This is a genomic window from Vibrio sp. 1731, from assembly GCF_033339955.1.
In the GTDB taxonomy this organism is placed as follows: Bacteria; Pseudomonadota; Gammaproteobacteria; order Enterobacterales; family Vibrionaceae; genus Vibrio; species Vibrio alginolyticus.
Window position 1 is genome coordinate 1 of the sequence record NZ_JAWOVO010000020.1, and the last position, 57671, is coordinate 57671.

Consider the following 57671-nt stretch of genomic DNA (forward strand, 5'->3'; position numbering starts at 1 on the left):
CTGAAACTCAGTATGTTGTTTAAGAACTGAACAACATGGGGCTACCATGTCTTCTCATCGAATTAAGCAACAAAGCCGGTATGGTAAGTGATAGAACTTCTATGCTCTTTTCTTTGCTTCTTTAATTCATACAGCAGTACTTAGAAATAACAACAATCAAAGTAGTGCTTTGAAAGTTTCTCAACATTTGCACTGAGAAACTCAAAATAATGAAGGGTAGAAAATGGATGTGTCAGGCCAACTAAACTCAGAAAGGGTCGACTCGAGTTCACGAAAAATTCGTAGTTTTTCCTGCTATGAAAAATCTGACGAAGTATTTCACTCAGACCAGTCTCACATTGTTGTCGTTCACAATGGTCAGCTTCGAGTTCAAACAGGTGATTGCACAATCGATGTTGCTGCAGAAAATGGGGTATTTCTATCCCAAGGAGATTACTTGTTAGAGTACTCTCCGCTAGATGGGGCATACAAAGCGTCGATTATTGCCTACGACAATGAACTCGTTAGTCAGTTGCTGCAAAAACACAGTGATCTCTTGATGATGCTGCCTAAGGTAGACAAAGTTTGTTCTGGTTTGTTTACTTTTGGTTTGAACATACTCGTTGAACAAGTGCTTTCCAGCATGCAGACGCTTGAGCAACAAGCGTACCCTGATGCCATTATGTGCCTAAAATACGAAGAACTACTCATTCTCTTGCTACACAGCAAAGGAGGAGAATCACTGTATGCGTTGCTGTCACAACAAACAAACCGTACGTCGGAACGGTTACGTCGATTTATGGAACAGCATTACTTAAAAGAATGGAAGTTGACAGACTACGCGCAGGAGTTTGGTGCCAGCTTAACCACTTTTAAAGAGCTTTTTAATGAGCACTATGGCATTTCTCCAAGAGCTTGGATCAGTGAGCGTCGACTACTGCATGCTCATAAACTGCTGTTGACGAGCAAGATGAGCATTGTAGATGTGGCGATGGAGGCAGGGTTTTCCAGCCAGTCTTACTTTACGCAGAGTTACCGTCGTCGTTTTGGAACGACCCCAAGCCGCGTACGTTCGGGAGACGATCAAGTGGCTATCGCGAAATGAAATGACTTGGGACTAAAATTTTCTGACTAATTTTGAAAGTCACTCACCAGTGTAAATTCTATTATGTATCGTGTAACAACGAACGATTAAAAATTATTACATCTCTTTCTTTCTGGATTGTTCGAAAGGGGTGCGGAGACGAACATAAATGAAAAAGCAGCATTGGCGACGCCGTTCGCTTTTTCCAGACAGCATAGTGACACAGCGGAAAGTGACTGTTTTACAAAGAGGAGCTCGTTATGAAAGCGCCTCGAAACCTACGCAGGATCTCAATGTTGTGCACGTCAATCACCGACAATTGTTGAGTGAAGGCGTCATAAATTATGAGCAGTTATCTTTACTTCAACGCTTGTTGGATAGAAATGTCGTCGATAGCCTGTGCGCTAGCCAGTTAGTAAAAACGTATCAAAAACTTGGTGCTTCGATAGACCGGTTTGCCATGCGTTTATTTTTGGAAATTGGATCGCAGCTCAGTGATAGCAGCACAATCACAACGTTCGAACAAAGGCTGGACTACATCAACTCTCGTCTGGGCTTTCGCTTTAATTTGGCTGTCCCAAAAACGTTGATGCTTTGTTTCCATTTATCACTCAACGAGTGGATTAACCGACAAGTCGATCAAAGTGCTCTTCATGCTTCGATTAAAGTTGAACAACTTATCAATCAACTCGATATTCAGAAGGAATATTGGTCGAAGCTATCAGGGGAAGACACCAGTGCCGTCTTTGTTCAACAGCAACTCGATCTTATTAAGAGCCAGCAGCATCAACTTAAAAAGCAACTTGGGACGTTAAGCGAACAACAGTTGCAAGTGATTGAATGTCATCGTTTGTTAATTGAGAAGTGGCAACCGTCTTTAGACGAGCTGAAAGGGTTCGCGGAGTACACCTCGACAACCGAACAATTTATTTCTGAGTGGAAAAATTGGTGTTCGGAAGTACGACTTGAAGCCCCTGAGCTGAACGAAGTTTGGGATGCATGCGATGTGGTTTACAACGACCAAAATGCGGTTGCGAAAGTATGGCAATGGTTCAAGAACATGCAAACTGTTGGTGATATCGATCACTACTATTTTGATACTCAAAGTGGTCAGTGCGGCCAGGCTTGCAATCACCTCAGCCAGATCTAAATAGGGCGTTAAATGTTAGATAAGATGATGAAATCTTTAGCGGAAGCGCTAAAGGTAGGGGATTTTATTGCCTCAGAAAATGGTTCTTACAACATCGAGGTTGACCAGTTATCACTGACCATCAAGCAACGTGCGTCATGGATTTTATGGGAAGCGACGTTACCCTTCCAATTTAAAGAGCATCTAGATTATCAACAAGAACAAGCGTTACAACGTTGCATGCAGCTCTCATTAAAAACCATTCGTGCGGATGGCGGCGTACTGACAACCAATGATGATCAGCAATTGATTTTGCAAAGTAAAGTACGGGTTGAGGACTGTTCGGTGGAACGGTTCTCTGCTTTGCTTTCTAAGCACGTCAATCTATGTGAGCGTTACATTGCATTATTGGAACAAGAACGTGTGAACCACACAATCAACCATACAGTGTGGTTACCATGATGCTAAAAATCTTTCCCAACATTAGACGTGCTGCAACAAAGGCATTGCTATGCGCAGTGAGTGTTGTTCCTTTGGGATATGCGCAAGCAACAGACTTACACTGGCCCGAACAACCGTTCCGCTACTATGCAGATAACGACTCATTAAAAGAGTTGTTGAATAACTTCGGTGCAAATTATCGTGTCTCGGTTTCTGTTAGTGACAAAGTCAACGATCGAGTGAATGGGCGTTTTACCCCTGAAGATCCGGCGGAATTCCTCGATTACTTATCGCAAGTGTACAACTTGATGTGGTATTTCGATGGTGCCGTCTTACATGTCTATAAGGCGACAGAAACTCGCTCACGTTTACTTCAATTGGAATTACTTACGGCTAGAGAGCTACGCAGTACGTTAATTTCCACCGGCGTTTGGGATTCTCGTTATGGTTGGAGAGCGGCTGAGAGCAAAGGGTTAGTCTATCTTGCGGGTCCTCCACGTTATGTCGACTTAGTGGTACAAACGGCGGAGGCATTGGAAACGCGCTTGCTGCAGAAATCGAATTCAACCGACGAATTATTCGTTGAGATAATTCCTTTGAAGTACGCTTCTGCAACGGATAGAGAAATTGCATATCGAGATCAGACAATTACGGTCCCTGGCATCGCATCGGTGTTAAAACGGGTCGTGTCTGGTGTTCAAACGCAAGTGGCGAGTGCGTCTAGCAAAGAAGTTACCAGTTCAGATAAGCCTGTAAAAAGTAATAAAACCGCCTCAGTTCATGGTGGCGCAACAGTTGAAGCAGAGCCGGGTCTTAATGCGATTATCGTTCGTGATACTCAAGCACGATTACCGCTCTATCGTAAACTGGTCGCGCAATTAGACCAGCCGCAATCAAGAATTGAAGTCGCGCTATCGATTGTCGATATCAGTGCCAACGATTTAAGTCAGTTAGGCGTGGATTGGCGAGCGGGAGTGTCTGTCGGAAACAACCGCATTGTCGATATCAAAACAACAGGGGATGTGAATTCGGGGGATGTGACGCTCGGCAGTGGACAGAACTTTAAGTCCTTGCTTGATTCAACCAACCTAAATTACTTGCTGGCTCAAATTCGTTTATTGGAATCCAAAGGCAGTGCTCAAGTGGTTTCAAGACCAACATTGTTAACTCAGGAAAATGTCGAAGCGGTACTGAACAACAGCAGCACGTTTTACGTCAAGCTGGTTGGTAAAGAAACCGCAGCGCTGGAAGAGGTCACGTATGGCACGTTACTGAGAATTGTCCCACGTATCGTTGGTGATAGATTTGCTGCACGACCTGAAATTAACCTGAGCCTTCATCTCGAAGACGGTGCAAAGATCGCTGATGGTGGCGTCGATGATCTTCCTTCCGTTCGTAAAACTGAAATCAGCACCTTAGCGACGGTTAAACAAGGGCAAAGCTTACTTATCGGTGGTGTGTACCGAGATGAAGTGAGCCATCAGTTACGTAAAGTGCCATTGCTAGGAGACATCCCATATTTAGGCGCGCTGTTTAGAAGTAATACCAACACTAAGCGCCGCACAGTACGAATGTTTATTTTAGAACCTCGAATTGTTGTGGATGGTATTGGCGATAGTGTGTTGATTGGCAACGAATATGACTTGCGACCAAGTATCGGCAAGCTTAACAACATCTCCAACAATAGCGCTGAATTTAAATCGGTAGTGGAAGTATATAGCTGCACATCGAGGGTTCAAGCCGAGCGCTATCAACAAGACTTATTGTCACAGCAAAAGTCGTCTCAATTAACGCAGTGCCAATTACCAACAGGGCAAAAGGGTTGGCGGGTGAAAGTATTGGAATGTGATGACTCACAAAGTGAGTGTGTGCGCCCTTCAGAGGAGTCTTAACCGCGATGCAGCAATGGAAAATTCGTATTTTATCAGGCGTGCATACCGGAGTAGAAGTCACCTTACCTGAAGGTGCTCTCGTGCTTGGCAGTGACGACTTTATTGCTGATCTTGTACTGTCTGATGCTGGGGTCGAAGCGAACCATTTCACCCTCGTTTGCCAGCAAGACTCGGTCATTTTACGAGGTTGCGAAGAGGCAAATATTAACAGTGAAGACATCGCTGTTGCAGGTGATGGTATCGAGTTGTCACGCCATGCTGTTGTCTCGGTCGGCGTTGTGAAGTTCGCTCTGGGATACGCGGAAGATGCGTTAATTGTGAGTAACGTCAGCGACGAATCTAGCCAACAGAATACACCTGTGGTTGCTGTGCAACGCTCTAGCTGGAAAAAAACAACGCTCATCGCTTTGCTTTGTAGTTTTGTCCCGAGTGTCATTTTTGCCGGTATGTGGTACAGCCAAGCTAACGGAAACAACAATGAAATTGTTACAGAAGCAGAACCCATTGTTTTGGTACGTAACATCTTAGGCGAGCTCAAACTTAGCGACGTTCGCGTGGAATGGAATGCCGCCGCACGCCAAGCAGTCTTAGAGGGCTATGTTGAAGACCGAACACAGAAACTCGATCTGCTTGGTCGAATTGATGTATTGGGCATCAATTACAAAAGTGACTTAAGAACGATGGAAGAAATCCGTCGCGGGGTTCGATTTATTTTGCGCAACCTCGGCTATCACCAAGTGAAAGTCGAAAATGGCGATGAGACCGGCACACTGCTGCTGACGGGCTATATCGATGATGCCAGTCGTTGGAACCAAGTTGAACAAATCTTGGAGCGAGACGTGCCTGGTCTTGTTGCGTGGAAGGTCGAACTGCAGCGAGCGGGTGCCTACATGGATACGCTAAAAGCGTTATTGACGGATGCGGAGCTACTGAAAAAAGTCCAGTTGGTCACCAGCGGTGATCGCATCGAAGTTCGTGGTGAGCTTGATGATATCGAAACGACTCGATTTTACGGTGTGACCCGAGACTTCCGGGAACAATATGGTGAGAAACCGTACTTAGTTTTGAAATCCATACCTAAGGTGAGTAAAGGCACCAACATCGATTTCCCGTTTCGTAGCGTTAACTTTGGCCAGGTTCCATATGTGATTCTGACCGATAACGTTCGCTATATGGTCGGTGCAAGAACGCCTCAGGGCTACCGAATATCCAGTGTTACACCTGCTGGTATTGAGTTGGTTAAAGGCGGGCGGGTGATAACAATAGAACTCGGATATGAAGGCGAGACGAACAATGACAAATCTTGAACAAATTTTAAATAACGACACAAACGGTGCGGAAGTGCACAAGATTAAGAGCAAGCTCTTAGAAGCACAAGCGGTGGTGAAACGTCAGTTGGATTTAGGGTGCTCACCACAGCAGTACCAATTACTACTCAAACAGTATGAAGCTTACACTGCCGCCCATGCGGTCGTTGAATCATACGAAGCTAACTAAAAAATACGAGGAAGTCTTATGTCATTTTACGATGCTAGTAACAGTATAAACCTTGATGATGTTAAAGCTAAGTTAGAACAACAAGCGAAAGATGCCAACACAGAAGTGACGGCAGCCATCAAGAATCTAGAAACCAATGCCGATGATCCATCAAAGCTTGCCGAGCTTCAGCACGCGATCAACAAATGGTCTGTTGTTTACAATATCAATGCGACCACGACTCGTGCGATTAAAGATGTGATGCAGTCGATTCTCCAGAAGGTGTAAAGCATGGAACGAGAAACGCGCCAACTGCTGGCTGAAATCGCGCTGATGGCAACAGGTATGCATCGTCATCAAGAAGCCAACACGATTGCAGATGGCCTTGAAGCAAGCTCAGGTTCTGAAGAGACCGTTGCGATGATTCGTGCAATGAGCCTCATGAATAAAGGCTTGTATGAAGAGGCTCATCAATTACTCGAACCACTTTGTAATGCCTATCCAGATCTGATCAGCTTAGCGGCTCTTGCTTCTGCCAAAGCCGGTTTACTGAGCAAAGCGGAAAGCTGGGTAGAACTTGCGTCACAAGGAAGCGAAGAAAGCCAAGCATTTGCTGCGAGCTTTTCTCAGGACATTAGGAATCTTGGATGATAATTGATTCAAGTAACCTAAGTCTTCAACACCAATCTTTGCGTCAGTCGGAGTCGCGCCATTATGAGCGGAGCGATGAAGACAAGATGAAAGCACTCATGGAGCGAAGTGACAAGCAAGAGCAAGTTTCACATGTTTCTCCAAAAGAGACGCTAGAGAAAACAGAAGCCAAACTGGCGGAGATTAAAGCGTGGTACGAATCATTAAAAGACGCAGAGGTTGTCAGTAAACAAAGTGTCTTATCATCGTTAAATGAAGCGTTCTCCGACCCTCAAGTTAAACGAGAGGCAATGTGGTACGCCTTTCATGAGGCGAAGAGTGCAAAAGGCAACGAGCAGCCACAATCTGATTTGTTAAAGGTGTTGAAGCAGGAGTTACTAGGGAATTTTTCGGGACAGCTTATTGCCGAACCACCTGCTGATAAAACAGCACTAAAAGCAATGCTAGCGCAGCATTTTCCACTGGGTGCTCAGAAAGAACAAGCCTTATGGCATTGCTGGGCAGAGTTGAAGTCGTTACCTGATATGGCATCAACACTGGACATGGTTCGTGATGAACTTAGCTTCATGATCCAAAAAAATGCGATGGTGAAAAACATCATGACTCACAGTCACAAGTTAGATTTATCTTAGGAGTACATATGATAAACACGCAGTACACCGAGGTGATGCAAACCAACATTGATAAGTTACAGGATGCGCAAGTCGAAGACGGTTTAAGCGAACGTTTTGAGCAAGCCATGTCGGTTCCCGAGGCAAGTAATGGCCTGGAGGGAGGTTTGCTAGAAAACATCAGCGAGTTGAAAAACACTATCGATAACGCGAAAAGTAACCTGCAAGACAACATGAAGATGGTGGGTGATGATCCGGCGCAATTACTGCAAATGCAGTGGGCGCTCACACGCATTACTTTTCAAGAAGAGCTGATCGCGAAAACCGTGGGTAAAACCACACAAAACGTAGAAACCTTATTGAAGGCACAATAGTGATGATGAATAAAATGAGAGCAGTTTTCATCATGCTCACGTTGTTTCTGGTAGGTTGTCAGACCGAGTTATACACCAACGTTACTCAGAAAGAGGGTAATGAGATGTTGTCGATCTTACTATCCGAAGGTGTCGTTGCAACAAAAGAACCTGACAAAGACAACACCGTCAAGTTAATGGTAGACAGTTCTCAAATCGCCTTCGCGGTAGACGCGCTAAAGCGAAAAGGTTATCCAAGAGAGCAGTTTTCCACACTGAAAGAGGTGTTTCCCAAAGACGATTTGATCTCGTCACCATTAGCAGAGCGAGCACGTTTGGTGTACGCGAAATCTCAAGAGCTCTCCTCAACCTTATCTCAGATTGATGGTGTGCTGGTGGCACGTGTTCATGTTGTTTTGGAAGATCAAGATCTGCGTCCAGGAGAGCGTCCAACTCCAGCTTCTGCCTCCGTATTTATTAAACACGCAGCAGATATTGCGCTTGATTCATATGTTCCGCAGATCAAATTATTAGTGAACAATAGCATTGAGGGGCTGAACTACGATCGAATCAGCGTAGTGATGGTACCCTCATCAGAGGTTCGAGTTGCTACTCAAAACAATCAATTTAAAAGCATTTTGTCGGTTCAGGTCACCAAAGAGACGGCGAATAATCTTATCGCCATTTTGGTGTTCTTGGTAGCGGCACTCATCGGCTCGAATATCGCTACTTTTACATGGTGTCGTAGGAACACGAAGCGTGGTTAAACCAGAAACACCACTCGCGCAGGTACAACACCAGTTTAACTATGCGCCTTGCCAGTACATCCATAGAAGTTGGATAGAGCAAAAGCAGCCTTGGTTACTAAATATCGAAGGCTGGAGAGATAACCCCATGTTCAACCAATGGTGTATCAATGAGTGGGCGTTATCTCCAGTTCCTGAGACGGCTTTTAACAGACCTTGTCATAGTTTGGCGTTGCTCCCAGCGGATGCGTTGAACCAACTCGTATTGATGGTGGGCGGAGCTTTACATTGTGTGGCAATGCGAGGCGTTGTTTTAAAACATCCGAAACAGGTTCTGAACAACGTCTTTGGATTGGAAGGCGCTCGGTTCTTAATTCAAAACGGGCCGATGCTGTTATCCAGCTGGCCGCAAGGCTGGCAGCGTTCGTTACCAGAACTACTGGATGAAAGGTCTGTTGAAGCAAGCATGAGGGAGCTGGGATATTTTTGGATGAGGTTTATTTTGATTAACTCACCGGAAGATGTTGTTCTTCGTTGGCAATTCAAATTGGAAAAGCAACTTAGCGAAAACGCGGAAACAGCTAACTGGTTGGAAGCGGATCAACGAGATCTGGCGTATCGACTCACAAAAAAAATCGCAAAACAGGTTATTCCTCAATGGTTTCATTTGTTGAAATAAAAACAGACAATTTGCAGCTGGCACCTGGCTTAAAGGTGCTGAAAGCGAAAGATTATGCCAGTTATCTGGATTCGCAACACTTAGTTGAAGCCGCGAACTCCAAAGCTGAAAGCATCATTGCTAATGCCCAACAAGCCTACGAAACCGAAAAACAACGTGGTTATCAAGATGGCCTTGCACAAGCCAAGATTGAAAATGCGCAAACGATGGTTGAAACCTTAGCACGTTGTAATGACTACTATCAGCAAGTCGAAGAAAAAATGACAGGTGTGGTGTTAGAAGCAGTACGTAAGATCATCGATACCTTCGATGATGTCGATACCACGGTGAGTGTAGTTCGAGAAGCTTTGCAACTGGTGAGTAACCAAAAGCAGGTCATTTTACATGTCCACCCAGAGCAGGTTGTTGAGGTGAGAGAAAAGGTGGCTGGTGTATTAAGTGATTTCCCTGAAGTCGGTTATGTTGACGTGGTAGCAGATGCGCGCTTGAAAAATGGAGGCTGCATTTTGGAAACAGAAGTTGGGATCATCGACGCCAGTATTGATGGACAGCTGCATGCATTAAAGCAAGCCATGGTGAAGCAGCTCAGCGAGCGTAAAATTACGATTCATGAATAAACCTCAAAAACTCAGCACTTGCTGAGTTTTTTCATTTTAATGCCTTTAAACAAAAAAAATCCGACCATTTCTAAAATATTCACTGCCATAAATCCTTAAGAATACACCTAAGAAAGCTGCTTAGTTGATAAGTGTTGCAACCAAGCAGCGCCTCTAAAACAACAAAAATAGGATTATTTAGTCGAATGGCTAATGGATTTATAACTTCTTTACTGACAGATTTTGCCAGCCGCTGCCAATTGGAGCCGTTGGTTTTTGATGAGGATGATTGTTGCCATCTACTCGTTGAGCAAAACACAGCAATCACAATTCGTGCACAAGAAGATCGTGTGACGCTTATCGGGCTGATTTCAGGTGATAAACCGAGTGCTGATATTTTGCATCAACATATGAAAGATGCCTTAACGCAAGGCTCTCCAGCGGTATGCTGGGAGGAAGAGACCGGATATATCGGTTTCATACACCTGCCTCAGCAACTGCTAACTGCATCTTTTTTCGATGAGTCATTTGCGAATTTCATCGAGTGGTTAAAAAGTGCGAATACACAAGAAGTAACCAATAAAACAACCGAAGTACCGGAAACGAATACCACTCATTTTTCCACATTAAGGGTTTAAAACATGATCAGTTTTGGAAGTGTTAGCGCGTTGCAGGCCGCCATGCCGCAAGCTCGTAACGAGATACTTAACGAAGGTAAGCTGAGTATTGGTGGCAAAGAATACCAAATCAACGCAGCGACCCAAGAATTTACTCGCGCCAATCCTACGAATGGTGCAGTAGCGCGATTTTTTGAAGCGACAGGAAAACTGTTTCGCGAAGGTAGCCCACAATCGGTAGCGAAAGCCCTTACAAAAGCCGTATTTGATAATGAGCAAGGACAAGCTCAGCGTTTACAAGCTGCTTCTTCTGTTGAGCATGGACAAATGTTCTTCAAGGATGGAAGCATAAAAACCGCATCAGATGTCTTAAATGCCTTTGCGAAGTTAGACAGTAAATCAGTTCAGTCGAACTCTGCTGAGCTAAACCAGTTAGCAGAGCGAGCGATGACAGAGGCAATGTTAGAAACCGATTCTGGTAAAAACCTCACATCACTGATTGGCGAAAGTGCAGCGAAGTCGCTTGCTGGACGTGTAGTAAAAGACTACGGCGGTGGTGTATCTGCAGCGCAGAAAAACCCGGCAGGTAGCATTAATCAAATGCAAGCGGTGTTTGATATGGAGGTGATGCATCTTAAATCGGCGCAACGTCATATCGAAGGTCTAGCAAGCACCGATCTAAGCCAAGGTGTATACGCTGAAGGACTGGCGGAGGATGCGTTTAACAAAAGTGGCGTAACCAATAATGTTGAAAGAGCTGCGGCGTGGATCATTAATGCTTCTAACTCTAAAGGAAACGATGCCGAAAATATTACGTCTTTACTGAAAGAATACGCGTCTAATGGTAAAGACTTATTGAATATGGAAAACCTAAAAGAGCTACACGCTCGATTGGTGCCTAATGTTGAGCGTGATTACCGAGGGCCAAATATTTCGGGTGGCACTTTGCCGTCAAGTATTGGCGGTGAGGGCATGTTAAAGCAGCACATTGAAGGCTTTTTGAAAGAGAACCCTGTAGAAGATAAAGACTTAGGTAAACATTTGTTCGCCGGAGTTATCGGGTACCATGGCTTTACCGATGGAAATGGTCGCATGGGGCGTATGCTATACGCGATAGCAGAACTTCGTAACGACTCGTTCAATCCTTTAGCTATGGATGCAGAAAATAGCCTTCACGGTATTAAGTGATTTTTTACTTCTATTTAATTTTTGGAGCGGCGATTGCCGCTCTTTTATTTTCCAGCTTAATCTTAATTTTTCTTCTCAATAAAACGGCTAATAGCAATAAAAATGAGACGTTGAAATAAAGTGTTGGTTTCTATCTCGCCATAAAATCTCTTTTATCCTTATTCGCTTATTTAAATGAGCCGTTATACCCAAGTGGCTTCGCTGCAATAAATATATCGATGTCACTTAGTTATAATAAATTAGACAGGACACAACATGGATACAGGAAAGATTAATATGCTTCTCTCTGAGCTAGGAGAAGTGCTGAACCTTGAGCGCGTGACAGCGTATGACGATCAAATGTGGTCACTGCATTTTGCTGAAAACAACAGTGTCGATGTTCTGCTCGTAGAGGAAAAAGGCGAGTTATTGATTTCCAAAAACCTGCTTATAGAACAAGATGATATTACGCTAGATAAACTTCAAGTTTTACTTGAATACAACTTTTTGTATCGAGAAACAGGTGGTGTGCAGTTTTGTGTGAATCCAACACGCAAAGACGTTGTTCTTCAAGTTGCTATCGCGACTGGAAGTGAACTCACCAACATTGCTAACTTAATCATTCAGTTGAACGAATTAGTTGATACTTGGGGACAGTTATTTCAAAACAACACGGTTGTAGATTTTAGCCAAACAGACGTACACGCATTTATTCAAGTTTAAGGCATCACACATGGTCAATATTAATACATCGCAAATGCACTCGTTGAGTCAGTTAACGTCACATTTGGCGACACAAAATCAAGCTGACGACAAAGAGGTTGGAGCACACAACGGTAAAGATATTTTTGTTAAAGAGGGCGCACCAAAAAATAAAAGTATCAGCGCGCGTATTAGCCACCAGAATAAAGCGAAAGATATTGTAGTGAACCTGCTTACTAAGCAGGGTATTCCTAAAGATGTTGCGAAGCTCATGCTGAAAAATGTGTTGAACGGTGAAAACAAGTTAACGCTTGGGAGCCTGAAAAATCTTGAGAGATTGTCGTCTGGTCCTAGCTCAAATTGGCCCACTGCACAAACGGCAGCCTCTTCTTCCAAAACCAATAAAGCCTCATCGAGTGTCGCGCTTATCAACGAACATAAAGCCAACCTTCAAAAGCTTGGTGATTTTGCCTGTACGGACTTAAATACGTTCGGTGTTAAGGGGTCACAGTTTTATGAAACAAAAGGAAAGCCACGACTAAAAGAGCTTCACGCGGATCAAGCGCGAATCATGCAAGATCACAGAGCGACGATGTCCGCAAACGGAGTTCAAGCTGCAGCACAAAGAGGAACCGCACCGCAATTAAGCACTCTACAGAACATTGCTAAGGCAGTACAAACCGCGAAAGCCGGCTGCTGTACTACATTTGCCTTTGCTGCCGCCGCTGAGATGATTCAAGGCATGTCAGGAACACCTGAAAGTGAACCCAAAGTAGAAGTGGTTGCGTTTAAAAAGGGTCATTCAGGTACACACCTTTATGTACTGGTTGGTCGACAAGAGGGGAGCGACATAAAAGATCCATCAACGTGGAGTAAGGATGTGAAAATTGTTGACCCGTGGGCGACATCTGCATTCGGTGCACCAATGTTTGGAGATGCACAACGACCACCTGTTTCGAATATGTTCCCGCCAACAGAAGTCATTTTTGATAGCCATAAACTGGGTTAGTCAATCTGCAAAAGAAGTGAGCAAATACACCATGCTAAGCATCTAACCTTTATTGAAAGAGCAGCTCTGAGCTGCTCTTTTTTATTACTCTGGCAACTCGTTTTTAGAGCGAGATTTCTGCGGAAAACCTCACAATGAAGGCGAAAAAGTGACAAAAATAAAGCCATTACCGACATCGTTCAATCTGCAATCGTTGTTCAATAGAGTTATTGAAACAAAAGGAAAAAGTTATGAACACGATTCAACAACTGCTCTTGGAGTTTTGCCAACTCAATGAGTTGCCCGAACTGAATTTTGAAGAAAATGAACGTTGTCAGCTACTGGTCGATGATCGCTACATGTTGTATTTCATTGCGACAGATACGGATGATTTGATGTTGTCTGTAACGTTCGGAGGGTTAGAAAAATCCGGTGAACAACGACTAAAAGGTTTAGAGCTTCTTGCTCATGCTAACTATCAAGGAATTGGTAGTGGCAACCTCGCACTTGCTTTAGCTCCAAATGGTCGACAGCTTGTCTTAGCAGGACGTAAACCCGTTGAGCATCTAAATACGACGAACCTTACCGCTTGGTTTCACGAAGTTATTGAACAGGCCGAGCTGTGGCAAGCGCGTTTCGCAATGTTGGATCAAGCGATTCCAACCACCTCTAATCATGAACAAGCTCATGTTCAATCACTTCGTGTGTAGGAGAGAAAAATGGTTAATACAACACAAAAAATCAGTCAAAGCCCAGTACCTGATCTAGAACAGTTTCGTGCAGTTGCTGCGCAAAAAGATGACCGAGTGATCAGTAAAAGAGGTGAAGTAAAAGAACCTTCCACATTCCACAAAGGTCATAAGTTTGCTTCTATTCACGAAGGCGTATTGAGAAGCAAATACACTAAGTTTTTCCAAGAAAACATCAAAACTCACCTTGATTTAAAGCAGGCGCTACTTAAGCAAGAAAAACCTGAGGTTGCGCTGTTGGCTTACTCCCTAGTGAGTCCTTCAGGCTATCGCGGTGAGCCACTTACTGAGCGTAAAATCTTAGAAGTTGTCAGCCTATTGGATGAAATAAAAGTGAGCAGCGATACGTACCAGCAGCTTAAAAATACGTTTGATGCGATCAGCAAAGATCCGCGTATGCAGGTGAGTTTAGAAGCCCAGTATCCAGGAAAAATGGATGGCTTTGCTGCTGAACTGCTGCAGATGGGCAAAGAAAAGCTAAAAGGTTCTGGTGTTAACGCCGTTATTAACTTGGCATTACCTGGCGTTGGCTTATTGATTTCTACAGGTCGAGAGCTACACAAAGCGGCCGTAAATGGTGATGCTGAGGCTTACCATCATCAGTTAGAACAAATTTCACAGCTGCCAGGGCGAGATCAACGTCTTTCTATGCCGATGCAGCAAACCTTGGCTCAAGGTCATGCGATATTGTCGGCTGAAGGTGGCATTGGAGCTACGTTAGGTATGGCGACGGGGAGCCTGGGCACGTTCGGTGTTAGCTCTGTAGCAACGGTGGGCGTCACACCGATAGCAAAAGAGGCAATCGGTTCTGCGGCAACGACTGCTATCATGAGCGGCGGTGGTTTTGTGGCGAACCAAGCTGGGGCATACGGGTTAAATACGGAAGTAAAAGAGCAACTTATGCAAGGCGAAATGTCTGGTGTTTTACCTAGACTTGAAGTTTCCAATGCAAAAGGAGACTTTACCTTCAGTATGCAAGATCCGGCTTCTGTCCGCGCATTAATGGCGTACCTTGGTCCTAAGGAGAATACTGAAATGACTTCTCCTCAAGCGCCTAAAGAAGCACGAGAGATGGAAGCCGCTCGATTAACACTGAAAAAGATGTTGGGTTCAGAGCCAAGTGAGCACTTGGTTCCTGACGTAGATTCTATCTTGAAGCTAAGCCCAGAGGATGCACCAAGTAAAACCGAGTCTATTGCTAACGGGGCGTTTAAAAAACTGTTAGGAGAAGATTGGGATTGGCTCATGCCAGCTGTTCGAGCGATTGATAAAGGGGAAGCAAGTAAAATAAACGAAAAGCTAACCTACAAGCTCCCCCTAGATGCAGCAAACGGACGAGTTTATCTTGATAAATGCCCAAACCTGAGTGACGTCCAATTAGATGCGCTAGAAAAACTAGGCTCACCAAGTCAATTGCGATTGATGTACTTGGCAGAAGGCTGGGTGTAATTTCAAATGGTAAAGTAGGGAGTAGGTGCTGCTCCTTACTTTATCTACCGTCAGCGTTCCTTTTTGGGGCTGGCTAATATCGGTTTAATTTAACTTTTCGACTGAAGAAACAAACACACAAGTGTCAACGTTATACCAACCCAACCAATGAAAGAAATTTCTTCCCCAACAATCGCAACTGCTAGTGCGGCTGCGATAACAGGTTCAAATAGCGTGAGTATGCTAGCTCCACTGGCTGTAACAAACCGTAGCCCAAACCCAAAAGCGACGTAACCTAACCCCATTGGAATCAAGGCCATGTAGAGCATGACCGTCGTATTAGTTGATGATGCAAATAGATTATCGCCCGTGATGAAAAGTGTTGGTAGAAGCAAAACTCCACCAATACCAAAAACACTTCCCATGGCCGTTTGCGATTCAATGCCGTGGTCAATCATAGCCTTTACTCCCCATGAGTAAATGGCGTACGTCAGACCTGCCAATAGGCCAAGTAATACACCCCAATGCTTCATATCCTGATCAAATAAGCTATTTGCGGATGACTCAGAAGCCAGCAACAAGGTAATGCCAATGACCCCGATTGCGAAACTCATCATCCAGCGCTTGGTTATGGTCTGATTTCGGCTAAAGAGACACTCTAACAAAGCAGAAAAGAAAGGTGCAGTGGAGATAGAAACAACCGTACCAATAGCCACACCGGCGAATCGCATTGATGAATAAAAAGCCAGTGGGTAGGTGGCTAAGGCGATAATACTAATCAGTAACGTTTTCTTCTTATGTACGACTTTTCGAAAATCTCTCTTCAGTGACTTCGCAGACAGACATGCTTGCATAAATCCACCAATACCCATAGAAAATGCGCCAATGGCGAGAGCACTGACATCCGGTGCCAAGCTGGCAGCGGTGCCCGTCGTTCCCCACAGGGTTGAAGCAAAAAGTATGGATAAAGTTCCTAATTGATAGTCGGTGAAATGTTTTTTTAACACTGTAATTTCTACCTAGTGAATGGCTGTTTTAGGGTAGAAAGAATAAAAGAAAGCGATAGAGATTTTTGTGCTGAAAAGACGGAATACTTGTTCCAGAAGACTATTCTAGTGACTATCGGGAAAACTCTCTAGGAGACATACCAAAATGCATTGAAAACCGTCGACTAAACGCGGAAAGGTCACTATAGCCAACTCGTTCAGCTATCAACTGAACTGGAAGGTCTGTATGAGTCAGTAGTGCTTTGGCTTTTTCCATACGTTGTAGTGTAATGTACTTATGGACGCTCACTTTTAGCTGCTCTTTAAAAAGCTTTTTAAACTGCGTCGGACTCAAGCAAGCGGCATTCGCTAATGAGGCAATGGTGAGTGGCTGATCAAGCTGCTCGGCGATCACAACCTGTACATCTCGAATACGCGAATCTACGGAGCGAGACCGCTTTTGCTGCTCTAGCAACAGATAGAAGGTTGCAACCATTGAGTTTTCAATTTCATCATTAACCTGATACTCAAGTTGCTTTTCGACAAACTGGATAAAGCTCAGTAGAGGCGGGCTAATCGAAAACACAGCCACACTATTATCCATCAAATGAGTGGGCAAAGTGGTCATATCCGCAACAATAAAGCGTGATGACTCTTCGGCATTAAAACCGTGGGCACAACTTTTGGGGATGACTATGCAGTCGCCAACCGCCACCTTTCCGACATAACTATCCATATCAATATGTATGTTGCCCTGGAGAGGAAGCACCAGTTGATGATAATCACTATGAGTATGTCGGCTCATACGTTTCGTGTAGGAGCGAATGCTTAAGTTAGATTTCATAAAAACAACATACAGTTAAAGAATACCACATTATAGCGTTGAAAGTATCGAGGTTGAAAGCTGGGCAGTTGTAAGCCCCGATCTTGAATGGGATGTGGTTTGTTAGTCCGCCTCGGACTCTAACGAGGCCAACCAACGAAGCACTTCCGCAGTTGCTTCAATAAGATCGCTTGGGATGTACTGGTCGACGTTGCCGTCGGCGTATAGTGCACGAGCAAGAGGGACTTTTTGCATCACAGGCACGCCTTCCTCTCTAGCGATTGCGACCATACGTTTGGCTACCGCCTCGGTTTCCATCAAAGTGATGACGGGCAGGGGCGTTTCGCCTTTCTTGTAATAAAGGCCAACCGCGATATGTGTTGGGTTTGTAACTAATACATTAGAACGTTTAACGTTTTCGCGTTGATTGGAGGCTTGTAGCTCTTGGTGCAACTGACGACGTTTGCTTTTTATTTCTGGACTGCCTTCCATCTCTTTGTATTCGCGCTTCACTTCGTCCTTGCTCATTTTGAGCTTTTTCGTGTGATCAAACTTCTGGTACGCAAAATCTGCTGCAGCGATGACGATGAAGCCTACCGAAGAGATAATCATTAATTGTTTAATCATGACGCCAGTAATGGTCGGGACACATTCTAGCCCACAAGTTGGAATTTGCATTAAAGCGTTGATATTACCGCGTAATGTCACCCAGATAATGCAGGAAAGAAGAGAGACTTTAAGGATCGACTTGATAAACTCAATCACACTCTTAAGGGAAAAAATGCGTTTGGCCCCTTCGACGGGATTGATCTTTTTGATGTCGGGTTTAACGGATTCACCACTAAATAGGAACCCGAACTGCCCCATATTGGAAAAGATGGCGACGAGTGCAGCAACCAGAATAATCGGAGCAAGTAGATAGGCAATTTCTTTTGCGATGGCGATAGCGACATCGACTAGCGCATCTTGGAAACCCTGATAAGCAAGCTTACTTGGTAGGAGAATAAGCGCTGAGATGTGCGACATGTAATAATCGGCGAACGCAAACAGTACAATTATGAGCGCCAAAATTAATGCAGACGATACGATTTCTTGGCTTTTGGCAACCTGACCTTTCTGTCGAGCATCGCGTAACTTTTTTGCGGTGGGTTGCTCTGTTTTTTCTGCACTCATAAAGAATCCTAAGCGTTATTGCCAAATGGTATTGAGTTGTTCTGCGAATCGGGTAATGCCGTAAAACTGTACTTCAAAGTGATCCATCATTATTCCGAGATACACGATCAGTAAAACACTCGCGATGGCACTTTTTATTGGCATGGCAAGGAAAAAAACATTCAATTGCGGTGCAAAACGACTGATAAGCGCCAGACCAAACTCAGCAAGAAACATTGCCAACACTAGTGGAGCGGACATCAACACACCAAGCCACATAAGCTGTTCAAATTGCGCGTAGAAGAAGCTAACCCATGCGTCGCTAACGGTTGGGAAAAAGTCCACGATCGGCCAAGATGTATAGCTTTTGAATAACGCATAGATAAAAGTGACAAAGCCCCCGCCAGAGAAGAACAGGGTAATCAACGTTTGGGTCAGTAATACCGCTGTTGGTGTGGATTGTGAGCCTAGCGTTGGGTTAAACATACTTGCCATGGCAGCCCCACGTTGGTTGTCGACCAGAAAACCGGCCGCTTCTATCGCCCAAAAAGGGATAGCAGCAACAAACCCTATCAATAGCCCAATTAATACCTCCTTACCCAAAATCACTATCAGCAAAATGCCGTCGGTTTCTGCAGGCAAGCTTTGCTGATTAATCATCGGAAATATAAACAGCGCGAGTGAGCAAAGTACACCATTTCTCACCATGGTGCCGCCTAGCATTTGCTTGCTCAAAATAGGCAAAAAGATGAAGCATGCCATTAACCGAGGTAACGTCAGGCTGTACAAAAATAAAGCCTGGTGTAAGTCGTGATAACTCATCGTATTTGAGGAATTTTATCCATAGCAAGCGAGGCGAAGGCGTGGAGCTCTGCCCCTAGCCATTGCGTTGTGACGAACAGCGTAATAATGACCGCGATAAGCTTGACCACAAAGCCTAACGTTTGTTCTTGGACCTGAGTTAACGCCTGAATAAGCGACACCAATGTACCAACCAATGCTGCGACTAAAATCGGCGGTAATGACAAGTACAACACTAGGGTTAATGCTTGAGTCGTGAAATGAATGATTTCAGCAGAATGCATACTTTCTCCGTGATTAACCGTAACTCAACACTAAGCCGTGGGTGAGCTTTGTCCAGCCGTCAAGCAAGACAAAAAGCAACAATTTGAAGGGGAGGGAAATCGTCATTGGCGATACCATCATCATCCCCATCGCGAGTAGGATATTCGACACAATTAGGTCAATAGCGATGAACGGTAAGTACAACAGAAAGCCAATTTCAAAAGCGCGAGTAAGCTCGCTGACGGTAAATGCGGGCAGTAAGAGCAATAAGCTGTCCGACTCTAAACGGTCTACGTACTTCTGTGGCCACAATGTGCGTGCAGCATCAGTGAAGAATATGGCTTCGGTTTCCCGAATATGCTTTTTCAAAAATTCTCGATAAGGCTGTAAACCGCTTTCAATGAGGCCTTCTACACTTGCAGAATCTTCAAGGGAGATATCATGCTGCTTTACGTAGTCGTAGGTTTCAAACCCGACGGGAGCCATGATGAAAATTGACAGAATGATAGCCAATCCGTAAAGCGCCATATTCGGCGGAATTTGCTGTACACCGAGAGCGTTACGCAGCAGTGAGAATACAACGGCGAGTTTCACAAATGACGTCGCCATCATGGCGATAAATGGGATCAGTGCCAGCAGTGCTAAGCTGACAATGAGATTGAGCTCGTCGGGTAACTGGATCATGCTGGCTCCTGCGTGCCACCGAACAGCTCCAGTACGCGCACACCTAAATGTTCGTTAACATTAACCAGTTCACACTCACCAATGATTTTGCCGTTGGCACGCAATGTTACCGGCTTAGATACAGGCTGGTTTAGCTCGAATACGTACCCTGGCTGAAGCTGGTTAAGCTGCTCTAGCGTGATGGTTTGATGGCCGATATCAAACGTGAGTTCCACAGGCAGTTGCTGGTGGTCGGTTAACATTTCTGAAGTGTTTACGTCATTCATATTGGTTTCTTTTTCAATAATGTGAAGAGTTTGGTCATCTAGCTGGCAGCGCCAGAGATTCTGGTTAGATACTTGAAAAATGGCTTGTTGCTTGGCGATGTAACCATCGTCAAAGAAGATGACATCTCCCAGCTCGAGCGAATTAAATTCGCTTAACGTCAAATGGGTCCTTCCAAGACTTAACCACACAGGTAAAGCGAGGTGTCGAGCTTGTAGAGCAGCGCTGTTTGGTAGCGCATCCAACAACACGTCTGATCCTTCGCTAACCCACAAACAAAGAGAGCCGTTAGGCTTATTGAGCGTTAACATTAAAGTATGCTCTTGGGCCTGGCTCGCCTCTAACGGCTGTAGTTGACTAAGAATGGGTAACTGACCAAATAGCGCTTTGATTGCCTCACTATGCGGTTCTATCTGTGAGCTCAAAAGTGCTAACTGGAGGGAGTTAGGCAGGGACTCAAACGCAGTAGCATTTAAGGTCGATTTCAGCCAATGTTGGAGCTGCGCACGAGAAAAGTCTACTTGTAGGGTTTGCCCTCCAATCAACGTGGTTAAACGGAACCCTTCAAATGAAGGGATTTGAGCAACAGTAATCGATACGCTCTGACCATCAGTCCCTTGGAAGTGGCACTGTTTTGCACAAAGTTGATTGCTGAGCGCGATACTTTCTGCATCCACTTTGGGTATTATTAACGGTGTCATAGGTCATTCTCCGCTTGCCATTCTTCATACACGCTGCGTTGTTGGCGTGAGTGTTGTTGTTCATGTTGTTGTTGATCGAGCTGTTGAGTTTGTTCGCTGATCGCTAAGCGAAGTGGCTGCTCACCACCGAATCGGTTTAGCCGTTCAGCAAGATCTTGTCTAGCTTGCTGGCTAATAATGGAAAGGGCATGCTCTTGTCGAATCGTCACGCTATACCCTTGAGCGTCCAACTTGATGTGGATTTCGCCACCTTTTAATTGTCCTTCACTTAGAAACAGCCGAACCTCTTTGTTGTCCGATGCGGTTGGCAGAGCAACATAGATTTTATCCACCAATTGCTGGAGTAATTGGTTTACGTCTCGCGTTGGGCTTGGTTGAGCCTGCGAAGCAACACTTTTTAGGATGACATCGCCTTGTGTTACCGCACTTGCAAGGGGTTGAGAAGGCACTTTTTCTTCATCCGTTTTAACGGCGACTAGTGCGCTTTTCGTCACGATTTTTTCAAGAGGCTTGGTTTCAGGCAGGCCACCAGTTTGGTCTGATCGTTTGCCTGTATTCTGTAGCGGCGGAGTTGCACGCTTATTGTGCGTTTTTTCAGTTTGCCTTTTCGTTAAGCCAACAATGTTAATCCCATCTTGAGCGAGCTCTGTCGCTGTCGCATTTTGGGGGAGCAAGCCAGATTCAAGCGTAGAGAGATACTCCGGCGAGGTATGTTTATCCATCGGCGTCGGTTTATCATCTTTCAAATGAGCTTGAAAGTGAGGATCAACACGCTCGGTAGAAGGGGAGCTTAGAACTGTGTCGCCATCGCTTTTTCCATCATGTTTAAGCAATTTATTGTTTTTGCTAATTATTTCTTCGCTATTTGCTGCGTCGTCTTGCGATTTCTCTATATCTCTCTTACTGACGACGTCACTTTGACCTTTTAAAGTGGAGATGTTTTTGTCAGCGTTGGCTTCTTGGTTCGATAGGTTAAGTTTCTTATCTAGACCTTGAGATGTCTTATGCCTTAGCGGTATGTCTTCTTCGCCACTATGATTCTTTTGGGGATTCGCAACGATAGACTCCTTTTCCTTGCTAGGCTTCTTCGTCATTGCATGCTCGAATTGTGATTGAAGCTCGGCCTCCTTCTCGAGAGGCACTTGTTCCGGCGTTGATTTGTGCAGCGTATTCGATGTTTCAGTTGTTGGGGTAATGCGCATAGTGAACCTTTAGATAATGTCGACAGTGCGAAACTCTTCCTGTTCGAGCTCTTCTTGGTATTGCCTTTCTCGCGATTTTTCCGCGACTTCTTGTTGCTGCAACTGAACGAATTTTTCTTTGGTTTTATGGGCTTGTCGCGCCTCTTTTTGCTTTTCTTTAAGTGCCGAGCGTTCGATTTCAAGCGCTTTTTTTGACTCGGCCACACGTTGTTTAAGTTCGGCTTCTCTCTCTCTTAACAACGCGATTTCTTGTCTTAATGTTTCTAGCTCTTTGAGAACGAGTGTTTGTCGTTTTGCTTTAGCAAAACGTCGCTCTTCTTCTTCCTGGCGCCAAACGTGATAGTCCGCGACAGAACGTTCGGCCTTTTGAACCTGTGCTGCGGCGTTTGACACTCGGTATTCTTGACGCTTGACGGCTTTATCCGCACGTTCAGCGCGAATTTTTTTGATTTCTAATAAGCGTTCTATCATTGTTTCGCCATCCCTTTAAGTTGAGCGATAGCGCCATCAAGATCGCTTGGTTCATGAGTGCCTTGGCGTAAAAAGGCGCGTATATCATCACTTTGTGCTATGGCCATATCCGCTCGGCTATCTGCACCATGTTGGTATTCGCCAATTTTGATTAGCAGTTCAACTTCTTCATACTTAGCTAACATTTCGCGAATATGAGCAGCAGACGCCTGATGATCGGATTCAACGATTTGATTCATCACTCGGCTTGCTGACCGAAGTACATCAATCGCAGGGTAGTGGTTCATTGCCGCAAGTTTACGCGAGAGAATAATGTGCCCGTCTAAAATTGAGCGAGTTTCATCCGCGACAGGCTCTGTCATGTCGTCACCTTCCACCAACACGGTGTACAGTGCTGTAATTGATCCTTTGTCTGATTGTCCAGCTCGTTCCATCAGCTTTGGCAAAGCGGCAAAAACGGAAGGCGGATAGCCACGTCGTGTTGGTGGCTCGCCTGCGGCTAGTCCAATCTCCCTCTGTGCGCGGGCGAAACGCGTTACAGAATCCATCAGCAGTAGCACGCGTTTACCTTGGTCACGAAAATATTCTGCGATAGAAGTGGCAACAAAAGCGGCTTTGGCGCGCTCCATTGCTGGGCGATCAGAGGTAGCGACCACTAAAACCGATTTGGCCATTCCTTCTTCGCCTAGGTCATGCTCAATAAACTCGCGCACTTCGCGTCCGCGTTCACCAATTAAGGCGAGAACGGTCACGTCAACTTCTGCGGAGCGAATCAGTTTTGCCAGTAGGGTACTTTTACCCCCGCCAGCCGCTGCAAAAATACCCATGCGCTGACCTTCACCACAGGTCAGTAGCCCATCAATGGATCGAACGCCAAGAGAGATTGGCTTTTCAATTAGTTTACGTTGCATTGGTGGTGGCGCATCGCGATAAACAGGATACCAAGCACTTGGTTCCTGACTCTGCGTACCATCGAAAGGACGTCCAAGCCCGTCAAGCGTTGTACCTAACAGGTGGTCGCCAACACCCACTTCGTGCATTTTGCCCATTGGGCTTACTTCTGTATTTGAGGAAATCCCAAACATATTTCCTAACGGGGTGAGCAAAGCGTGATGCTGCTGGAAGCCAACCACTTCCGCTAACAAAGACAGAGTTTGATCGGGATTGCGCAACTCACACAGTTCACCTACACGAACGCCAGGGACGACAGCTTTGATAATGGTGCCGGTGACTTGTGTAACGCGCCCGCGAATTTGGATCAAACGCGTGTGTTTAATCGCAGATTGTTGGATATCAGTGATGTATGAGAAATCGTTCAAGGTAAAAATATGCGCAATGATTGATGCTGAGAGGATAGAAAGTATAAGAATCAATTTATAGTGAATATCAGTCGGGAGTTTTTAGAAAACTGAAAGCGCACTAAAAAAACACGTCTGATTTTGACAGCTTCAACAAAGCGCACTTTCTATAATTCGCCTGTATTGTGCGGAAGGAGTGCAAGTGAATGAGTATTATCAACAATCATATCGCAACAAATCCAAAGTTTGATGCGTCTATCCAAAACGGGTTGGAATCGTCTCGCCCCGACGTTTCACAAAAAGGCAATTATCGCGGTGAAACCGTCCGTGTTCACAATGCTACACAATCACTTTTTGATGCGATGGAAGAACTCACTTCACTCGGTTCCGAAAAAGCAGAGAAAGATCTGACTAAGCGCAAAGTGAAAGACAGTGGTGTTCGAGTTAATGAAGCACATGAACTCGTTTCGGACTATTTAAGAAAAGTCCCTGATCTTGAAAAGAATCAAAAGATCAAAGATTTGGCTACAAAAATGGCGGGAGGAAATATCTCGACCATCGCGCAATTACAAGCCTACTTGAATGGGTTTTCCGAGGAGAAAAGCCATCAATACCTCGCGCTAAAAGCCGTTAAAAAGTTTTTGAGTGCGAGTCCAGAAAGTAAACACCTACTAGCGCTGATTGACCAAGCACTTCTAAGAATCGAGCAAAACCCAGATACATGGTCTCAAATTGATACGGAAATCCGTGTCTCAAATTTTGCTGATGAATATAGCCAAGAGCAAGAGTTTAGCTCTTTGCATCAGCTGCGCGGCTTCTACCGCGATACCGTTCATAGTTATCAAGGGCTCGGCGCTGCTTATCAAGATGTGGTGGCGCGCTTTGGTGAGCAGGAGGTATCGACCGCTGTTGACTTTATGCTGCAAGGCATGAGTGCAGATCTTAGTGTTCAAGGTAGCAGTATCGATTCGGTTAAGTTGCAGTGGTTGATGTCCGATATGCAAAAACTCAAAACTCTAAATACGTTGCAAGATCGTGTGAGTCAGTTGTTCCAAATGTTTAAACCGGAAAGGACGAATTATGGCTTATCAAGTTTCTAATTTGATGGCTGATGTGATTGCGTTGGTAGAGCTGCGATGGGTAAGCAGTGATGAGATATGGAAAGTCGCCAACGCAATGGAATTGACGGCGGTAGAACAAAAAATCGATTTTTTTCGAGAGTTCCATAAGTTAGTTCGCGCAATCCCAATTGACGTATTCGCCGATGAAGAACAACGACAGAATTTAATCCAAGCGGTACAAAAGGCGCTAGACGAAGCCATTGATATAGAAGAAGAGGAAGCGTGGGAAGATGAGTTGGATTGATGCATCCGTCGATGAATTTTGCCGAGGAATGGGGCTCGATGCCGTCGATTTCTCATCAGCTGGACGGGTGCAGCTGGATTTTGAGCAAAGTGGTACGCTGCATATTGAGCGACAGGGTGAGCAGTTATTCTTGATGTTGTCTCGAGCGTTATCTTGGCATCAAACCAGTGACATTATTCAAAGTGCACTGTGTTTGTGTCATGCCGATCAAGGCTGGCCTTTCGAAATTAAAACCGGCTTGTTAGATGAACAAACTCTGGTTTTTTCAGCAAGGCTAAAAGGAGAAGAAGTAACACTTCCGACCTTAGAGCAAGCGTTTACGCTTTTGGCTCGTCTACATAACGATGTGGCAGGCTCATGACTCGAGTCAGCACTTTAAACGTAGGCATCGAAGCCTTTACGCATGTTACTCATAGTGAAGTTAAGGCCGATTTCCCAGAGCGATTTCAATTGCTTCCTGATGGTCAGGCGGTCGCTACACATTTAGAGAAGCTCTATGATCTCAGGCCTTCAGACCAATATCTCATCGCGTTAACTAAGCCCAAGCTGCTGCACTCAGAGTTGTTGCGTCCAGAAAAATACCGTCAACAATTTGATGAAACGTTAGCTCAGCTGCAAGTTCTTGCACAGGATTCAGGCTCCGCTTCTTTTATCAAAGCATCTGAAACGCTACAAAGTACGCAACTAGATCAGCGTTACCTCACTATGGCGCTCAATCTCCTTATTCAGGTCTAACCAACATGTTGAGATCCAAAGACATTGAACTCTTACTTGTTCACGCTGCGCTACAAGTTCAATACCAAAAGCCAGAGCATGCCATTTCTATTCTCGATGCGGTTCTAGAAATAGAACCGCAGCACAAAGAGGCGATGCAAACACTTGCTGTGGCGTGTTTACAAAGTGGTCGATATACCCGGGCGATTGAGGTGTGTGAGCACTTATTAAAATCCGACCTTCATCCTGACTCGGCAGGACTCTGGTTTTGTTTAAGCCAAGCGCGTTGGAAACAAAATGACGTCGATGGGGCACGCCAAGCGCACCGACGCTATCTGCAATCTTTAAATAGTGAATCACATGAATAAGTTGATCGATATTCTAAACAAAGTAGGGCAACGCAAAGACATCATGCTTGCGGTGATGTTACTCGCGATCGTCTTTATGATGATATTGCCACTTCCTACCGCACTGGTGGATGTACTGATTGGCACCAACATGAGCATTGCGGTGGTGCTGCTTATGTTAGCGATTTACATCACCACGCCACTTGAGTTCTCTGCATTTCCTGCGGTGCTATTGATCACGACATTGTTTCGTCTGTCTTTATCTATCACGACAACCCGCTTGATCTTGCTACAAGGCGATGCTGGTCAAATCGTTTATACATTCGGTAACTTCGTTGTGGGCGGTAACTTAGTGGTCGGTATTGTTGTGTTCCTGATCATTACCATTGTTCAGTTTATGGTGATCACCAAAGGCTCAGAGAGGGTAGCAGAAGTTAGTGCGCGCTTCTCACTCGATGCGATGCCTGGTAAGCAGATGAGTATTGACGGTGACATGCGTGCCGGAGTAATTGACGTACACGAAGCTAGGCACCGACGATCACTGATTGAAAAAGAAAGCCAAATGTATGGCTCGATGGATGGCGCGATGAAGTTCGTTAAAGGCGACTCCATTGCGGGTCTGGTCATCATTGTGGTCAACATCTTAGGTGGCGTCACGATCGGGGTAACGCAAAAAGGCATGAGTGCTTCTGAAGCACTTGAATTGTTTGCGATTTTGACCGTTGGTGATGGTTTGGTATCGCAGATCCCGGCACTCTTTATCGCGATTACCGCCGGTATTATCGTGACGCGTGTTTCTCATGAAGACTCTTCTGATCTTGGATCGGATATTGGTGGGCAGGTGATTGCTCAGCCACGAGCACTTCTTATTGGTGGTGTGCTTTTGGTGCTGTTCGCACTCATCCCTGGGTTTCCAAAAATCACTTTTCTGGTCTTGGCCGCCGTGGTTGGTGGTGGTGGTTTCTTCCTTTTCTATCAACAGAAAAAACAAGCGGAATCAGATAGCACCGACTTATCAAGCTTTGTTTCGCAAGGGGCCGGTTCGCCAGCAGCGAAGCCAAGCAAACCTACGCCTTCTAGAAACAGTAAAGGTAAGTTAGGTGAGCAAGAAGAGTTCGCCATGACAGTCCCGCTGTTGATTGATCTTGACGCGAGCCTTCAGGAAAGCTTGGAAGCGGTCGCATTAAATGAAGAGCTAGCAAGGGTGAGGCGCGCACTATATCTCGACCTCGGCGTGCCTTTCCCGGGTATCCACCTGCGTTTTAACGAGGGGATGCAAAATGGCGAATATTTAATTCAGTTACAAGAAGTTCCGGTTGCACGAGGACGAATTGTAAAAGACCAACTCTTGGTGACAGAAGGGAATGAGCAGATCGACTTATTAGGCGTGCCTTATGAGCAAGATGAAGATTTTCTACCCGGTATTTCTAGCATTTGGGTGGCACAGAGTTATGAGCAAAAACTCGTAGCCAGTCATGTCGGTTTTCTCACACCCGACAGGATTTTAACGTACCACTTGTCTCATGTTCTCAAGGAGTACGCACAAGACTTTATTGGTATTCAGGAGACGCGTTATCTGTTGGAGCAGATGGAAGGCAGTTATTCGGAGCTAGTCAAAGAGGCCCAGCGTATTGTTCCGTTGCAAAAAATGACGGAAATCTTACAACGCTTGGTTTCTGAAGACATTTCTATCCGAAACCTTCGCGTGATCTTGGAAGCGATGGTTGAGTGGGGCCAAAAAGAGAAAGATGTTGTACAGCTGACGGAGTACATTCGTTCCAGCTTAAAACGTTACATTTGCTACAAATACGCGAGCGGACAAAACATGTTGCCCGCTTACTTATTGGATCAAAATCTCGAAGACACAATACGCAGCGGTATTCGTCAAACCTCAGCAGGGAGTTACTTGGCGTTAGATCCGTCAGTAACGCAACAATTTGTCAGTGATGTGAAACAGACCATTGGTGACTTAAGCCGCATGCCGAATAAACCTGTGCTAGTTGTGTCTATGGATGTACGCCGATATGTGCGAAAGCTTATTGAATCGGAATACTACGATCTGCCCGTTTTGTCATTTCAAGAACTAACCCAGCAAATCAATATTCAGCCACTGGGAAGGGTGGGGATGTAATGAAAACAAAACTAATACTCTCGCTGGCGCAAGCGGGGATCGAAGTGACGCCATACTTTTGGCAACAAAGTGAAATTCAACTTGGTTATCGAATTGAAGTTGAGGGCTTAGAGCTCGTTTTTCGGGTGGAGGACGGTGAAATCATCATCGTTCTTCTGAAACGCGTTCGTCCAAAATTGGGGTTGAGTAACCCCTTTGCCGGCTTATTTCTCTTGGCTGAACATGCCATTCAACTTTATCCCTCCGATTGGGTCATTCGCGGCAACGTCGATGTGTTACGTGGTAGCAACATGAGCAGCCAGCGATTGGCACAGTTCTATCTAAAAGCATGCGGTGCAAGCCATGATGAGCTAGACGACTGGTACTGTTTACGCCTAGCAGATTATAGACCTTTGAAAAAGTTGAAAAAGTAAAAACTCACGACTGTTACTGACAGCACCGATGAGATGACCCGCTTTAAGATAGGAATCAAGATGAAGCAACCGTTTACCGATGCGATTGAGAACGCTGAGCTTGCCATTAGAAAAGCTGAAGACAGAACCGATATTTTTAACGAGCTATTGGAAGGCTTAGGTGTTGGTCCTGTTGCGGGTGATGTTTTACTTGGCGGCATAAAAGCACCAGTAGATACCATGAAACGTGCAGAGCAAGAGCTAATAGACGAAGTCCAACGCCGCCGGCAACAACAAAATCAGCTACAAGGTACGTCAGGTAAACGCAGAAAGCGTCCCACAGTGATGCGCGGCATGATGATTTAGAGGTTTGGAAATGACGAATATGAAAACGACTGGCTCTACGACAGGAGCAACAGACACAGCTGCGAGTAGTGCACCATTACCCACTTTCCAACAAAACTTGATAGAGGCATTTACCCCTGTACTGGGTGAAGCAGAGACTCAGCAACTTGCCTCGATAATCTCTTCATTGCCAACTATCTCGGGACAAACGGAATCACAAAGCATCGCGCTTTATGTTGATACGCTTGAAAACCTAAAAGCGAAAAATAACGCGTTTGCTGGTATATCATTGACCGACACCGCATCGGTTTGGATAAAGTCGCTACAAAGTGCTAACTCAGATGGCGAATTAACCGCAGCCGAGTTTAATGCTCAAACAAACCAAACGCTATCAAATCAGTTTCAGGCTTGGTTTAGTAAGTTACTGACGGAAAACGTAGATAGCTCGTTATCTACTGAGTTTGTTAGTCAATTTAATTTGGGGACTCAGAGTAACCAAGCGGAGCAGATCGCCAACCTCTCCGAGACAGGTCTGGCTAACGCCACCAAAGAAATTTCTCTTTTTGTTGCAGAGCTTGCTAATCAAATGGGCGCCCGTGAAGTGAGAGATGCTTCTATTTCTTTTCTTCGCAATGCTTTTAGTAGCTTAGGTTCCGTTAATCTCGCGCAACTGAAGAGCTCGGATTTTCTGTTGACTAAAGAGAGTTTCGCCCTTCAAGTCTCAGCTCAATTAAAAAGTAGTTTTCAAGGCATTGGTATTACTTTAAGCACCGATGACGCAAGTGCGCTAGCTAGCAGAATTACCTGGACTCCAGGTATTTCTAAACAGCAGCTTAAAGAAGCGTTAGATGAAATGGCCGCTCAAGTGAAAGGCCAATATAGTGCAGCTTATGGTGAGGCGACTGGAACGAACAATCTAAAAGCAGCACTTAACACTGTTATTGGTGGAACTGAGCCTTTGACCCTTTCTAGCTTGTTCGCCAACTTCGCGGTGAGTTTAACAAATATAGAAATCGACGACTTTTACCAGGACAGCGCGATAGCCGATGTCCAAAAGACACAAATAACGGCAGCTCAAGTTAATTTGATCAAAGAAAACACCGAACGAGATATCCGATTACAGTTTGAAAAAATAGTAAAAGGTGAATCTACCGGGGCTTCATTTACTGAGCGATACGAGGCATTGCGCAAGAACTTAGGGGCATTGAAAGAGCGTCTACTCAATATCACCGATAAAGAGAAAGCGGATCGCGAGGTGAGAGCAGAGCACTCTCTAACGGCTCGTGATTTGTTGGCCGTTGTTGAGTCCAGCATTGGAGACCGTTTTGATGAGCAAGTGCTGCTTGCACTAAATGAGCGTCGTGTTAACCGTTTAGAGAAACGTAATGACCAGAAAGAGGCATTAGAGGATCTCACAATACAGCTTAAAGTTTTTGGTGTTGTGCAATCAAAAATTCACTCTACGCAAAGTGTTGATGGGGTTTATAAACCGGGATATCCAGAAAGTAACTTCAAAGCGAGTGACTTTAACTACAGTAATCAAACGGATTTTGAAGCTTCACCTGAGTACAAGTATTTGATGGATAATAAGATAACCAACCATCGAGACTTCCTTCAAACACAAGGTATTACTATCGGTGATGGTGCGTCGTACCAAGACGAAGAGAAGTCGAAAAAACTGTCTAATTTTTCTAGTTCTGTCAGTGCTAAATCCAAGTTGCTTAACGATGAAGTGCAAATCAAAACCACTGAGCTGAACGACACCAGTTCTCAATACAACTCGACCGTTGAAGCGATGAACAAGTTTGTTCAGAAGTACCACAGTATTTTACAAGAAATCCTACGAGCCATTTAAGGATAACCAACCATGACTAAAACAAACGCGACCGATCCATCTCAAATGCAAGCAGAAGAACTGCTGTCTTTTTTGGAAGAGGGAGGCACGCTAAAAATGTTGCACGATGTGTCTCAGGACACCATCGAACATATTTATGCCGTAGGTTACAACTTTTTCCAATCGGGAAAGATTGAGCAAGCAGCGAAAGTATTTCAATTACTCAGCATGCTTGATCATTATCAGGCGCGATTTTTCATTGGCCTTGGCGCGGCTCGTCAGGAGTTGGGTGAGTATCTGCAGGCAATAGACGCCTACAGCTACGCAGCGCTAGTGGACGTAAATGATCCACGCCCACCTTTTCACTCTGCTGAATGTCACCTGAAACTGGAACAACTGACAGAAGCAGAGAGTGGGTTTTATAGCGCGAAGGAGATGTCTGCCGGAAAATCACAATATGCAGATTTGCATGAGCGTGCAGGCATCATGTTAGAAGCGGTGAGAAATAAAAAGGAGTAATTAGACTATGAGTTCTATTGCACTTGACCGCATCCAGACACAGGTTTATAGCCCTGAATCTGGCCAAGCCACGTTAGATAACGTGCAGAAAACGGCGTCTACAGCGACGCCTTCTGTGACGGTAGAAAACGTGAAGAGTAAAGATGCAGATGTACTGAACACCGGAAAAGTAAAAGTTCAGTTAGATGCACCTAACACAGCTGTTAGTGACAAAGTGAATGATTTGACGCTAAAAGCCATGGCACAGCTGCAAAAGATCGTCGATACCATTGCAAAATCTCTCCATGCAGTTGCAGACCAAACAGGTTCGATTGCCGTCAAAATCATCGCAGGATCTGCTGATGATTTTGAAGTAGAGCTTGCTGCTATCACGGATAAACTGAAAAGTGCTCAAAACGAGCTGAAAATTCAGGAAGTGAAGGTCGCAAAAGCTAAGCACGAAAAAGAGATGGTGGAAAACCAAGACAAAATCAAAGAATCGGAAGCCGCTGCAAAAGAAGCCCAAAAATCAGGCTTAGCAGCGAAGATCTTTGGTTGGATCAGTGCGGTGGTTTCTATTGTTGTTGGTGCCGTAATGGTGGCAACGGGTGTTGGTGCAGCAGCCGGTGCACTTATGATCGCTGGTGGCGTCATGGGAGCAGTGAGCATGGCGTTGCAAGAGCCAGCCGTTCAAGATGCGCTAAAAGAAGCGGGCGTAAATGTCGATGTGTTAAACAAAGTCGTAATGGCATTAGAAATCGCCGTCGCGGTTATCGGAGCTGTTGTGACGTTTGGTGGTGCAGCAGCTGGTGGTATCGCGAAACTTGCAGCGAAAGGTGCTGGTAAGGTAGCTCAAAAGGTCACGGAAATCGCTACGAAAGCCGCTGCAAACATGGCGAAAGTGGCGGATATGGGCACAAAAGCTGCGACAACAACAGCGAAAGCGATTCGTTATGGCGCAGAAACCGTTGATCTCGCCGTCAACGTGGGTAAAGGCGCAACGGACAGTGTCCACGCTGCTAACAATGCTCACGTGACAGAGATTCAGGCTGATATCACAGACCTTCGAGCCAAAATGACGTTAAGCCAGGCTGTCATTGATAAGCTCAAAGAAGAGATTGGTAAGTTGATGGAAGACTTCCAAGAGCTGATGAGCCTCATCATGCAAATGATTCAAGCGAAAAGTGAAACTATGCAAACGGTGTTAAGCCGTCCTGCAACGGTATAAGGAGTTTATTATGCTAGATAAAGTAGGCGGAACGGGTCGTGGTGAACTATACGGTTTAGGCGATACCATTAAAACCAACAAAGCAGAAAAAGCGCCGGAAACAAAGCTTGAAGCGGGCGCCGTTAAAAGCCAAAGTGAGTCAGGTGTTTCTGGTGCAGCACGCTACCAGTTAGAGACACCTAAAGCTCCTACAGTGAGTAATCAAGCTCAAGTTGTTACAAACCTAATGAGCGCTCTTGCACCGACGGTGAGCTCATTAATGAGCACAACGATGAAAGCGCTTAACGGTGAGGAGGTGATCAAGTCACCATCAGATGCGGTATCACAATCGTTGACGCTATTAACATTGTTGTATCAAGTATCAAAGCTGAGCCGTGAGCAGCAAGTGCTACAACGTGAAATTGCTGTTGAAGCAAACGTCGCGAGTTTAGAAAGCCAAGCGGCAGAACTAAACAACTCGGCAAGCGCGATGATCGCGATGGCAGTCGTTTCGGGTGTACTAGCGGGTGCTACCGCAATTATTGGTGCCCTTGGTTCTTTCAAAGCAGGGAAAGAAATCAAGAATGAAATGGCGAGCAATAATGTACTTAAAACGCAAAAAGCTGGCTTCGATCAAGCAGAAGAGTTATTAAATAACAATAGCTTGTCTAAAACGCAGCAAGATCAGGTTAAGCGTGCGCACTCACTAGCGAAAGACAATATCGCAGACACGACAGCGCAGCTGACAAGTGGTGGCCGTAAGTTCGATAAGTTGATGAGCTCAAACCAAGCGAAGAACGCGATTCTTCAAGCTTTGGGTCAGATGGCAAACTCAGCATCGAATGTAGAGCAAACCAAAGCGCAAGCGCGCAGCAAAGATGATGAAGTACAAGCGACTCGCGCACAAGCAGCCAAACAGAAAGCCGATGAAAACATTGGTTTCCAAGAAGGCTTATTGAAAGAGCTACGTGACTTGTTCCGATCTATCTCAGATAGCCAGAACCAAGCGTGGCGAGCATCAGTCCCAACGGTGTAACCATCCGTTTCACTAACTACAAAGCGTTGTTTATACAACGCTTTTTTTATGGCATTCAAGTCTAAATGTTATTTATCAGTAGGTTAAGTTGATAAAAAAGTATATATCTATAAATCAACCTCCAAGGATGAGAACTCAAACGTTATCAAATTGTTAACGATTGCTATACTTAAACGGTCATTAACACAAGTAAAAGGGATGTTCAATGTTTAAGTTTAAGCAAATCGCACTTGCGGCTTCTTTGGCTGCACTCACAACAGGCTTTTCTGCGTCTGCGGAGGAAACGTTTGTCACGATTGGTACCGGTGGCGTAACAGGGGTTTATTATCCGACTGGTGGCGCTATTTGTCGCTTGGTTAACAAATCGCGAGAAGATCACGGTATCCGTTGTTCGGTAGAAAGTACTGGGGGATCGATTTATAACATCAACACTATTCGTGCTGGTGAATTGGACCTCGGTATCGCGCAATCAGACTGGCAGTATCATGCTTACAAAGGAACCAGTAAGTTTGAAGAAAGCGGGCCTTTTAAAGAGCTACGCGCCGTATTCTCCGTTCATCCAGAACCGTTTACTGTCGTTGCACGTAAAGACGCGAACATCAAAACTTTTGATGATTTGAAAGGTAAGCGCGTTAACATTGGTAATCCTGGTTCTGGTCAGCGAGGTACTATGGAAGTGCTAATGAACCAGTATGGTTGGAGTAACGACGACTTTAAGCTTGTCTCTGAGTTAAAAGCAGCAGAGCAATCAAAAGCACTTTGTGATAACAAAATTGATGCGATGATTTATACCGTTGGTCACCCAAGTGGAGCGATTAAAGAAGCCACTACGTCGTGTGATAGCAATATCGTAACGGTAGCTGGACCTAATGTAGAAAAACTGGTTGCAGACAACAGCTTCTATCGTGTCGCAAATGTCCCGGGTGGTATGTATCGTGGCACAGATAGTGATGTTCAAACCTTTGGTGTGGGCGCGACGTTTGTTTCTTCTACTGCGGTACCAGAAGATGTGGTTTATAACGTGGTTAAAGCGGTATTTGAAAACTTCGATGATTTCCGCCGTCTCCACCCAGCGTTTGCAAACTTGAAGAAAGAGGAAATGGTAAAAGACGGTTTATCTGCGCCTCTTCACCCAGGTGCGCTCAAATACTACAAAGAAGTAGGGCTGATTAAGTAAGCGTTGCTTTCGCTTATTATTGATGTAAAACGCCATCTTTCTCGATCAATGCCACTCGTTTAACTGCGAGTGGCATATTTCTATCTCTCGTCATCCTGTACAGCGACGAAGGAGCGTGATACAGGATCTTCCATCCGAGCACTTTGTGATCAAAATGGTTTCATTAGCCGCTCAGTGTAGTGCTATTAGATTCCTAACCTCGCTGGAGTGACACAAAAAATCGTTAAGCTATCTGCATTAATCTTTCGCGCTGGTGTTTTTGTAGGATTGTTATCCACTTGTACAAGTTTTGCTTAAACATAAACATCAATGAAAAAGTAGATAGTGATGAGAATAGAAGAAAGAGCAACAAACCCTTTAACATGATTGGGATTCAGTTGACGAGAGACACGAGCTGCAAGATACCCACCTACCAACGTACCGACCAAAACAACACTACCTGTGTGCCAGTCAATGGAGCCATTGGCAACAAAAATCACGATAGCAATGAGTGAAACACACGTAGATACGAGCAATTTCAAACCGTTCATTAAATTAATGTCTTGGTGGCCCGCTACTACCAGATAGCTCAGAACAATAACCCCTAAACCTGCGTTGAAAAAACCACCGTAAGCAGAGACACCAACAAGTAATAAACCCAACGCGATTGCTCCGAGTATGCCAGCATGTTTGTGCTCTTTCGCGACAGTTTTGATTAGCATTGTTAAACGAGAACCGGTGAGAAAAAGCACGGTGGCAAATAAGAGTAACCAAGGGATAGCTTCCATAAATAGCGATTCTGGCGTGTTGAGCAACAGATATGCTCCGACAGCGCCGCCGACTAAACTGAATGAGACTGTGAACAGCAGTTCATGCTTGTTCTTCATGATCTCTTCTCTGAACCCGACGGCTCCGCTAATGTAACCCGCACATGAAGCATACGTGTTTGTTGCGTTAGCCATAATAGGAGGAACACCTACTGCCAATAGAGCCGGAAAAGTAATAAAGCTTCCGCCTCCCGCTATGGAGTTAATGATCCCACCAATTACGCCAGCAACGAATAAAAGTGCTAGTTCTAAAAGCATAAGCAATCCTTGTTATGTTCTTTTTCATTGTTAGAGCTTCAGATGATCTAACCCACATGCTCTAACGTTCTGATATGAGGTTTACTTTACCCGCTCTAAAACAAAATTGTTCAGTTCTGTAACGTTTTTGATGACATGAACGGCTTTAGTTTGAGAGTACCCCTCGAGGCGAGACATAAAGTCATCATTCCAGAATGCAGGGCATTGCTGAAGAACTTTGTAGCTTTGTAACGTTCCTTTAAGTACCGAACTACCATCAGGCCATCCTTCAGGTTTAATGAATAGTCCTTTAAGGAGACGTTTCGTCACAAACCAATAGCTTACTGAGTATGGTAGATCAATATAAATGAGAGTATCGGCTGCATCTAAACGAGCGTTGAAAGAGCTGATCGGTCCAAGGCCATCTATAATCCAACGATCTGAGCTTAGTATATTGCTATGAGCTTCATCAAAAACGCTACGCTCAACGGGATCACCGTTTGGTTTATAGACTATTGAATCTAATTGATGAAGAGGAAGACCGGTAGCCGACGCGATTACTTTACTTACCGTCGATTTTCCACTGCCGGGTTTACCAAAAACTGCTATTTTTTGCATTGTGACCGCCTCCAAGAGAGCTTTTCCCATACGGTAGAGACAGAAAACCCACCGCTATGGGTGGGTTCGATAAATACTGAGCGCATCAAAAAATCCCACCATTCCTATGGAATGATGATAATTCGTTGGTTAAGTTGCGCTAAGTGTGTGTTCATACAATCACCTTCATATAACGACAGTGATTTGTCAATACCATCTGTACAACAAGTGAACGATTTGGAAGGGGGAAGATAAAGCCATCACGATGGATGGCTTTATCTAGGTTGAAAGAGACAGCGATTACTGCTCAACGCTGACTGGCTGTGCTTTAAACTTTTGAATCAGCTTTACGATTAGTGGACTTGCCAATACCAATACAGCTAAAACAGTAAAGGTAAGGGTAATAGGACGCTCCCATAGGAAACTCAGTTCTCCATCTGAAATCATTAATGCGCGGCGTAAGTTCTCTTCCATTAATCCTCCAAGGATGAAGCCCAGCAATAAAGGTGCGAGCGGGAAGTTAGCGAGCCGAAGTGCAATGGCAGCCATAGCCACAATCAGCATCACGAACACATCCATAGTGTTAAAAGAGACCAAATAAACCCCGGTGATTGAGAAGAATAAAATCATCGGTAGAAGCACCGTTCTTGGAACCGCCAAAAGCTTTGAAATGTACGGAATCAACGGTAAGTTCAGGATCACAAGTACGATGTTGCCGAAGTACATGGAAATGATCACTGACCAGAACACATCTGGGTGTTCAACAAACAGGCGAGGGCCAGGTTGAATACCATAAGCGATCAGAGCGCCGAGCATTATTGCTGTTGTACCAGAACCCGGAATACCAAGCGTTAGCAGTGGAACAAATGAACCACTAGACGCTGCGTTGTTTGCTGACTCTGGCGCAACCAAGCCACGGATACTGCCTTTACCGAACTCATCCTTTTTCTCTTTAGGTGCGAGGTTGCGCTCCATACCATAGCTTAAAAAAGCAGCAATGGTTGCCCCTGCGCCAGGAAGAACGCCAGTGAAGAAACCTAATATTGAAGAGCGAATTGAAACAGGCGCAACATCTTTGATTTCTTCCTTGGTCACTTTCATTGAGCCAATGTTGCTCAGCTTTTCTTGTTCTTCATCGCTGGTGTCTTTTGATGGTTTAAGAATGCCCATCAATGTTTCACCCAGTGCGAATGTCGCCATTGCAAGCAACAAGAAGCTAAAGCCATCCATTAAATCCGTTAAACCGAAGGTAAAGCGTTCAACGCCTACGCCTTTATCGATACCAACTGTAGATAGCATCAAACCAAGAATGGTCATCATCCACGCTTTGATTACCTGACCTTTCCCCGCAAAAGCCGCGACTGCTGATAACCCAAGTAGCATCAACGCAAAATAGTCCGACGATTGGAAGCTAAGGGAGACGCTAGCCAATGCTGGTGCGGCAACAAGCAACATAATGGCAGATAGCGTACCGCCAGTGAAAGATGAATAAGCTGCCAAAGCTAATGCTTTACCTGCCTGGCCTTTTTGAGCCATTGGGTAGCCGTCGAATGCTGTGACCACGGTTGAAGAACAACCCGGCGCGTTAATTAAAATCGACGATGTAGAACCACCAAATACCGCACCGTAATAAACACCCGCCATTAAAATAAGGCCAGAGGAGGGCTCTAGGCCATAAGTAATTGGGATCATCAAAGCAATGGCTGAGATCGGCCCAAGTCCAGGTAACATGCCGATAAATGTACCGACGAAGCAACCAACGATCACCATCATAATGTTCATTGGCATTACTGCGGTGGATAAACCTTGTAGAATTCCATCTAACATAATTCAGTCCTTTCTTTGACTACCAGATGGTGAAAATCAAACCCGGTTCGAGATAGATGTCCAAACCTTGAGTGAGTAATAAGTAGAACGCGATCACGAATGGAAACGACGCGCCAAACAGAACGGGTTTACGTCTTTCCCCGAGCAGATAAAAGCCAGCCAATAAAAAGAAGGCAGTAGCTATCACAAAACCTAAGTAAGTCAGGCCCACGCCGTAGAGCGCCATTAAAATTAAAAAGGCAATCAGTAACTTCCAATTGAAGGTCAGCACTGCGCCACTTTGTTTATCTGGTTGTCCTGTCACCAGCAATAGCAAAGAAAGGCCGACACCAACGTAAGTCAAGATGGTTGGCAGAGTACGTGCGGTGAATGGTTCATACTCATCACCTGGAAACAATGGAATCTGCGAGGTTTGATAACCGTAGCAAAGACAGAAGAGTAGAAAGATCATTGCGCCGACACGGTCACGACAGAGCAAATATTCTTTGGTGAAAAAGTTGGTTGAACGAGACATATTCAACTCCTAACAAAAGTAAAAAAGACCGCATATGGACGTCAATGAATAAACTAAACCATTAACAATTAAGCATTTCGCTGCTAGTCGAGCCGCTTTGGGTATATAAACAAAGGAGTGTGCATGCCGATTGTCGACAATGTCCATATGCGGTGAAACTTAGAGTGCAAATACAATGGGGAAATACCAACCTACGTTATTCATTGAGGTTGGTATCTGAGGGACCCCAATTCGATTGTTACTTCAGGAAGCCTAACTCGCGCATTAAGTCACCCATCTGTTGCTCTTGATCTTCAAGAAACGCGAAGAATGCTTTATCCGCTTTATAGTTGTCGATCCAACCATTGCGGTCTCGAACGACTTGCCATTCGTCGGTGTTATACATTTTAGTAAATGCGGCATTCCATTCATCTAGCTTTTCTTGGCTTGTGCCTGGTGCTGCAAAGAATCCACGCCAGTTAGCAAAGACAGTTTCATTACCATATTCGGTGAGAGTTGGAATGTTAGGCGCAGCTTCTAAACGTTTTGGTGCTGTAATCGCTAACACTTTCACTTGCCCAGACTTAGACATTTCGAGTACTTCACCTAACCCTGTAGAGAGCAGTTGTGTTTCGCCTGAAAGTAGGGCAGCCATGGCTTTTCCACCTGCATCATAGGCAATGTAACGAACTTTGCGCGCATCAAAACCTTCACCTTTGAAAGCCGCTGCTATAACCAAATGATCCATAGAACCACGAGCAGAGCCACCAGCAACCTTCACTTTACGAGGGTTTTCTTTAAAAGCTTTAACGACATCTTCCCAAGAGCTGTAAGGAGAATCGGCTGATGTAACAATGGCGCCATAATCGGCAACCGTTGCGGCAACAGGAGTCAAGTCGCGGAAAGATTGTGGGAAGATCCCACTGAGCGAGCGAACGACGATCGGTGTTGAGTTCACCATGAGTGTATCTTCTTGACGATCAGCCGTTTCAATCAAATGTGCGATTGCTTTGCCACCGCCACCACCAGATAGGTTTTGAAATGATACGGTTTCAACGATGTCCGACTTTATTAATACATCACCAGTACCTCGGGCGGTCATGTCCCAACCGCCACCGGCACCTCCAGGGATAAGAAAGTGCATTTTTTCAATATCTGCAGCAAGAGCGTTGAATGAAAATGAAGCTGCGATGATTGAAGCGGCGAGCGTTGGTTTGAGTACCTTTAACATGTTCACGTTCCTTATGTTAGCGACTCTATTTAGTTGAGCCTTATTGTTTTTGCTCAGTTGTCATGCCTTGTAAGCGTTAAAGCTGAACTTGGTGTAAAGGTTAATTAAGTGTTAAAGATCTGTCTGTAAAAGAGATATAAAGAGAATATTGAGCATTTCGGTTATTTTGTTCATAAAGTTCACGGCGAGAAGTTGGTGTTAGGTCACGCGGCTTTACGCTTTGGTAGGCCATAATAAAATGACGGAAAATGAACGAGGAAAAGAGAATGAAAGGGACGTGTTTGTGCGGCGCAATTGAAGTCATCGCTGAGGTTAAAAATGAGGTTAGCCTGTGCCATTGCTCTATGTGTCGAAAATGGTCGAGTGGCGCACTTCATGCGGTGCATTGTGGGCCTAACGTGACGTTTAAAGGTGGCGAACCTAAACGTTATCAGTCGTCAGACTGGGCGGTGAGAGGTTTTTGTGGCGAATGCGGCACAAACCTTTTCTATCATTTGTTGCCGACAGGTGAGTACATTCTTTCCGCTGGTTTGTTCGATAACCCAGATTTCAAACTCACTTTAGAGATTTTTACCGATGAAAAGCCAGCTTATTATGACCTCAATTCCGCTTCACAAAAGATGACTTCGCAACAAGTCTTTGATCAATTTGTACCTAAAGAATAGTTTTTTATCCGATTATTGTTCGACAGCTGAGCTTTTAGTTTTTAGATCATAAGCTTAAAGGTTTATAAGTTGTCGACAATGTGAACTCACCATTCTTTATTTCTGCTAAAAACGGCACTTAATAGGCATTTTAGGCCAATTTAAATTACGACCTTAGTCTAAATTGTCGACAATTTACTTGATTGTCGACACTTTGATCGACTACTTTATATTCAGGTTAAGAAATTGTAGACATTTCGATGTCGGTAACAAGAGTATCTGAATATGAACTCTGAGTTGAAAGCTCGTTATAAAGTGCTGGGTTCTGAGAAAGAACACACCAAATCCGAAACGCTGACCGAAACACTCATTGAAGTCATTGTTAATGGCGACGTGAAGCCTGGCCATAAGATATCAGAGCCTGAGCTAGCAAAGAAATATCAAGTCAGTCGTGGGCCTTTGCGTGAAGCATTGATGCGCTTAGAGGGGCTAGGGCTCATCGAGCGAATTCCTCATGTTGGGGCTAGAGTGACCACTTTTTCTCCGGAAAAGCTGATAGAACTTTATGCCGTTCGAGAAGCATTGGAAGGCATGGCGGCAAGGTTAGCTGCGCGACACATTACGCAAGAAGAGCTCTTAAGCTTGGAAATGCTATTGTCGACACATTCCAAGCATATAGACCAAATGGAAGGCGCGTCTTACTTCCATCAACATGGTGACTTTGATTTTCACTATCGCATCATCCAAGCCAGCAGAAACAGTAAGTTAATATCTCTGCTGTGTGATGAACTCTATCACTTATTACGGATGTATCGTTACCAGTCGCCACGTGCGCAATCTCGCCCGAATGAGGCGCTCACCGAACACAAATTCATTTTGGAAGCCATTCGCAATCGCGATGAAGAGCTTGCAGAAATGTTGATGAGAAGACACATATCAGGAAGTCGAAAGCTCATCCAATCTCAAATTATACATACAGAAAGTTTAGACAAAGACTAGAAGGAATTCGTCATGAGCTTAACACCGGGAGCGAAATTCAGACTCGCCATTGAACAAAATAATCCACTACAAATTGTCGGCACTATAAACCCGTATTGCGCCATGATGGCAAAAAACTTGGGTCACCAAGCGATTTACTTGTCTGGTGGCGGTATCGCAAATGCTTCATACGGATTGCCGGATCTCGGTATCACAACATTAAACGACGTTTTGGTTGATGTTGACCGTATTACTAACGCATGTAATTTGCCTCTTTTGGTTGATATCGACACGGGCTTTGGCGGTGCATTTAACATTGCTCGCACGATCAAAGCGATGGAAAAAGCGGGCGCGGCAGCGGTGCACATGGAAGACCAAGTCGCACAGAAACGTTGTGGTCATCGTCCGAACAAAGCAATAGTCAGCCAGCAAGAGATGGTTGATCGTGTAAAAGCCGCGGTTGATGCACGCAATGATGAAAGTTTCGTGATTATGGCTCGTACTGACGCGTTAGCTGTTGAAGGCATGGACAGCGCAATCGAGCGCGCGATTGCGTGTGTGGAAGCTGGCGCAGACATGATCTTCCCAGAAGCGATGAACAAGCTGGACCAGTACCTTCAGTTCTCAAATGCGCTTGAGCAAGCGACCGGAAAGCACGTTCCTATTCTAGCGAATATTACAGAATTTGGCGCGACACCGCTGTATGGCTGCGATGAGCTAGCGAAAGCAAAAGTGGACATGGTGCTTTATCCATTAAGTGCGTTCCGTGCCATGAACAAAGCTGCTGAAACGGTCTACAAACATTTGCTAGAAGTGGGTAATCAGGAAGCACTGGTTGATTCGATGCAAACACGTAAAGAGTTGTATCAGCACCTGAATTACCACGACTACGAAGACAAACTTGACCAGTTATTCTCTGAAGGGAAATAGCGGGGAAAAGCAAAAATAGACGGAAGCCCAAGAAAAAGATAATCGGAATTTATCTCATCTAATAACGTGAAATTCGTTTGGCTAAAAACACCCCAGAGAGGGAAAAGTCAGACAGAAAAGGAGTTCAAACAATGTCTCAAACTGCAGAAAAGAAAGCAGAATTAGGTGGCGCAGGCCTTCGTGGTCAAAGCGCAGGAAGCACAGCTTTATGTACTGTCGGAAAAACGGGAACTGGTTTAACTTATCGTGGATACGATATTACTGATCTTGCGAACAACGCACAGTTTGAAGAAGTGGCTCATCTTCTGTTACGCGGTCACTTGCCGAATCAACAAGAACTTGATGCGTACAAGACATACCTACTCAGCCTTAGAGGTTTGCCAGCCGAGCTAAAACAAGCTTTAGAGTTGATTCCTGCAAGCGCACACCCAATGGACGTAATGCGCACGGGTTGTTCTGTATTGGGTAACCTAGAGCAGGAAATGAGCTTCGAGGAGCAACTGAAAGCAACCGAACGTATGCTAGCCTTGTTCCCTGCCATCATCTGTTACTGGTACCGCTTTAGTCATGATGGCGTGCGTATCAACACCGAGGATCAGACTGAAGATTGCATCGGTGGTTACTTCTTGCGATTACTTACAGACAAAGCGCCATCTGCGCTGCACAAACAAGTGATGCATTGCTCGCTCATTCTTTATGCTGAACATGAGTTTAATGCTTCTACATTCGCAGCACGCGTTTGTGCATCAACGTTGTCAGACATCCATTCTTGTATCACGGCAGCAATCGGTACGCTTCGTGGACCACTTCACGGTGGTGCGAACGAAGCGGCGATGGAAATGATTGAAGATTGGCAAACGCCCGACGAGGCGGAAGCGAACATCATGAAAATGCTAGCCAATAAAGACAAGATCATGGGCTTCGGTCACGCGATTTATCGTGAAAGTGACCCTCGCAACGCCTTAATAAAACGATGGTCCAAAGAGCTATCGAAACAAGTTGGTGACACTCATTTATATGCGGTTTCTGAGCGTGTTGAATCAGTGATGAAGCGAGAGAAAGGTCTGTTCTGTAATGCGGACTTCTTCCATGCATCGGCTTACCACTTCATGGACATTCCAACCAAACTATTCACCCCAATCTTTGTGATGAGTCGTTTAACGGGCTGGGCTGCACACGTTTATGAACAGCGTGCCAATAACCGTATTATTCGCCCAAGTGCTGATTACACGGGTCCAGATCATCAAGAATGGGTGCCTATCGAGAATCGCTAGCGCGAAGGTCAACGAGGGCATTATATGCTTTGGTTGACCACCTCCTTCCTTTGTCATTCTCTCTAACAGAGGAAGGAGATCCTCTCATCACTGTGTTTCTGGAGCAATGGAAAACCTTGATGAAGGCAAGATGTAAAGACTGAATGGAAGCAAACCATGAACACAAATATTAATACTCAATATCGTAAGCCGCTTCCGGGAACTCAACTGGATTATTTTGATGCACGCGAAGCCGTCAATGCCATTTCTCCTGGAGCCTATGAAACACTTCCTTATACCTCTCGCGTGCTAGCTGAGCAACTGGTCCGTCGCTGTGACCCGAACACATTGACAGATAGCCTGAAACAGTTAATTGAACGCAAACGCGATCTTGATTTTCCTTGGTATCCAGCACGCGTTGTTTGTCATGACATTCTTGGTCAGACCGCTCTAGTCGATTTAGCGGGTCTGCGCGATGCCATTTCAGATCAGGGCGGTGATCCTGCAAAAGTGAACCCAGTGGTTGAGACACAATTGATCGTTGACCACTCTTTAGCGGTTGAACATGCGGGCTTTGACCCTGATGCCTTCGACAAAAACCGCGCGATTGAAGAGCGCCGTAATGAAGACCGATTCCACTTTATTGAGTGGTGTAAAACAGCGTTTGAAAACGTCAGCGTGATTCCAGCTGGGAATGGCATCATGCACCAAATCAACTTGGAAAAAATGTCTCCTGTGGTACAAGCAAAGCAGGGCATTGCCTACCCTGACACCTGTGTGGGTACGGACAGTCACACGCCTCACGTAGACGCTCTTGGTGTTATTGCGATAGGTGTCGGTGGTCTGGAAGCAGAAACCGTCATGCTTGGCCGACCATCAATGATGCGTCTACCAGATATTGTCGGTGTCAAACTGACGGGTAAACGTCAACCGGGCATTACCGCAACGGATATTGTCCTCGCGATTACTGAATTTCTGCGTAATGAGCGTGTGGTATCTTCATATCTTGAATTCTTCGGAGAAGGCGCACGTGATCTAACGATCGGAGACCGCGCAACGATTTCAAACATGACACCAGAATACGGCGCAACAGCTGGCATGTTTTATATTGATGAGCAGACCATCAATTACTTGAAACTAACTGGTCGAGATGAAGAACAAGTTGCTCTAGTAGAAAATTACGCAAAACAAACCGGTCTTTGGGCAGACGATCTTGATAGCGCCGTTTACGAGCGCGTACTTGAGTTCGATTTATCATCAGTTAGCCGTAACTTGGCTGGTCCGTCAAACCCTCATCGTCGTTTACCAACTTCTGAGTTGGCACAGCGCGGTATTTCTGGAGCGTGGGAAGAGAAAGAAGGCGAGTTGCCAGATGGTGCAGTGATCATCGCTGCTATTACCTCATGTACGAATACTAGTAACCCAAGAAACGTGGTTGCTGCTGGCCTTGTGGCGAAGAAAGCCAACGAACTTGGTCTTGTACGTAAACCTTGGGTGAAATCGTCTTTTGCTCCGGGTTCTAAAGTTGCACGCTTGTATCTGGAAGAAGCGGGCTTATTACCAGAGCTAGAGAAGCTTGGCTTTGGCATTGTTGGTTACGCATGTACAACTTGTAACGGTATGAGTGGTGCGCTGGATCCAAAAATCCAACAAGAGATCATCGACCGTGATTTATATGCGACAGCGGTGCTTTCTGGTAACCGTAACTTTGATGGTCGAATCCATCCGTACGCCAAACAAGCTTTTTTGGCTTCACCACCATTGGTTGTCGCTTATGCGCTAGCGGGTACGATTCGTTTTGATATCGAGCGCGATGCATTGGGCACGGACCAAAACGGCAAACCAATTTATCTCAATGATTTGTGGCCAAGCGATGAAGAGATCGATGCAGTTGTCGGTACTCATGTTAAACCTGAGCAGTTTAAGCAAGTTTACATTCAGATGTTTAAGCTGAATGATCAAGAGCAAAATCCCAACCCGCTGTACGACTGGCGTCCGATGAGTACCTATATCCGCCGACCACCGTACTGGGAAGGTGCGCTAGCGGGAGAAAGAACATTGTCTGGCATGCGTCCATTGGCGATTCTGGGCGACAACATCACCACTGATCACTTATCACCATCCAACGCGATTCTCGCAAGCAGCGCAGCAGGTGAATACTTAGCGAAAATGGGTGTGCCAGAAGAAGATTTCAACTCTTACGCGACTCACCGTGGTGACCACTTAACGGCGCAACGCGCGACCTTCGCTAACCCAAAGTTGTTCAATGAAATGGTGAAGGAAAACGGCGAAGTCGTGCAGGGATCTCTGGCGCGTGTAGAGCCAGAAGGGCAGGTGGTTCGTATGTGGGAAGCGATTGAAACCTACATGAATCGTAAACAACCATTGATCGTGGTGGCTGGCGCGGATTACGGTCAGGGGTCATCCCGTGACTGGGCAGCAAAAGGCGTTCGACTGGCAGGCGTAGAAGCCATTGTTGCTGAAGGCTTTGAGCGTATTCACCGTACTAACTTGGTTGGCATGGGCGTACTACCACTGCAATTTAAGTCAGGCGTTAACCGCAATACGCTAGAGCTGGATGGTACGGAACTTTACGACGTGGTTGGAGAAATCAAGCCGGGCGCTGATTTAGCGCTGGTTATCACACGCAGCAACGGCGATAAAGTCGATGTTCCGGTTACTTGTCGCTTAGATACCGCTGACGAAGTTCACGTGTACAACGCAGGCGGTGTTCTGCAGCGTTTCGCGCAAGATTTCTTGGCACAATAAGGAGTGCGTATGTCAAATAATACTCCGAATCAAACAAGCCAAATAAAAGTGCCCGCGACGTACATGCGTGGCGGCACGAGTAAAGGTGTCTTTTTCAACCTAGAGGATTTACCTCAAGAAGCGCAAGTGGCTGGAGCCGCACGTGACAAACTGTTGCTACGCGTTATTGGCAGCCCTGATCCTTACGCGAAGCAAATTGATGGCATGGGGGGCGCGACGTCAAGCACCAGTAAAACAGTGATTGTTTCGCGCAGCAGCAGAGCCGATCACGATGTTGACTACTTATTTGGCCAAGTGTCGATCGACAAACCATTCGTCGATTGGAGCGGTAACTGCGGCAACTTGTCTGCCGCTGTCGGTCCTTTCGCCATTCATGCTGGTCTGATCCCACAAGATCGCATTCCAGAAAATGGCATTGTGACGGTGCGTGTTTGGCAGGTGAACATCAGCAAAACCATCTTGATTCACGTGCCAATCGTCAATGGTTTTGTCCAGGAAACTGGAGAGTTTGAGCTTGATGGCGTGACGTTTCCAGCCGCTGAGATTCAAGTCGATTTCGTTGACCCTTCTGATGGCGAAGGCAGCATGTTCCCAACAGGCAACTTAGTCGATGATTTAGTGGTACCGGACGTAGGTACGTTTAACGCGACCTTTATTAACGCGGGCATACCAACCATTTTTATTGATGCTGAATCGATAGGATATCAGGGCACCGAGCTGCAAGACGATATCAACAACGATGACACAGCATTAGCGATGTTCGAATCCATCCGCGCATATGGCGCGTTAAAAATGGGCCTGATTTCTGATTTAGAAGAAGCTCAAACACGCCAACATACGCCGAAAATAGCGTTTGTTTCTAAACCGAAAAGTTACCTGTCTTCAAGTGGTAAAGCCGTTAATGAGTCGGATATTGATGTGCTCGTTCGCGCGCTGTCGATGGGCAAGCTACATCATGCAATGATGGGAACAGCAGCCGTTGCTATTGCTTCTGCTGCGTGTGTGCCCGGAACGTTAGTGAATTTAGCCGCTGGTGGCGGTGAAAAAGAGTCCGTGACTTTTGGTCACCCGTCAGGAACGTTAAAAGTTGGGGCACAAGCGAAGCAAACTGAGCAGGGCTGGGTGGTGCAAAAAGCCATTATGAGCCGAAGTGCGAGAATACTGATGGAGGGATTTGTGCGTGTACCCTTCTATGTCTTCGATTAAAAGAGACGATCTTTGGATTAAAAGAGCGATCTTTGAGTAGAACGAGAGCAATGTCAGGACATACTGGAGGAAGCAATATGTCTTCATACGAAAAAGAATACTTATGGGCGAAGAATGAACCGGAGAGTTTTTGGCGCGCTCAAGCGGAGAATCTCGATTGGTTTGAATCTCCTAAAACTATCTTGAAATCTGATGAAAACGGCATAGAACGTTGGTTTCCAGATGGTGTAATGAATACGTGCTGGTTAGCATTAGATTACCATTGCGAGCAAGGACGCGGTGATAATACTGCACTCATTTATGACTCGCCAGTGACAGGTCGTAAAGCCACGTACACCTATAGCGACCTACGTGACCAAGTAGCAAAAATTGCTGGCATGCTGTCTGCTCAAGGTGTTGAAAAAGGCGACCGAGTCGTTATTTATATGCCGATGATCCCAGAAGCCGCAATGGCGATGCTTGCCTGCGCGCGTTTGGGGGCGATTCATTCCGTAGTATTCGGTGGTTTTGCACCTAATGAGCTTGCTGTACGAATTGAAGATGCAGAGCCGAAAGTGATCATGACGGCGTCGTGCGGGATTGAGATCAACAAAGTCATTCCATACAAACCAATGGTAGACAAAGCCATTATGGACAGCCGTTGGAAGCCTGAGAAAGTGTTTGTTTTCCAACGTCCAGAGTGCGACGCTGAGCTAAACCAAGAAAGAGACTTAGATTGGCAGCGAGAGTACAAACAAGCGCTGCCACATGGTTGTGTTCCGGTGTTAGCAACCGATCCGCTCTACATACTTTATACATCGGGCACGACAGGTAAGCCGAAAGGCGTTGTGCGTGATAACGGTGGCCATGCTGTCGCGATGAAGTACTCCATGAGCGCAATCTATAACATTCCTCAAGATGGCGTCTTTTGGGCGGCATCTGATGTGGGCTGGGTAGTAGGGCACTCTTACATTGTTTACGCTCCACTGATTCACGGTTGCACTACTATCCTATTCGAAGGCAAGCCTGTTCGAACACCGGATCCTGGCGCATTTTGGCGAGTGTGTGATGAATATAAAGTAGATGCGTTGTTCTCTGCACCAACGGCGTTTCGTGCGATTAAGAAAGAGGACCCGGAAGGCGAGCACTTAAAACAGCACGACTTGTCGAATCTGAAAACCATCTTTATGGCGGGAGAACGCCTTGACCCTCCGACACTGGAGTGGGTTCAGAGCAAAGCGGACAAGCCCGTTATTGACCACTGGTGGCAAACCGAGACGGGCTGGGCCATCGCTGGCAACCCGACAGGTGTCGAAATGATGCCAGTTAAAGCTGGTTCTTCGACGAAGCCCATTCCGGGTTATCAGGTCGTAATTCTGAATGAACTTGGAGAGGCTGTCGGGCCTAACCAACAAGGCTTTGTCGCATTAAAACGTCCGCTACCACCAAGTTGTCTGCCAACGGTTTGGCGTAATCATGACCGTTTTGAAACTGGTTATCTTAGCCAGTTCCCAGGCTACTACGTGTCAGGTGATGGTGGCTATCTGGATGAAGACGGTTACCTGTTTATTATGGGACGTATTGATGACGTGATTAATGTCGCGGGACACCGATTGTCGACAGGTGAAATGGAAGAAATAGTAGGAGGCCACCCAGCGATTGCAGAATGTGCGGTGGTTGGTATCCACGATGATCTAAAAGGTCAGCTTCCACTTGGCTTTGTGGTACTAAAAGACGGCGTCAAAGTGGATGAGCTAGACCTTGAAGGTGAGCTTGTTGGCAAAGTGCGTAGTGAGATAGGTGCAGTTGCTTGCTTCAAGCATGCGTTGGTTGTAGACCGTTTACCGAAAACACGTTCAGGTAAAATTTTGCGTCGAACTATACGTCAAATAGCTGATGGTGAAAAATACACCGTTCCGTCAACGATTGATGACCCAAGTAGCTTGAACGAAATTGAGCGAGTGCTACGACGCTGAGAAAAACTCAATTCTAACTAACCCCTGATCCTCGAACTATGTTGGTTGGTTCTGCCTCTGTACGTTTATTAAGTGCAGGGGCCTTTTTGTTGTTCAAACAGTACAAACGTATCGTGAAAGCATTTGTGACTTGCCAATACGACGTTTTCCTCACAAACTACAGCCATTCCATTTTTAGTGACCCTTTGTATGACCACGTTTGCGATTAAACCTGCGTGTTTTAGCGACCTAGAGTTGCTCAACGATCTTATGTTCGAGCTTCATGATGAGCATCATCTTCAATCTCCTGAGCTTTTCAAAACGGCAGAGGAGATAGAACAAGAAAAAAGCATTGCTCGATATATTGACGATCCTGAGTGCCTTGTTTACGTAGCAAAACAAGGAGATGAAATTATTGGCTTTATCTCTGGTCACTTCTGTGAACTTATTTCTACCGTCAGCCAGCCAGTTATGATGGGAAGTGTGGATGAGCTCTATGTGCTGCCTGAATATCGAAAACAAGGTACGGCGCAGGCATTGATTAATAAAATTGAGTCAACGTTCTCTGATTACGGTGCAAAACAGATGTTTGTTGAAGTATGGCATTTTAACCAGGGCGCAATATCTTTGTATGAAAAACAAGGATTTGCACATCATATCCACTATTTAAGAAAACCGCTGAACGAATAATCGTATTTAACTTTAATATTGTGATTTAGGTTCTATCGAATTGAAATCATTCAGTTCGTCAATAGACTTTTCTCTATAAGTTGCTCGCAATGTTAACAAATTGATATGCACCCACATTGGTATCGGCGTTTTTGTCTGCTTGTTTATTAGTAGCACGAGGATCGTGCTTACAAAAACAAGAGGACAATATTTTGAAACTAACAAAATCGTTACTTGCTTTAGCCGTTTTGCCAATGTTCGCAAGTGCTGATGATTTGTCTCAGACGCAAAATCACACTATCCAACCCCAGATCGTAGGCGGAGTAACTGCCGACCCACGTGACTGGAAATTCTACACCCAAATTGTTAGTCGTTATGGTAACCGATCGTATTGTGGGGCCAGTTATATCGGGAATGGTTACGTTCTGACTGCTGCACATTGTGTTGAGGGTGATTCTCCGAGTCAGATTGCGGTTAAAATCGGTGGCGTTGTTTATAACGGTAGTGATGGTGTTCGTGCAAACGTCAGTGAGATCCATATGCACCCGGCATATCGCCGCGCGACGCTTTCTCATGACCTCGCGGTATTGAAGCTCGACTCTGTGCCTCAAGGTGTTTCTTCAGTTGAGATTGCGAATGGCAGTCTAACGCAATACACGAGCATCGGAGATTGGCTTAGTGTTGCTGGCTTAGGGCGAACTTCTGAAGGAGGAAGCTCTCCGTCTCGATTGCAAGAGGTTGACGTCCCACTTGTGTCGGATATGACTTGCCGTCAAGCCGGTGGCAACTACACAACGGTTGGAGAAGTGTCATTCTGTGCGGGTATTCCTCAAGGTGGGATAGATTCTTGTCAGGGAGATAGTGGTGGTCCAATCGTCATTAATCGCAGTGGTGTAATTACTCAACTTGGTGTGGTCAGTTGGGGAATAGGTTGTGCTCGTCCTGGTATGTATGGGGTTTATAGCGATATCGCTGCTATGCGCAATTTTGTCGATGGTGTTATCGGAACAGCAACACCACCAAAAGAGAATGTTTCTGTTGGATACACCACCGAACAGACACTGGCATCATTTAATGTTGGGGAGTTACAGCAACATAGCTTTGTTATCCAGAATTCAGGGAGCACCACGTTCACTGTGGAAAATGTTCGCGCGTTTGCTTCGGGTGTTACTGATGCAGCTGTTATTGCCAATGATCAGTGCTCTCAGGCGACGTTAGCAATGAATGCAAGTTGTCGTGTTGATGTTGAATTTGGTGCTACTCAGAGCGGAGAAGCAAGAGTGGCTTTGAACTTCAACGTTGATAAGACCAGCACACAATACCAAGCGTTAGTATCCGCTCAAGCGAAAACGGTGACAACGCCTCCCACAGATAGCTGTACAACTGTATGGCAAGCCAGCTTAGTGTATCTCAAAGGAGATACGGTTACTTGGAATGGTAAAGTTTGGCAAGCGCAGTGGTGGACTCAAGGTGATAATCCAGCAGACTCAGGGCCTTGGGGTGTTTGGCAAAAAGTAGGCGATGCGAATTGCAAGTCTAACTAACGATCGGGCCAGTGAATTTGATTCGTTGACCATGAGATAAGATTCATTCTTGGTTTCAACGATCAGTACATAGTTATTATAACTGGGGTTTATTGTTTGCGAATAATAAGCCCTTTTTTATTGTGTTAACTATGAGAACCCACAAAATGTGTATGACTTTGTCCTGACGTTATCTTTATATAACTGGCAGAATTGCGATCAACATTTTATGTTTTGTCTGATCTTTGTCAGGTTTGCATTAAATTATTCTCCAGTGAGCGTTGAGATCGGGTTTTACGCGATCAACTCAGTTTGGCATAACTCGTTACTTAATTTTTGTCGAAAAAGATAAGATTAACTGCCATGATTCATTGGTTATCATTATGTTTATTTAAGGTCATATTTTGTGTTGAGACAGCTGTTATTACTCATCCTTTGTTTTATTTTGTTACCTGTTTCACCGATCTCTACGGCTAAAGCCACTGCGAGCGAAGTTAAAGGAGCGCTCTGTATTGTTCGCGCTGATGACAAGTTAGTGCTAGTTCATGAAGTATTAACGGATAAGATTTCTCTACCTGGCGGAACCATCATTGATGGTGAGTCTCCACAAGTTGCTGCTCAACGAGAAACGTGGGAAGAAACCGGTATAGTGGTTACGGTTGGAGAGGAGCTTGGCAGAACGGACACTGCGGTTTTTTACGACTGTATATCAGACTCTGACATTATCGCTTTTTCTATGAATAATTCTTTAGGTGGAAATGAACTGCCTATTTGGTTTGCCCCTCATTATGGAGTAGAAGTTGCTTCAGCGATGTTGCTTAGCCCATCTGAATTACCATCATCTTTATATCGTTATCCTGAGCAATGGCCACAAGCCACTCAGTTTTTTGATCAAGCTACCAAGCAATCAGTATCTTATGTGACTCAGTTGATCGAATCCGCGCCTTCATTTCGTCAGGTTGAATTGGCGTGGCTGATAGATTTACAGAGTTGGGTAGGGGCGTTGTCAGAAACGAGTTACGAGGTAGCTAGTCAGATCTCGAAACTGGTTATAGACCTGACAGAACCGACGGTACTACTCTTTCTATTTCCTTTTGCCATGATGCGCTTTGGTAGCCGGTTTGTGTACCGACTCTTTTTCGCAATTAGTGCAACGTCGCTTATGGTGCTTGTCGCTCAACAAGGCTTTTCGCTACCGCGCCCACATGTCTATATACCAATGATGGAGTTAACGCACAGCTTTGGCTTTAGTTTTCCTAGCTTGCCTATCGCTGTGTGGTTTTGTGTGCTGACGTTCTTGTTTCATAGAACCCAGTATTTTGGTTTGAATGGAACAACGGCAGTCTTCGTGTTCATCACTCTTACTGTGGTGTTAGGTAAGTTTTTCCTCGGCAGTGCCTTTATTTTAGATATGTTATTTGGCGCGCTGTTAGGCAGCTTGGTGGCTTGGCATGTTCTTCGACTGGAGACAAATCAAGATGTGAACGTTGATCAAGTTCTAAGCTCAAAAGGCGTCTGGTTCATTATGACTGCGACAACAGCGGTCATCTCCGTCATCTGGCCATTACCTGTGTTTGGTCGCTGGTTAGCAATTTTAATCACTGCATCAGCGTTGGTCATGACATTTAAAGAGTCGAAAGCACATTTAGATACTCGGCAGATGATCTTTGTGACGCTAGCATTGTTGCTTGTTGATCAACTCTATTTGTACTCGGCTAATATCGCATCGTTTAGCGGTTTGTGGTCATTAGTCTTGTCGACGTTACATTATCCATTATTAATGTTGTTATTTATGCTGCTTGCAAGGAAGCTGACTTGTGAAAACCAACCGAGCAAAACGTTGCTAGATTGATGGCTGTATTTGTTATCTATTAGTATTTGAGTAAAAACAAAGCCTTGCATTACAGCAAGGCTTTTACACGTTTAGTCCACGAACAACGCCGCTTGCCTATCTTGGACGGCTAGGGGTGTTAAACGTAAGAAGCTTAACGCAACAGACATGGCGGAAAGGGCTATGCATTGAGCACGAACTTTTCTATAGCTTTAGCGACACCGTGCTCATCATTACTTGCCGTAATGTAGTCAGCGATTTGCTTGGTTTCTTCCATTGCATTTGCCATCGCGATACCAAGGCCAGCGTATTTCAGCATGTGGTGGTCATTTTCTGCGTCACCCATACAGATAACTTCTTCCGGTTTAATTCCCAGATACTCGGCAATTGCGGCAACACCAATACCTTTGTTGCTCGCAGGGTTAAGAAACTCAAGGAAAAACGGAGCGCTTTGAACAACCGTAAACGCTTCGCGCATTTCAGCTGGCAGTGCTGCTATAACTTCTGTTAGTTTGCTTGGCTCTGCAACCATCATAGCTTTGATGATTGGATGATCGTCTTCTAGTGATTCGAAGTTCATCTCGGTGACATTTAAGCCATTTATCTTTGCTTCAATATCGGTGTAAGGGTTGTGTTCGTTGGTGATTAAACCATGAACTTGACTAAAAGCATGGACGTACGCACCTAGCTCTTCGGCTTTTCGCGCCACCAATTTTGCAGCTTTACCATCTATGATTTGCTGGTGGATGATGTCGTTTGTGCCTACGTTCTTGACCATCGAACCGTTGTAGTAAAGAACAAAATCTCGATCGGAATGGATATTCAGTTCGTCGAGCTTGTCTTGCATTCCTTCTAATGGGCGACCAGAAGCGAGAACGACAGTAACGCCTGCTTCTCGAGCTTTTGCGATCGCTTGTTTGTTTTCTTCAGAAATGGCTTTATCACTATTGAGTAGCGTGCCATCCATATCTAGTGCGATCAGTTTATACATCATTTCTTACCTTAAAGTTTTTTGGGATCTGTCAGTGAAAAAGGCTTGGTTTAACGTTAACCAGAAACCTATATTCATTACGCTATGAAACTACAAAATGGTCTATTTTAACAATTAATTTTTGGTTTAAATTGACCTAGACACGCGTGTCCATTATGGTCTTCGCCTCGAAATGTTATGAGTTGAGTGAGTTCTGCGTTGTATAAGCTAAATGAGATGTTTGAAACCATCCAAGGGGAAGGGGTTTTTACTGGAGTCCCTGCTGTTTTTGTTCGGCTTCAAGAGTGTCCGGTTGGTTGCTCATGGTGCGATACCAAACAAACGTGGTATGCAGATGAGAATGATCAACGTCAAATAGGCGATATTCTGGTGAAAACGGAAGATTCTCCGACGTGGTGTGTTGCATCTGCCGAGAACATCGTAGAGCAATATCAACAGCAAGGCTTTAATGCTAAGCATATCGTGATTACTGGTGGAGAGCCTTGTATTTATGATCTGCGCCCTTTAACAAAGGCGTTTGAAGATATGGGGTGCCAATGCCAAATTGAAACCAGTGGCACATCAGAAGTGATTACTTCAGAAAATACATGGGTGACAGTGTCACCAAAAGTAGCAATGAAAGGTAAACTGCCAGTGCTTAATAGCGCGTTAGAGCGGGCAAATGAGATTAAGCATCCAGTCGGCACCCAGAAAGACATCGACCACCTTGATGACCTTTTAGCAAATGCGAACGTAGCGGCTGAGACTATCATTGCACTACAACCAATTAGCCAGAAGCCTCGTGCTACGCAATTGTGTATTGATACGTGCATTGCTCGCAATTGGCGTTTGTCTGTTCAAACTCATAAATATTTGAGTATTGCTTAGACGAGAGGCTCGTCATCATTCGAAGTGGCTTTTCTATCTAATCCCGGTTTCGCGAGTAATGCCGTTGGTAGCTTTGCTATCGAAACATTGTCGATATATCTAAACAATTTATAGCGTTGTAAAAGCTAAGCAGTGTTGGCTGTTGTGGTGTGGTGCTATCTTTGGTTCGACAATCGTTTCGCATTTAATTGATGCCACCAATCTGGCGGCATCAAAATGAAGCTCTGTTGGCTGGAGTTTCACGCTGAGATAAAACGTTTAGAAGCTAACGCAAAAGGTTTTATCCACCGCTATTACCGCTAACAAAGACTATTTGCTCGCTAAGTATTCTTCTAAGCCGCTTTGTCGCAGTAGGCACGCTGGGCATTCACCACAGCCTTTACCAACGATTCCGTTGTAACATGTTAAAGTATTGTTTTGGACAAACTCCAACATATTGTGCTTATCAGCTAGAGCCCAGGTCTCGGCTTTAGTAAGCCACATTAAAGGAGTCTTAATATTGAAGGCTTTATCCATACCTAAATTGCAAGAGAGATTTAGAGAGCGAATAAAGTTGTCTCGGCAGTCAGGGTAACCACTAAAGTCTGTTTCGCAGACTCCCGTAATGATGTCTTGAATGCCAAGCTGGTAAGCATGGATACATGCGTAAGTAAGAAAGAGAATGTTTCTCCCTGGAACGAATGTATTGGGTACGTTAGCGTCGCTTAAGTCATTAGATACCGGAATGTTGTCTCTTGTCAGCGAGCTTATCGCTAACTCATTAATTGATTTTACATCCAGGACTTTGTGGCTTTTGATGTTAAGTTGCTTACCTAATTCGATAGCGATATCTATTTCATCTGAATGACGCTGGCCATAATCAAACGTTATAGCATGAACTTCATCATATGTATTTAATGCATCGATTAAGCAGGTCGTAGAGTCCTGCCCACCGGAAAAAACCACAAGTGCTTTTGTTGTAGCCATGTTGAACCCTTAGTTATGCTCTTTGATTCTTTGGTATTGATACGTATTCTTAGGCGTTTAATCCCAATTACGTACTCGACTTCGTGGCGATTGCGTCCGCAATCAGCTGGGCTGTGCTCTCAAGCACTCTTTGCTTGTCATCATTTGACAGCTTGTGGAGATTCACAGCAAGTTCAGCGGTGATTTCATCTTCACAAAAAAAATAGTTTAGAGGCACGTTTAGCTCATCTGCGATAAGTTTGAGCGTTTTTACGTCGGGAGTATGGCGCTCCCTTTCGTATTGATTCATCCTTGCACTTGCAGAACTATCATCCATGCCGATACGGATGCCCAGTGCTTTTTGGGACAGATTCGCTTGTTTACGCGCATGCTTAAGGCGGGCTGGGAGTGGGTTATTAAACAACACTTAAAGTTCATACGAAGGACTAGGATGACTAAGATTATCTTAGTTTTTCTGATTTGTGTATACTAAGTAATGCTTAGTTATTGCCGAGGTCGCCAAGGCCGTGTCTGTATAACTAAACAAGATTTCGTATCTTTAGGTTGATTAAGTGACGTTGAATCTACTTCTTCAAAAACTGCCGTATGAAGGAGTGGGAGGAGCGAGTAAGGGCACGAGAAACCGCAGCGATTTGTGGAGCAGAATTTGCTCTTCACATAAACGTAGTCGTCTAAGTTGAAGAGCAATATTGTTCTTGATGATCAACTATATACTTAAGTAAATAACTGTGTCGCACAATAGATCAGAGCTGCTGCTAAGCTCATATTGATGACTTTACCATATCTCTGGAATTGCGATTGAAGTAGCTTTCCTGCAACGGCCCAAACTACGTTGCTAAGAAGTGCGATCAAAGCAAGAATGAGGCTAGTCGCTAAGATCCAGTAGATATTCTGAGTGTGGGGCAGTACGAACGTAGAAATAGAGGTAATTCCATAAAG

At 45.1% G+C, this 57671-nt stretch carries 62 protein-coding genes (1 of these 62 running past the window's edge); 43 read left to right on the forward strand and 19 right to left on the reverse strand.

Annotated elements, in window-relative coordinates:
• Positions 1-223: 223 nt before the first annotated feature.
• From R7035_RS19270 to R7035_RS19360, 19 genes are all read left to right on the forward strand, one after another.
• A complete protein-coding gene (locus tag R7035_RS19270) occupies positions 224-1084 on the forward strand; it encodes an AraC family transcriptional regulator (RefSeq protein WP_005377191.1) in 861 nt (286 codons plus the stop codon).
• 148 nt (positions 1085-1232) lie between these two features.
• Complete coding sequence (locus R7035_RS19275) at positions 1233-2213, forward strand: T3SS regulon anti-activator ExsD domain-containing protein (protein ID WP_005377193.1); 981 nt, start codon at positions 1233-1235, stop codon at positions 2211-2213.
• Between the two features lie 12 nt (positions 2214-2225).
• Positions 2226-2654, forward strand: coding sequence for a YscB family type III secretion system chaperone (locus tag R7035_RS19280; protein WP_053307002.1), 429 nt, complete (start codon positions 2226-2228; stop codon positions 2652-2654).
• Positions 2651-4525 (forward strand): type III secretion system outer membrane ring subunit SctC, encoded by a 1875-nt coding sequence (gene sctC / locus R7035_RS19285; protein WP_161441215.1) that lies wholly within the window; start codon positions 2651-2653, stop codon positions 4523-4525. Before R7035_RS19280 ends, sctC begins: the two co-directional genes overlap by 4 nt.
• A gap of 5 nt (positions 4526-4530) precedes the next feature.
• Positions 4531-5832 (forward strand): type III secretion system inner membrane ring subunit SctD, encoded by a 1302-nt coding sequence (gene sctD, locus R7035_RS19290; protein ID WP_017821344.1) that lies wholly within the window; start codon positions 4531-4533, stop codon positions 5830-5832.
• On the forward strand, positions 5819-6022 hold the full coding sequence (locus tag R7035_RS19295) for an EscE/YscE/SsaE family type III secretion system needle protein co-chaperone (protein ID WP_005377198.1): 204 nt from the start codon (positions 5819-5821) through the stop codon (positions 6020-6022). Before sctD ends, R7035_RS19295 begins: the two co-directional genes overlap by 14 nt.
• An 18-nt stretch (positions 6023-6040) precedes the next feature.
• The gene (gene sctF / locus R7035_RS19300; RefSeq protein WP_318146237.1) at positions 6041-6289 is read left to right on the forward strand and encodes a type III secretion system needle filament subunit SctF; all 249 of its coding nucleotides are present in this window, start codon (positions 6041-6043) and stop codon (positions 6287-6289) included.
• Positions 6290-6292: 3 nt separating this feature from the next.
• The gene (locus R7035_RS19305) at positions 6293-6652 is read left to right on the forward strand and encodes a YscG family type III secretion system chaperone (protein WP_005377200.1); all 360 of its coding nucleotides are present in this window, start codon (positions 6293-6295) and stop codon (positions 6650-6652) included.
• Positions 6649-7284 (forward strand): YopR family T3SS polymerization control protein, encoded by a 636-nt coding sequence (locus R7035_RS19310; protein ID WP_025768115.1) that lies wholly within the window; start codon positions 6649-6651, stop codon positions 7282-7284. Before R7035_RS19305 ends, R7035_RS19310 begins: the two co-directional genes overlap by 4 nt.
• 8 nt (positions 7285-7292) lie before the next feature.
• Positions 7293-7637 (forward strand): type III secretion system inner rod subunit SctI, encoded by a 345-nt coding sequence (gene sctI / locus R7035_RS19315; RefSeq protein WP_005387149.1) that lies wholly within the window; start codon positions 7293-7295, stop codon positions 7635-7637.
• Entirely contained in the window at positions 7637-8383 is a 747-nt protein-coding gene (gene sctJ, locus R7035_RS19320) for a type III secretion system inner membrane ring lipoprotein SctJ (protein WP_086012989.1), read from the forward strand. Before sctI ends, sctJ begins: the two co-directional genes overlap by 1 nt.
• Positions 8376-9041, forward strand: a complete 666-nt coding sequence (gene vscK, locus R7035_RS19325) for a SctK family type III secretion system sorting platform protein VscK (RefSeq protein WP_136976223.1) — start codon at positions 8376-8378, stop codon at positions 9039-9041. Before sctJ ends, vscK begins: the two co-directional genes overlap by 8 nt.
• Positions 9020-9658 (forward strand): HrpE/YscL family type III secretion apparatus protein, encoded by a 639-nt coding sequence (locus R7035_RS19330; RefSeq protein WP_005387146.1) that lies wholly within the window; start codon positions 9020-9022, stop codon positions 9656-9658. The genes vscK and R7035_RS19330 overlap by 22 nt, the downstream gene beginning before the upstream one ends.
• A 185-nt stretch (positions 9659-9843) precedes the next feature.
• Positions 9844-10275: a type III secretion system chaperone gene (locus R7035_RS19335; protein ID WP_042523798.1), complete on the forward strand. Its 432-nt coding sequence runs from the start codon at positions 9844-9846 to the stop codon at positions 10273-10275.
• Between the two features lie 3 nt (positions 10276-10278).
• Positions 10279-11442, forward strand: a complete 1164-nt coding sequence (locus tag R7035_RS19340) for a VopS family T3SS effector adenosine monophosphate-protein transferase (RefSeq protein WP_025768118.1) — start codon at positions 10279-10281, stop codon at positions 11440-11442.
• A gap of 255 nt (positions 11443-11697) precedes the next feature.
• Positions 11698-12144 carry a type III secretion system chaperone gene (locus R7035_RS19345; protein ID WP_025768119.1) on the forward strand — a complete coding sequence of 149 codons (447 nt, stop codon included), beginning with the start codon at positions 11698-11700 and terminating at the stop codon, positions 12142-12144.
• A 10-nt stretch (positions 12145-12154) separates the two neighbouring features.
• Positions 12155-13132 carry a type III secretion system effector VopR gene (vopR, locus tag R7035_RS19350; protein WP_262652042.1) on the forward strand — a complete coding sequence of 326 codons (978 nt, stop codon included), beginning with the start codon at positions 12155-12157 and terminating at the stop codon, positions 13130-13132.
• 230 nt (positions 13133-13362) lie between these two features.
• Positions 13363-13821: a CesT family type III secretion system chaperone gene (locus tag R7035_RS19355; protein ID WP_005377211.1), complete on the forward strand. Its 459-nt coding sequence runs from the start codon at positions 13363-13365 to the stop codon at positions 13819-13821.
• A gap of 9 nt (positions 13822-13830) precedes the next feature.
• Positions 13831-15309: a CesT family type III secretion system chaperone gene (locus R7035_RS19360; protein WP_213915335.1), complete on the forward strand. Its 1479-nt coding sequence runs from the start codon at positions 13831-13833 to the stop codon at positions 15307-15309.
• An 89-nt stretch (positions 15310-15398) separates the two neighbouring features.
• Here the strand turns inward: R7035_RS19360 and R7035_RS19365 are convergent, their stop codons facing one another.
• The 10 genes from R7035_RS19365 to vscN all read right to left on the reverse strand — a co-directional run bounded on the left by R7035_RS19365 (position 15399) and on the right by vscN (position 23955).
• Positions 15399-16301: a DMT family transporter gene (locus R7035_RS19365; protein WP_411913239.1), complete on the reverse strand. Its 903-nt coding sequence runs from the start codon at positions 16299-16301 to the stop codon at positions 15399-15401.
• Positions 16302-16407: 106 nt separating this feature from the next.
• Entirely contained in the window at positions 16408-17118 is a 711-nt protein-coding gene (locus R7035_RS19370; protein ID WP_213871878.1) for a helix-turn-helix domain-containing protein, read from the reverse strand.
• 102 nt (positions 17119-17220) lie between these two features.
• Positions 17221-18270, reverse strand: a complete 1050-nt coding sequence (vscU, locus tag R7035_RS19375; RefSeq protein ID WP_262652041.1) for a SctU family type III secretion system export apparatus subunit VscU — start codon at positions 18268-18270, stop codon at positions 17221-17223.
• A 15-nt stretch (positions 18271-18285) separates the two neighbouring features.
• Positions 18286-19071, reverse strand: a complete 786-nt coding sequence (sctT, locus tag R7035_RS19380) for a type III secretion system export apparatus subunit SctT (RefSeq protein ID WP_053307011.1) — start codon at positions 19069-19071, stop codon at positions 18286-18288.
• Positions 19068-19334: a SctS family type III secretion system export apparatus subunit VscS gene (vscS, locus tag R7035_RS19385; RefSeq protein ID WP_005377227.1), complete on the reverse strand. Its 267-nt coding sequence runs from the start codon at positions 19332-19334 to the stop codon at positions 19068-19070. Before vscS ends, sctT begins: the two co-directional genes overlap by 4 nt.
• 13 nt (positions 19335-19347) lie before the next feature.
• A complete protein-coding gene (gene vscR, locus R7035_RS19390) occupies positions 19348-19998 on the reverse strand; it encodes a SctR family type III secretion system export apparatus subunit VscR (RefSeq protein WP_005377232.1) in 651 nt (216 codons plus the stop codon).
• A complete protein-coding gene (gene vscQ / locus R7035_RS19395; RefSeq protein ID WP_025768125.1) occupies positions 19995-20963 on the reverse strand; it encodes a SctQ family type III secretion system cytoplasmic ring protein VscQ in 969 nt (322 codons plus the stop codon). The genes vscR and vscQ overlap by 4 nt, the downstream gene beginning before the upstream one ends.
• A complete protein-coding gene (locus R7035_RS19400) occupies positions 20960-22165 on the reverse strand; it encodes a type III secretion system needle length determinant (RefSeq protein WP_132937109.1) in 1206 nt (401 codons plus the stop codon). The genes vscQ and R7035_RS19400 overlap by 4 nt, the downstream gene beginning before the upstream one ends.
• A gap of 9 nt (positions 22166-22174) precedes the next feature.
• The gene (locus tag R7035_RS19405) at positions 22175-22636 is read right to left on the reverse strand and encodes a type III secretion protein (protein WP_136976228.1); all 462 of its coding nucleotides are present in this window, start codon (positions 22634-22636) and stop codon (positions 22175-22177) included.
• Positions 22633-23955, reverse strand: a complete 1323-nt coding sequence (gene vscN / locus R7035_RS19410; RefSeq protein WP_054575030.1) for a SctN family type III secretion system ATPase VscN — start codon at positions 23953-23955, stop codon at positions 22633-22635. The genes R7035_RS19405 and vscN overlap by 4 nt, the downstream gene beginning before the upstream one ends.
• A gap of 185 nt (positions 23956-24140) precedes the next feature.
• Between vscN and sctW the strand changes: the two genes are divergently transcribed.
• The 13 genes from sctW to R7035_RS19475 all read left to right on the forward strand — a co-directional run bounded on the left by sctW (position 24141) and on the right by R7035_RS19475 (position 34980).
• On the forward strand, positions 24141-25034 hold the full coding sequence (sctW, locus tag R7035_RS19415; RefSeq protein ID WP_017821331.1) for a type III secretion system gatekeeper subunit SctW: 894 nt from the start codon (positions 24141-24143) through the stop codon (positions 25032-25034).
• On the forward strand, positions 25015-25299 hold the full coding sequence (locus tag R7035_RS19420) for a TyeA family type III secretion system gatekeeper subunit (protein ID WP_213904979.1): 285 nt from the start codon (positions 25015-25017) through the stop codon (positions 25297-25299). The genes sctW and R7035_RS19420 overlap by 20 nt, the downstream gene beginning before the upstream one ends.
• Positions 25286-25660: a type III secretion chaperone SycN gene (sycN, locus tag R7035_RS19425; RefSeq protein WP_005377240.1), complete on the forward strand. Its 375-nt coding sequence runs from the start codon at positions 25286-25288 to the stop codon at positions 25658-25660. The genes R7035_RS19420 and sycN overlap by 14 nt, the downstream gene beginning before the upstream one ends.
• Positions 25657-26034 (forward strand): type III secretion system protein VscX, encoded by a 378-nt coding sequence (gene vscX / locus R7035_RS19430; RefSeq protein WP_005377246.1) that lies wholly within the window; start codon positions 25657-25659, stop codon positions 26032-26034. Before sycN ends, vscX begins: the two co-directional genes overlap by 4 nt.
• Positions 26035-26039: 5 nt before the next feature.
• The gene (vscY, locus tag R7035_RS19435) at positions 26040-26381 is read left to right on the forward strand and encodes a type III secretion system chaperone VscY (RefSeq protein WP_005377248.1); all 342 of its coding nucleotides are present in this window, start codon (positions 26040-26042) and stop codon (positions 26379-26381) included.
• The gene (gene vcrD, locus R7035_RS19440; protein WP_086013006.1) at positions 26365-28491 is read left to right on the forward strand and encodes a SctV family type III secretion system export apparatus subunit VcrD; all 2127 of its coding nucleotides are present in this window, start codon (positions 26365-26367) and stop codon (positions 28489-28491) included. Before vscY ends, vcrD begins: the two co-directional genes overlap by 17 nt.
• Positions 28491-28904 (forward strand): LcrR family type III secretion system chaperone, encoded by a 414-nt coding sequence (locus R7035_RS19445; protein WP_053304394.1) that lies wholly within the window; start codon positions 28491-28493, stop codon positions 28902-28904. The genes vcrD and R7035_RS19445 overlap by 1 nt, the downstream gene beginning before the upstream one ends.
• Positions 28905-28964: 60 nt before the next feature.
• A complete protein-coding gene (locus R7035_RS19450; protein ID WP_005395092.1) occupies positions 28965-29249 on the forward strand; it encodes an LcrG family type III secretion system chaperone in 285 nt (94 codons plus the stop codon).
• A gap of 10 nt (positions 29250-29259) precedes the next feature.
• Entirely contained in the window at positions 29260-31083 is a 1824-nt protein-coding gene (locus tag R7035_RS19455) for a virulence-associated V antigen (protein ID WP_136976229.1), read from the forward strand.
• Between the two features lie 12 nt (positions 31084-31095).
• The gene (gene vcrH, locus R7035_RS19460) at positions 31096-31581 is read left to right on the forward strand and encodes a SycD/LcrH family type III secretion system chaperone VcrH (protein ID WP_005377258.1); all 486 of its coding nucleotides are present in this window, start codon (positions 31096-31098) and stop codon (positions 31579-31581) included.
• A 7-nt stretch (positions 31582-31588) separates the two neighbouring features.
• On the forward strand, positions 31589-32788 hold the full coding sequence (gene vopB, locus R7035_RS19465; protein WP_318146238.1) for a type III secretion system translocon subunit VopB: 1200 nt from the start codon (positions 31589-31591) through the stop codon (positions 32786-32788).
• Between the two features lie 10 nt (positions 32789-32798).
• On the forward strand, positions 32799-33803 hold the full coding sequence (vopD, locus tag R7035_RS19470) for a type III secretion system translocon subunit VopD (RefSeq protein WP_130546111.1): 1005 nt from the start codon (positions 32799-32801) through the stop codon (positions 33801-33803).
• A gap of 205 nt (positions 33804-34008) precedes the next feature.
• Complete coding sequence (locus R7035_RS19475; RefSeq protein WP_005388171.1) at positions 34009-34980, forward strand: TAXI family TRAP transporter solute-binding subunit; 972 nt, start codon at positions 34009-34011, stop codon at positions 34978-34980.
• 293 nt (positions 34981-35273) lie between these two features.
• Here the strand turns inward: R7035_RS19475 and R7035_RS19480 are convergent, their stop codons facing one another.
• The 5 genes from R7035_RS19480 to R7035_RS19500 form a co-directional block, all read right to left on the reverse strand.
• Positions 35274-36044, reverse strand: coding sequence for a sulfite exporter TauE/SafE family protein (locus R7035_RS19480; RefSeq protein ID WP_005388172.1), 771 nt, complete (start codon positions 36042-36044; stop codon positions 35274-35276).
• Positions 36045-36125: 81 nt separating this feature from the next.
• A complete protein-coding gene (locus tag R7035_RS19485; protein WP_017633773.1) occupies positions 36126-36641 on the reverse strand; it encodes an adenylate kinase in 516 nt (171 codons plus the stop codon).
• Between the two features lie 279 nt (positions 36642-36920).
• Complete coding sequence (locus R7035_RS19490) at positions 36921-38447, reverse strand: tripartite tricarboxylate transporter permease (RefSeq protein ID WP_005388177.1); 1527 nt, start codon at positions 38445-38447, stop codon at positions 36921-36923.
• A 19-nt stretch (positions 38448-38466) separates the two neighbouring features.
• A complete protein-coding gene (locus tag R7035_RS19495) occupies positions 38467-38961 on the reverse strand; it encodes a tripartite tricarboxylate transporter TctB family protein (RefSeq protein WP_054701645.1) in 495 nt (164 codons plus the stop codon).
• 238 nt (positions 38962-39199) lie between these two features.
• Positions 39200-40171, reverse strand: coding sequence for a tripartite tricarboxylate transporter substrate binding protein (locus R7035_RS19500; RefSeq protein ID WP_005388181.1), 972 nt, complete (start codon positions 40169-40171; stop codon positions 39200-39202).
• Between the two features lie 266 nt (positions 40172-40437).
• Here R7035_RS19500 and R7035_RS19505 point away from each other — a divergent pair, with 266 nt between their 5' ends.
• The 10 genes from R7035_RS19505 to R7035_RS19550 all read left to right on the forward strand — a co-directional run bounded on the left by R7035_RS19505 (position 40438) and on the right by R7035_RS19550 (position 53929).
• Positions 40438-40836 (forward strand): GFA family protein, encoded by a 399-nt coding sequence (locus R7035_RS19505; RefSeq protein WP_053304399.1) that lies wholly within the window; start codon positions 40438-40440, stop codon positions 40834-40836.
• Positions 40837-41100: 264 nt separating this feature from the next.
• Positions 41101-41814, forward strand: coding sequence for a GntR family transcriptional regulator (locus R7035_RS19510; protein WP_005377279.1), 714 nt, complete (start codon positions 41101-41103; stop codon positions 41812-41814).
• A 12-nt stretch (positions 41815-41826) separates the two neighbouring features.
• A complete protein-coding gene (gene prpB / locus R7035_RS19515) occupies positions 41827-42723 on the forward strand; it encodes a methylisocitrate lyase (RefSeq protein ID WP_238975210.1) in 897 nt (298 codons plus the stop codon).
• Positions 42724-42854: 131 nt separating this feature from the next.
• Positions 42855-43997 (forward strand): 2-methylcitrate synthase, encoded by a 1143-nt coding sequence (gene prpC, locus R7035_RS19520; RefSeq protein ID WP_053307033.1) that lies wholly within the window; start codon positions 42855-42857, stop codon positions 43995-43997.
• Between the two features lie 156 nt (positions 43998-44153).
• On the forward strand, positions 44154-46745 hold the full coding sequence (acnD, locus tag R7035_RS19525) for a Fe/S-dependent 2-methylisocitrate dehydratase AcnD (protein WP_017633775.1): 2592 nt from the start codon (positions 44154-44156) through the stop codon (positions 46743-46745).
• Positions 46746-46754: 9 nt separating this feature from the next.
• Positions 46755-47951, forward strand: a complete 1197-nt coding sequence (prpF, locus tag R7035_RS19530) for a 2-methylaconitate cis-trans isomerase PrpF (protein WP_005377286.1) — start codon at positions 46755-46757, stop codon at positions 47949-47951.
• Positions 47952-48028: 77 nt separating this feature from the next.
• Positions 48029-49906 carry a propionyl-CoA synthetase gene (locus R7035_RS19535; protein ID WP_256901360.1) on the forward strand — a complete coding sequence of 626 codons (1878 nt, stop codon included), beginning with the start codon at positions 48029-48031 and terminating at the stop codon, positions 49904-49906.
• A 189-nt stretch (positions 49907-50095) separates the two neighbouring features.
• Positions 50096-50575: a GNAT family N-acetyltransferase gene (locus tag R7035_RS19540; RefSeq protein ID WP_005377290.1), complete on the forward strand. Its 480-nt coding sequence runs from the start codon at positions 50096-50098 to the stop codon at positions 50573-50575.
• A 191-nt stretch (positions 50576-50766) separates the two neighbouring features.
• Positions 50767-52098 (forward strand): trypsin-like serine protease, encoded by a 1332-nt coding sequence (locus R7035_RS19545; protein WP_318146239.1) that lies wholly within the window; start codon positions 50767-50769, stop codon positions 52096-52098.
• A gap of 385 nt (positions 52099-52483) precedes the next feature.
• A complete protein-coding gene (locus R7035_RS19550) occupies positions 52484-53929 on the forward strand; it encodes a bifunctional NUDIX hydrolase/phosphatase PAP2 family protein (protein ID WP_239938691.1) in 1446 nt (481 codons plus the stop codon).
• A gap of 160 nt (positions 53930-54089) precedes the next feature.
• Here R7035_RS19550 and R7035_RS19555 read toward each other — a convergent pair whose 3' ends face one another.
• Entirely contained in the window at positions 54090-54899 is an 810-nt protein-coding gene (locus tag R7035_RS19555) for a Cof-type HAD-IIB family hydrolase (RefSeq protein WP_017821691.1), read from the reverse strand.
• Positions 54900-55115: 216 nt separating this feature from the next.
• Between R7035_RS19555 and queE the strand changes: the two genes are divergently transcribed.
• Complete coding sequence (queE, locus tag R7035_RS19560; RefSeq protein ID WP_005377296.1) at positions 55116-55766, forward strand: 7-carboxy-7-deazaguanine synthase QueE; 651 nt, start codon at positions 55116-55118, stop codon at positions 55764-55766.
• A 309-nt stretch (positions 55767-56075) separates the two neighbouring features.
• Here queE and queC read toward each other — a convergent pair whose 3' ends face one another.
• The 3 genes from queC to eamB form a co-directional block, all read right to left on the reverse strand.
• Positions 56076-56732, reverse strand: coding sequence for a 7-cyano-7-deazaguanine synthase QueC (gene queC / locus R7035_RS19565; RefSeq protein ID WP_005377298.1), 657 nt, complete (start codon positions 56730-56732; stop codon positions 56076-56078).
• A 67-nt stretch (positions 56733-56799) separates the two neighbouring features.
• Positions 56800-57138, reverse strand: coding sequence for a helix-turn-helix domain-containing protein (locus R7035_RS19570; protein ID WP_005388200.1), 339 nt, complete (start codon positions 57136-57138; stop codon positions 56800-56802).
• 308 nt (positions 57139-57446) lie between these two features.
• Positions 57447-57671: the final stretch of a cysteine/O-acetylserine transporter gene (gene eamB, locus R7035_RS19575; RefSeq protein WP_047102681.1), read on the reverse strand. The gene runs 360 nt beyond the window's last position; only the last 225 of its 585 coding nucleotides appear in the window; its start codon lies off the right edge, out of view; it ends in the stop codon at positions 57447-57449.

Excerpts from the sequence above, each read along its gene's own strand:
- R7035_RS19270 (WP_005377191.1), top strand. The coding sequence starts at position 224 with ATGGATGTGTCAGGCCAACTAAACTCAGAAAGGGTCGACTCGAGTTCA.
- R7035_RS19275 (WP_005377193.1), top strand. The coding sequence starts at position 1,233 with ATGAAAAAGCAGCATTGGCGACGCCGTTCGCTTTTTCCAGACAGCATA.
- R7035_RS19280 (WP_053307002.1), top strand. The coding sequence starts at position 2,226 with ATGTTAGATAAGATGATGAAATCTTTAGCGGAAGCGCTAAAGGTAGGG.
- sctC (WP_161441215.1), top strand. The coding sequence starts at position 2,651 with ATGATGCTAAAAATCTTTCCCAACATTAGACGTGCTGCAACAAAGGCA.
- sctD (WP_017821344.1), top strand. The coding sequence starts at position 4,531 with ATGCAGCAATGGAAAATTCGTATTTTATCAGGCGTGCATACCGGAGTA.
- R7035_RS19295 (WP_005377198.1), top strand. The coding sequence starts at position 5,819 with ATGACAAATCTTGAACAAATTTTAAATAACGACACAAACGGTGCGGAA.
- sctF (WP_318146237.1), top strand. The coding sequence starts at position 6,041 with ATGTCATTTTACGATGCTAGTAACAGTATAAACCTTGATGATGTTAAA.
- R7035_RS19305 (WP_005377200.1), top strand. The coding sequence starts at position 6,293 with ATGGAACGAGAAACGCGCCAACTGCTGGCTGAAATCGCGCTGATGGCA.
- R7035_RS19310 (WP_025768115.1), top strand. The coding sequence starts at position 6,649 with ATGATAATTGATTCAAGTAACCTAAGTCTTCAACACCAATCTTTGCGT.
- sctI (WP_005387149.1), top strand. The coding sequence starts at position 7,293 with ATGATAAACACGCAGTACACCGAGGTGATGCAAACCAACATTGATAAG.
- R7035_RS19330 (WP_005387146.1), top strand. The coding sequence starts at position 9,020 with ATGGTTTCATTTGTTGAAATAAAAACAGACAATTTGCAGCTGGCACCT.
- R7035_RS19335 (WP_042523798.1), top strand. The coding sequence starts at position 9,844 with ATGGCTAATGGATTTATAACTTCTTTACTGACAGATTTTGCCAGCCGC.
- R7035_RS19340 (WP_025768118.1), top strand. The coding sequence starts at position 10,279 with ATGATCAGTTTTGGAAGTGTTAGCGCGTTGCAGGCCGCCATGCCGCAA.
- R7035_RS19345 (WP_025768119.1), top strand. The coding sequence starts at position 11,698 with ATGGATACAGGAAAGATTAATATGCTTCTCTCTGAGCTAGGAGAAGTG.
- vopR (WP_262652042.1), top strand. The coding sequence starts at position 12,155 with ATGGTCAATATTAATACATCGCAAATGCACTCGTTGAGTCAGTTAACG.
- R7035_RS19355 (WP_005377211.1), top strand. The coding sequence starts at position 13,363 with ATGAACACGATTCAACAACTGCTCTTGGAGTTTTGCCAACTCAATGAG.
- R7035_RS19360 (WP_213915335.1), top strand. The coding sequence starts at position 13,831 with ATGGTTAATACAACACAAAAAATCAGTCAAAGCCCAGTACCTGATCTA.
- R7035_RS19370 (WP_213871878.1), bottom strand. The coding sequence starts at position 17,118 with ATGAAATCTAACTTAAGCATTCGCTCCTACACGAAACGTATGAGCCGA.
- vscU (WP_262652041.1), bottom strand. The coding sequence starts at position 18,270 with ATGAGTGCAGAAAAAACAGAGCAACCCACCGCAAAAAAGTTACGCGAT.
- sctT (WP_053307011.1), bottom strand. The coding sequence starts at position 19,071 with ATGAGTTATCACGACTTACACCAGGCTTTATTTTTGTACAGCCTGACG.
- vscS (WP_005377227.1), bottom strand. The coding sequence starts at position 19,334 with ATGCATTCTGCTGAAATCATTCATTTCACGACTCAAGCATTAACCCTA.
- vscR (WP_005377232.1), bottom strand. The coding sequence starts at position 19,998 with ATGATCCAGTTACCCGACGAGCTCAATCTCATTGTCAGCTTAGCACTG.
- vscQ (WP_025768125.1), bottom strand. The coding sequence starts at position 20,963 with ATGACACCGTTAATAATACCCAAAGTGGATGCAGAAAGTATCGCGCTC.
- R7035_RS19400 (WP_132937109.1), bottom strand. The coding sequence starts at position 22,165 with ATGCGCATTACCCCAACAACTGAAACATCGAATACGCTGCACAAATCA.
- R7035_RS19405 (WP_136976228.1), bottom strand. The coding sequence starts at position 22,636 with ATGATAGAACGCTTATTAGAAATCAAAAAAATTCGCGCTGAACGTGCG.
- sctW (WP_017821331.1), top strand. The coding sequence starts at position 24,141 with ATGAGTATTATCAACAATCATATCGCAACAAATCCAAAGTTTGATGCG.
- R7035_RS19420 (WP_213904979.1), top strand. The coding sequence starts at position 25,015 with ATGGCTTATCAAGTTTCTAATTTGATGGCTGATGTGATTGCGTTGGTA.
- sycN (WP_005377240.1), top strand. The coding sequence starts at position 25,286 with ATGAGTTGGATTGATGCATCCGTCGATGAATTTTGCCGAGGAATGGGG.
- vscX (WP_005377246.1), top strand. The coding sequence starts at position 25,657 with ATGACTCGAGTCAGCACTTTAAACGTAGGCATCGAAGCCTTTACGCAT.
- vscY (WP_005377248.1), top strand. The coding sequence starts at position 26,040 with ATGTTGAGATCCAAAGACATTGAACTCTTACTTGTTCACGCTGCGCTA.
- R7035_RS19445 (WP_053304394.1), top strand. The coding sequence starts at position 28,491 with ATGAAAACAAAACTAATACTCTCGCTGGCGCAAGCGGGGATCGAAGTG.
- R7035_RS19450 (WP_005395092.1), top strand. The coding sequence starts at position 28,965 with ATGAAGCAACCGTTTACCGATGCGATTGAGAACGCTGAGCTTGCCATT.
- R7035_RS19455 (WP_136976229.1), top strand. The coding sequence starts at position 29,260 with ATGACGAATATGAAAACGACTGGCTCTACGACAGGAGCAACAGACACA.
- vcrH (WP_005377258.1), top strand. The coding sequence starts at position 31,096 with ATGACTAAAACAAACGCGACCGATCCATCTCAAATGCAAGCAGAAGAA.
- vopB (WP_318146238.1), top strand. The coding sequence starts at position 31,589 with ATGAGTTCTATTGCACTTGACCGCATCCAGACACAGGTTTATAGCCCT.
- vopD (WP_130546111.1), top strand. The coding sequence starts at position 32,799 with ATGCTAGATAAAGTAGGCGGAACGGGTCGTGGTGAACTATACGGTTTA.
- R7035_RS19475 (WP_005388171.1), top strand. The coding sequence starts at position 34,009 with ATGTTTAAGTTTAAGCAAATCGCACTTGCGGCTTCTTTGGCTGCACTC.
- R7035_RS19480 (WP_005388172.1), bottom strand. The coding sequence starts at position 36,044 with ATGCTTTTAGAACTAGCACTTTTATTCGTTGCTGGCGTAATTGGTGGG.
- R7035_RS19485 (WP_017633773.1), bottom strand. The coding sequence starts at position 36,641 with ATGCAAAAAATAGCAGTTTTTGGTAAACCCGGCAGTGGAAAATCGACG.
- R7035_RS19490 (WP_005388177.1), bottom strand. The coding sequence starts at position 38,447 with ATGTTAGATGGAATTCTACAAGGTTTATCCACCGCAGTAATGCCAATG.
- R7035_RS19495 (WP_054701645.1), bottom strand. The coding sequence starts at position 38,961 with ATGTCTCGTTCAACCAACTTTTTCACCAAAGAATATTTGCTCTGTCGT.
- R7035_RS19500 (WP_005388181.1), bottom strand. The coding sequence starts at position 40,171 with ATGTTAAAGGTACTCAAACCAACGCTCGCCGCTTCAATCATCGCAGCT.
- R7035_RS19505 (WP_053304399.1), top strand. The coding sequence starts at position 40,438 with ATGAAAGGGACGTGTTTGTGCGGCGCAATTGAAGTCATCGCTGAGGTT.
- R7035_RS19510 (WP_005377279.1), top strand. The coding sequence starts at position 41,101 with ATGAACTCTGAGTTGAAAGCTCGTTATAAAGTGCTGGGTTCTGAGAAA.
- prpB (WP_238975210.1), top strand. The coding sequence starts at position 41,827 with ATGAGCTTAACACCGGGAGCGAAATTCAGACTCGCCATTGAACAAAAT.
- prpC (WP_053307033.1), top strand. The coding sequence starts at position 42,855 with ATGTCTCAAACTGCAGAAAAGAAAGCAGAATTAGGTGGCGCAGGCCTT.
- acnD (WP_017633775.1), top strand. The coding sequence starts at position 44,154 with ATGAACACAAATATTAATACTCAATATCGTAAGCCGCTTCCGGGAACT.
- prpF (WP_005377286.1), top strand. The coding sequence starts at position 46,755 with ATGTCAAATAATACTCCGAATCAAACAAGCCAAATAAAAGTGCCCGCG.
- R7035_RS19535 (WP_256901360.1), top strand. The coding sequence starts at position 48,029 with ATGTCTTCATACGAAAAAGAATACTTATGGGCGAAGAATGAACCGGAG.
- R7035_RS19540 (WP_005377290.1), top strand. The coding sequence starts at position 50,096 with ATGACCACGTTTGCGATTAAACCTGCGTGTTTTAGCGACCTAGAGTTG.
- R7035_RS19555 (WP_017821691.1), bottom strand. The coding sequence starts at position 54,899 with ATGTATAAACTGATCGCACTAGATATGGATGGCACGCTACTCAATAGT.
- queE (WP_005377296.1), top strand. The coding sequence starts at position 55,116 with ATGTTTGAAACCATCCAAGGGGAAGGGGTTTTTACTGGAGTCCCTGCT.
- queC (WP_005377298.1), bottom strand. The coding sequence starts at position 56,732 with ATGGCTACAACAAAAGCACTTGTGGTTTTTTCCGGTGGGCAGGACTCT.